This window comes from Geminicoccus sp., from assembly GCF_036263595.1.
Taxonomy (GTDB): domain Bacteria; phylum Pseudomonadota; class Alphaproteobacteria; order Geminicoccales; family Geminicoccaceae; genus Geminicoccus.
Genome location: NZ_DATAGQ010000194.1, coordinates 1 through 56184 on the forward strand (window position 1 = coordinate 1; position 56184 = coordinate 56184).

At 67.1% G+C, this 56184-nt stretch carries 54 protein-coding genes, 1 tRNA gene and 1 pseudogene; 30 read left to right on the plus strand and 26 right to left on the minus strand.

What is annotated here, in order from left to right:
• From VHL31_RS20735 to VHL31_RS20755, 5 genes and pseudogenes are all read left to right on the plus strand, one after another.
• Positions 1-295: pseudogene (locus tag VHL31_RS20735) on the plus strand (sugar ABC transporter permease); the annotation flags it as partial.
• On the plus strand, positions 295-1137 hold the full coding sequence (locus VHL31_RS20740; RefSeq protein WP_329663144.1) for a carbohydrate ABC transporter permease: 843 nt from the start codon (positions 295-297) through the stop codon (positions 1135-1137). The pseudogene VHL31_RS20735 and the gene VHL31_RS20740, both read left to right, overlap by 1 nt.
• Positions 1134-2375 carry an ADP-dependent glucokinase/phosphofructokinase gene (locus tag VHL31_RS20745; RefSeq protein ID WP_329663145.1) on the plus strand — a complete coding sequence of 414 codons (1242 nt, stop codon included), beginning with the start codon at positions 1134-1136 and terminating at the stop codon, positions 2373-2375. The genes VHL31_RS20740 and VHL31_RS20745 overlap by 4 nt, the downstream gene beginning before the upstream one ends.
• A gap of 204 nt (positions 2376-2579) precedes the next feature.
• Entirely contained in the window at positions 2580-2882 is a 303-nt protein-coding gene (locus tag VHL31_RS20750) for a hypothetical protein (RefSeq protein WP_329663146.1), read from the plus strand.
• 265 nt (positions 2883-3147) lie between these two features.
• Positions 3148-4380 carry a M23 family metallopeptidase gene (locus VHL31_RS20755; RefSeq protein WP_329663147.1) on the plus strand — a complete coding sequence of 411 codons (1233 nt, stop codon included), beginning with the start codon at positions 3148-3150 and terminating at the stop codon, positions 4378-4380.
• A 79-nt stretch (positions 4381-4459) separates the two neighbouring features.
• Here VHL31_RS20755 and VHL31_RS20760 read toward each other — a convergent pair whose 3' ends face one another.
• Entirely contained in the window at positions 4460-5356 is an 897-nt protein-coding gene (locus VHL31_RS20760; protein WP_329663148.1) for an NAD(P)-dependent oxidoreductase, read from the minus strand.
• A gap of 58 nt (positions 5357-5414) precedes the next feature.
• Positions 5415-6515 carry a class II histone deacetylase gene (locus tag VHL31_RS20765; RefSeq protein WP_329663149.1) on the minus strand — a complete coding sequence of 367 codons (1101 nt, stop codon included), beginning with the start codon at positions 6513-6515 and terminating at the stop codon, positions 5415-5417.
• A 255-nt stretch (positions 6516-6770) separates the two neighbouring features.
• On the opposite strand from VHL31_RS20765, the gene VHL31_RS20770 reads away from it, so the two are divergent.
• Genes VHL31_RS20770 through VHL31_RS20785 form a run of 4 tightly spaced genes read left to right on the plus strand, consistent with a single transcriptional unit; the run spans position 6771 to position 11921 of the window.
• Positions 6771-7997 (plus strand): glycosyltransferase family 4 protein, encoded by a 1227-nt coding sequence (locus tag VHL31_RS20770; protein ID WP_329663150.1) that lies wholly within the window; start codon positions 6771-6773, stop codon positions 7995-7997.
• 2 nt (positions 7998-7999) lie between these two features.
• A complete protein-coding gene (locus VHL31_RS20775) occupies positions 8000-9877 on the plus strand; it encodes an asparagine synthetase B family protein (protein ID WP_329663151.1) in 1878 nt (625 codons plus the stop codon).
• Complete coding sequence (locus VHL31_RS26760) at positions 9874-10869, plus strand: acyltransferase (protein WP_349262508.1); 996 nt, start codon at positions 9874-9876, stop codon at positions 10867-10869. Before VHL31_RS20775 ends, VHL31_RS26760 begins: the two co-directional genes overlap by 4 nt.
• Positions 10869-11921, plus strand: coding sequence for a lysylphosphatidylglycerol synthase transmembrane domain-containing protein (locus VHL31_RS20785; RefSeq protein ID WP_329663152.1), 1053 nt, complete (start codon positions 10869-10871; stop codon positions 11919-11921). The genes VHL31_RS26760 and VHL31_RS20785 overlap by 1 nt, the downstream gene beginning before the upstream one ends.
• An 11-nt stretch (positions 11922-11932) precedes the next feature.
• Here VHL31_RS20785 and VHL31_RS20790 read toward each other — a convergent pair whose 3' ends face one another.
• Entirely contained in the window at positions 11933-12598 is a 666-nt protein-coding gene (locus tag VHL31_RS20790) for a DUF1045 domain-containing protein (protein ID WP_329663153.1), read from the minus strand.
• A gap of 43 nt (positions 12599-12641) precedes the next feature.
• A complete protein-coding gene (corA, locus tag VHL31_RS20795) occupies positions 12642-13619 on the minus strand; it encodes a magnesium/cobalt transporter CorA (protein ID WP_329663154.1) in 978 nt (325 codons plus the stop codon).
• A gap of 161 nt (positions 13620-13780) precedes the next feature.
• Here corA and VHL31_RS20800 point away from each other — a divergent pair, with 161 nt between their 5' ends.
• Positions 13781-14302: a hypothetical protein gene (locus tag VHL31_RS20800; RefSeq protein WP_329663155.1), complete on the plus strand. Its 522-nt coding sequence runs from the start codon at positions 13781-13783 to the stop codon at positions 14300-14302.
• On the opposite strand, the gene VHL31_RS20805 is transcribed toward VHL31_RS20800, so the two are convergent.
• Positions 14296-15039, minus strand: coding sequence for a prepilin peptidase (locus tag VHL31_RS20805; protein WP_329663207.1), 744 nt, complete (start codon positions 15037-15039; stop codon positions 14296-14298). The two genes, VHL31_RS20800 and VHL31_RS20805, sit on opposite strands and share 7 nt — an antisense overlap.
• Complete coding sequence (gspD, locus tag VHL31_RS20810) at positions 15036-17315, minus strand: type II secretion system secretin GspD (RefSeq protein ID WP_329663156.1); 2280 nt, start codon at positions 17313-17315, stop codon at positions 15036-15038. The genes VHL31_RS20805 and gspD overlap by 4 nt, the downstream gene beginning before the upstream one ends.
• Positions 17316-17560: 245 nt before the next feature.
• Between gspD and VHL31_RS20815 the strand changes: the two genes are divergently transcribed.
• Entirely contained in the window at positions 17561-19243 is a 1683-nt protein-coding gene (locus VHL31_RS20815; protein ID WP_329663157.1) for a GspE/PulE family protein, read from the plus strand.
• A gap of 4 nt (positions 19244-19247) precedes the next feature.
• The gene (locus tag VHL31_RS20820) at positions 19248-20492 is read left to right on the plus strand and encodes a type II secretion system F family protein (protein WP_329663158.1); all 1245 of its coding nucleotides are present in this window, start codon (positions 19248-19250) and stop codon (positions 20490-20492) included.
• A 34-nt stretch (positions 20493-20526) separates the two neighbouring features.
• Here VHL31_RS20820 and recJ read toward each other — a convergent pair whose 3' ends face one another.
• The 5 genes from recJ to VHL31_RS20845 all read right to left on the minus strand — a co-directional run bounded on the left by recJ (position 20527) and on the right by VHL31_RS20845 (position 26939).
• Complete coding sequence (gene recJ / locus VHL31_RS20825; protein ID WP_329663159.1) at positions 20527-22299, minus strand: single-stranded-DNA-specific exonuclease RecJ; 1773 nt, start codon at positions 22297-22299, stop codon at positions 20527-20529.
• Complete coding sequence (gene glpX / locus VHL31_RS20830; RefSeq protein WP_329663160.1) at positions 22274-23266, minus strand: class II fructose-bisphosphatase; 993 nt, start codon at positions 23264-23266, stop codon at positions 22274-22276. The genes recJ and glpX overlap by 26 nt, the downstream gene beginning before the upstream one ends.
• Before the next feature lie 37 nt (positions 23267-23303).
• The gene (locus VHL31_RS20835; RefSeq protein ID WP_329663161.1) at positions 23304-24593 is read right to left on the minus strand and encodes a homoserine dehydrogenase; all 1290 of its coding nucleotides are present in this window, start codon (positions 24591-24593) and stop codon (positions 23304-23306) included.
• The gene (locus VHL31_RS20840) at positions 24590-25804 is read right to left on the minus strand and encodes an LL-diaminopimelate aminotransferase (RefSeq protein WP_329663162.1); all 1215 of its coding nucleotides are present in this window, start codon (positions 25802-25804) and stop codon (positions 24590-24592) included. Before VHL31_RS20840 ends, VHL31_RS20835 begins: the two co-directional genes overlap by 4 nt.
• A gap of 88 nt (positions 25805-25892) precedes the next feature.
• Positions 25893-26939: a hypothetical protein gene (locus VHL31_RS20845; protein ID WP_329663163.1), complete on the minus strand. Its 1047-nt coding sequence runs from the start codon at positions 26937-26939 to the stop codon at positions 25893-25895.
• A 116-nt stretch (positions 26940-27055) separates the two neighbouring features.
• Here VHL31_RS20845 and VHL31_RS20850 point away from each other — a divergent pair, with 116 nt between their 5' ends.
• Entirely contained in the window at positions 27056-28852 is a 1797-nt protein-coding gene (locus tag VHL31_RS20850; RefSeq protein WP_329663164.1) for a class I poly(R)-hydroxyalkanoic acid synthase, read from the plus strand.
• A 380-nt stretch (positions 28853-29232) separates the two neighbouring features.
• On the opposite strand, the gene VHL31_RS20855 is transcribed toward VHL31_RS20850, so the two are convergent.
• The 4 genes from VHL31_RS20855 to VHL31_RS20870 form a co-directional block, all read right to left on the minus strand.
• Complete coding sequence (locus VHL31_RS20855; RefSeq protein ID WP_329663165.1) at positions 29233-30771, minus strand: putative bifunctional diguanylate cyclase/phosphodiesterase; 1539 nt, start codon at positions 30769-30771, stop codon at positions 29233-29235.
• Between the two features lie 98 nt (positions 30772-30869).
• Entirely contained in the window at positions 30870-31349 is a 480-nt protein-coding gene (locus VHL31_RS20860) for a CHASE4 domain-containing protein (protein WP_329663166.1), read from the minus strand.
• 92 nt (positions 31350-31441) lie between these two features.
• Positions 31442-32119, minus strand: a complete 678-nt coding sequence (locus VHL31_RS20865; RefSeq protein ID WP_349262510.1) for a DUF2161 domain-containing phosphodiesterase — start codon at positions 32117-32119, stop codon at positions 31442-31444.
• A gap of 134 nt (positions 32120-32253) precedes the next feature.
• Positions 32254-32328: transfer RNA gene (locus VHL31_RS20870), tRNA-Gly, on the minus strand.
• A gap of 165 nt (positions 32329-32493) precedes the next feature.
• On the opposite strand from VHL31_RS20870, the gene trxA reads away from it, so the two are divergent.
• From trxA to VHL31_RS20920, 10 genes are all read left to right on the plus strand, one after another.
• Positions 32494-33429, plus strand: a complete 936-nt coding sequence (trxA, locus tag VHL31_RS20875; protein WP_329663167.1) for a thioredoxin — start codon at positions 32494-32496, stop codon at positions 33427-33429.
• Positions 33429-34079 carry an LON peptidase substrate-binding domain-containing protein gene (locus VHL31_RS20880; protein WP_329663168.1) on the plus strand — a complete coding sequence of 217 codons (651 nt, stop codon included), beginning with the start codon at positions 33429-33431 and terminating at the stop codon, positions 34077-34079. The genes trxA and VHL31_RS20880 overlap by 1 nt, the downstream gene beginning before the upstream one ends.
• Before the next feature lie 28 nt (positions 34080-34107).
• Positions 34108-34356, plus strand: coding sequence for a Trm112 family protein (locus tag VHL31_RS20885; protein WP_329663169.1), 249 nt, complete (start codon positions 34108-34110; stop codon positions 34354-34356).
• Positions 34353-34715 (plus strand): DUF971 domain-containing protein, encoded by a 363-nt coding sequence (locus tag VHL31_RS20890; protein ID WP_329663170.1) that lies wholly within the window; start codon positions 34353-34355, stop codon positions 34713-34715. Before VHL31_RS20885 ends, VHL31_RS20890 begins: the two co-directional genes overlap by 4 nt.
• Positions 34716-34777: 62 nt before the next feature.
• The gene (locus VHL31_RS20895) at positions 34778-35917 is read left to right on the plus strand and encodes an MFS transporter (RefSeq protein WP_329663209.1); all 1140 of its coding nucleotides are present in this window, start codon (positions 34778-34780) and stop codon (positions 35915-35917) included.
• Positions 35914-36726: a glutathione S-transferase family protein gene (locus VHL31_RS20900; protein ID WP_329663171.1), complete on the plus strand. Its 813-nt coding sequence runs from the start codon at positions 35914-35916 to the stop codon at positions 36724-36726. Before VHL31_RS20895 ends, VHL31_RS20900 begins: the two co-directional genes overlap by 4 nt.
• Before the next feature lie 13 nt (positions 36727-36739).
• Positions 36740-37474 carry a gamma-glutamyl-gamma-aminobutyrate hydrolase family protein gene (locus tag VHL31_RS20905; protein WP_329663172.1) on the plus strand — a complete coding sequence of 245 codons (735 nt, stop codon included), beginning with the start codon at positions 36740-36742 and terminating at the stop codon, positions 37472-37474.
• A complete protein-coding gene (locus VHL31_RS20910) occupies positions 37471-38235 on the plus strand; it encodes a pseudouridine synthase (RefSeq protein WP_329663173.1) in 765 nt (254 codons plus the stop codon). The genes VHL31_RS20905 and VHL31_RS20910 overlap by 4 nt, the downstream gene beginning before the upstream one ends.
• Positions 38232-38786, plus strand: coding sequence for a 16S rRNA (guanine(966)-N(2))-methyltransferase RsmD (gene rsmD / locus VHL31_RS20915; protein WP_329663174.1), 555 nt, complete (start codon positions 38232-38234; stop codon positions 38784-38786). Before VHL31_RS20910 ends, rsmD begins: the two co-directional genes overlap by 4 nt.
• On the plus strand, positions 38783-39757 hold the full coding sequence (locus tag VHL31_RS20920; RefSeq protein ID WP_329663175.1) for a M23 family metallopeptidase: 975 nt from the start codon (positions 38783-38785) through the stop codon (positions 39755-39757). The genes rsmD and VHL31_RS20920 overlap by 4 nt, the downstream gene beginning before the upstream one ends.
• Before the next feature lie 9 nt (positions 39758-39766).
• Here VHL31_RS20920 and VHL31_RS20925 read toward each other — a convergent pair whose 3' ends face one another.
• From VHL31_RS20925 to VHL31_RS20950, 6 genes are all read right to left on the minus strand, one after another.
• On the minus strand, positions 39767-40102 hold the full coding sequence (locus VHL31_RS20925; protein WP_329663176.1) for a tRNA-binding protein: 336 nt from the start codon (positions 40100-40102) through the stop codon (positions 39767-39769).
• Between the two features lie 86 nt (positions 40103-40188).
• A complete protein-coding gene (locus tag VHL31_RS20930; RefSeq protein WP_329663177.1) occupies positions 40189-40914 on the minus strand; it encodes a phasin family protein in 726 nt (241 codons plus the stop codon).
• 102 nt (positions 40915-41016) lie between these two features.
• Entirely contained in the window at positions 41017-41727 is a 711-nt protein-coding gene (locus VHL31_RS20935; RefSeq protein WP_329663178.1) for a helix-turn-helix domain-containing protein, read from the minus strand.
• Positions 41728-41752: 25 nt separating this feature from the next.
• Positions 41753-42580, minus strand: a complete 828-nt coding sequence (proC, locus tag VHL31_RS20940; protein WP_329663179.1) for a pyrroline-5-carboxylate reductase — start codon at positions 42578-42580, stop codon at positions 41753-41755.
• The gene (locus VHL31_RS20945) at positions 42577-43086 is read right to left on the minus strand and encodes a YbjN domain-containing protein (RefSeq protein ID WP_329663180.1); all 510 of its coding nucleotides are present in this window, start codon (positions 43084-43086) and stop codon (positions 42577-42579) included. Before VHL31_RS20945 ends, proC begins: the two co-directional genes overlap by 4 nt.
• 133 nt (positions 43087-43219) lie before the next feature.
• Positions 43220-43495 (minus strand): accessory factor UbiK family protein, encoded by a 276-nt coding sequence (locus VHL31_RS20950; RefSeq protein WP_329663181.1) that lies wholly within the window; start codon positions 43493-43495, stop codon positions 43220-43222.
• 157 nt (positions 43496-43652) lie between these two features.
• Here VHL31_RS20950 and lgt point away from each other — a divergent pair, with 157 nt between their 5' ends.
• The 3 genes from lgt to pgeF are packed head-to-tail and all read left to right on the plus strand — an operon-like array spanning position 43653 to position 46308.
• Complete coding sequence (gene lgt / locus VHL31_RS20955; protein ID WP_329663182.1) at positions 43653-44462, plus strand: prolipoprotein diacylglyceryl transferase; 810 nt, start codon at positions 43653-43655, stop codon at positions 44460-44462.
• Positions 44459-45553: a class I SAM-dependent methyltransferase gene (locus VHL31_RS20960; protein ID WP_329663183.1), complete on the plus strand. Its 1095-nt coding sequence runs from the start codon at positions 44459-44461 to the stop codon at positions 45551-45553. The genes lgt and VHL31_RS20960 overlap by 4 nt, the downstream gene beginning before the upstream one ends.
• Positions 45550-46308 (plus strand): peptidoglycan editing factor PgeF, encoded by a 759-nt coding sequence (gene pgeF, locus VHL31_RS20965; protein ID WP_329663184.1) that lies wholly within the window; start codon positions 45550-45552, stop codon positions 46306-46308. Before VHL31_RS20960 ends, pgeF begins: the two co-directional genes overlap by 4 nt.
• Before the next feature lie 46 nt (positions 46309-46354).
• Here the strand turns inward: pgeF and VHL31_RS20970 are convergent, their stop codons facing one another.
• Genes VHL31_RS20970 through VHL31_RS20985 form a run of 4 tightly spaced genes read right to left on the minus strand, consistent with a single transcriptional unit; the run spans position 46355 to position 49792 of the window.
• Positions 46355-47314 carry a hypothetical protein gene (locus VHL31_RS20970; RefSeq protein WP_329663185.1) on the minus strand — a complete coding sequence of 320 codons (960 nt, stop codon included), beginning with the start codon at positions 47312-47314 and terminating at the stop codon, positions 46355-46357.
• Positions 47230-48039 (minus strand): ABC transporter permease, encoded by an 810-nt coding sequence (locus tag VHL31_RS20975; protein ID WP_329663186.1) that lies wholly within the window; start codon positions 48037-48039, stop codon positions 47230-47232. Before VHL31_RS20975 ends, VHL31_RS20970 begins: the two co-directional genes overlap by 85 nt.
• Complete coding sequence (locus tag VHL31_RS20980; RefSeq protein WP_329663187.1) at positions 48036-48785, minus strand: ABC transporter ATP-binding protein; 750 nt, start codon at positions 48783-48785, stop codon at positions 48036-48038. The genes VHL31_RS20975 and VHL31_RS20980 overlap by 4 nt, the downstream gene beginning before the upstream one ends.
• Positions 48785-49792, minus strand: a complete 1008-nt coding sequence (locus VHL31_RS20985; RefSeq protein ID WP_329663188.1) for a TAXI family TRAP transporter solute-binding subunit — start codon at positions 49790-49792, stop codon at positions 48785-48787. The genes VHL31_RS20980 and VHL31_RS20985 overlap by 1 nt, the downstream gene beginning before the upstream one ends.
• A 268-nt stretch (positions 49793-50060) precedes the next feature.
• On the opposite strand from VHL31_RS20985, the gene ald reads away from it, so the two are divergent.
• Genes ald through VHL31_RS21000 form a run of 3 tightly spaced genes read left to right on the plus strand, consistent with a single transcriptional unit; the run spans position 50061 to position 53617 of the window.
• Positions 50061-51173: an alanine dehydrogenase gene (ald, locus tag VHL31_RS20990; protein ID WP_329663189.1), complete on the plus strand. Its 1113-nt coding sequence runs from the start codon at positions 50061-50063 to the stop codon at positions 51171-51173.
• 13 nt (positions 51174-51186) lie between these two features.
• Positions 51187-52680: a PLP-dependent aminotransferase family protein gene (locus VHL31_RS20995; RefSeq protein WP_329663190.1), complete on the plus strand. Its 1494-nt coding sequence runs from the start codon at positions 51187-51189 to the stop codon at positions 52678-52680.
• Between the two features lie 19 nt (positions 52681-52699).
• Positions 52700-53617, plus strand: coding sequence for a DUF2971 domain-containing protein (locus VHL31_RS21000; RefSeq protein WP_329663191.1), 918 nt, complete (start codon positions 52700-52702; stop codon positions 53615-53617).
• A 78-nt stretch (positions 53618-53695) separates the two neighbouring features.
• On the opposite strand, the gene VHL31_RS21005 is transcribed toward VHL31_RS21000, so the two are convergent.
• On the minus strand, positions 53696-54160 hold the full coding sequence (locus tag VHL31_RS21005) for a cupin domain-containing protein (RefSeq protein WP_329663192.1): 465 nt from the start codon (positions 54158-54160) through the stop codon (positions 53696-53698).
• 275 nt (positions 54161-54435) lie between these two features.
• On the opposite strand from VHL31_RS21005, the gene xsc reads away from it, so the two are divergent.
• On the plus strand, positions 54436-56154 hold the full coding sequence (gene xsc / locus VHL31_RS21010; protein WP_329663193.1) for a sulfoacetaldehyde acetyltransferase: 1719 nt from the start codon (positions 54436-54438) through the stop codon (positions 56152-56154).
• Positions 56155-56184: the final 30 nt, after the last annotated feature.

A 56184-nucleotide genomic window follows, 5' to 3' on the forward strand; every position in this document is an offset into this window, starting at 1 on the left:
CTGGCAGTACTTTCTCCACGTCCGCCTGCCGCTCCTGGCTCCCGCCCTCCTGATCGCGGCGCTGCTGCGGGCGCTGGATGCCTTCCGGATCTTCGACTTGGTCTACGTGCTTACCGGCGGTGGTCCCGCCGACGCCACCGAGACCCTGTCGACCCTGACCTACAAGACGTTGTTCTCCACCCTGCAGTTCGGCTACGGCTCGGCAATGGCGACCGCCATGTTCCTCACCGAGGCGATCATCGCGCTCGGCTTCGGCATCTGGCTGGTCCGGCGCATGCGGCGGAGCCAGGGCTGATGACCGACATGCGCCGCCGCCGCTTCGTCCGCGAGCGCTTCCTGCAGCTGGCGGGCCTCCTGATCGTACTCTGGTCGGTCGGACCCTTCCTCTGGCAGGTCAGCACCTCATTGCAGCCGGACCGGCTGCTCATGGAAACCCCGCCCAGCCTCCTGCCGATCCCGCCGACCTTTGAGCACTTCCGCAACGTGTTCGTGATCAAGGAATTCCACTGGTACATCCTGAATTCCGTGATCATCGCGGGCGCCACAACGCTGTTCTGCCTCCTGTTCGGCACGCTCGGCGCGTTCGCGCTGGCCCGTTTCGACATCCGTGGCCGCTACGGCATCCTGGGCGTCATCCTGTCGATCTCGATGTTTCCGCAGATCGCGATCGTGGCCCCGCTCTACCTGACCATGTCCAGCCTGAACCTGCTGGACACCTATACCAGCCTGATCGTGATCGATCTGGCGCTGGGACTGCCGCTCGTGATCTGGGTCCTGTTCGGCTACTTCCACGCCATCCCCCGCGAGATCGACGAGGCCGCCACCATCGACGGTGCCGGGCCGTTGCGCACGCTCTGGCTGATCATCCTGCCCATGGCGCTGCCGGGCATCGTGACTACCGGCCTCCTGGTCTTCATCGCCACCTGGAACGAGTTCATGTTTGCCTTGGCCTTCACCTCGACCATCGACCGCCAGCCAATTCCCGTCGGCATCGCGAACTTCCAGAATCTCTACTACGTGCCCTGGGGCGACTTGGCAGCCGCCTCCGTGGTGGTCACGCTGCCGCTGGTCGCCATGGTGCTGGTGTTTCAGCGCCGCATCATTGCGGGCCTCACCCAGGGAGCGGTCAAGGAATGAGCGTCGTGCTCGCGGACGTGCAGGCGCTGGCTGCTTCGGGCTGGCGCGACGCCTATGGCGAACTGGTGGAACGCCTGCCCGGGCTGGCCGGCCGGGCCCGCCTGACCATGTGCGGCATGAGCACCTGCGTGGACGCCTATCTGCGCCTGGAAGAGGCGGCCGCGCTTTTGGCCGCCGACCCTGCGACGCCGCAAGGTGCCTTTGGTGCGCGTCTGCTCGACCGCGCCCGTCGTGGGGTGGGCGGCGAGATCAGCGTGGACTGGCCGGACGGGCCCGGCTGGGTCGAAGCGAACCTGCCGTTGAGCTGGGGCCTGGGCGGCACCGGCGCGCAGGCGGCCCAGATGCTGGCCCATCTGGGTGCACCGACCCTGGTCGCCGTGGCCGACCGGACCTCAAGGCAGCTGGACCGCTTCCACCCGGGCGTCGGCCTCGCCACGGCCGAAGGGCTCCAGTCCGTTGGGGCCATCACCGGCCTGCCGGGCATTGGCAAGCTGCCCCACTACATCGTCGAGTTCAGTGCCGGTGCCACAGTGGGACCCTATACCCTGCCCCGTTCCTCCCGGGTCATCTGCCGCTTCGGCGACGATCCCCTGGAAGACGATCCCTTGTTCGACCGGCTGAGCATCGCGATGGCCGCAAGCGCGGGTTCCGCCATCCTGTCCGGCTACAACGAGGTGCCGTCGGAACTGATGGAAGCGAGCCTCCAGCGCACCGCCGCCCTGGCCCGTGCCTGGCGCGACGCCGGCCTGCCGCTCGTTCATCTGGAACTCGGCGACTTCCACGACATGGCCGAGGCCTGGCCGGTCCTGGACGGGCTGGCCGGGCCGGTCAACTCGCTTGGCCTGAGCCTGTCGGAGCTGAACCGCCTGGTGCCGGACAGCAGCCCCGCCGCGGACCGCGCTGCCGCGCTGGGGGACCGGCTGAAGCTGGACCGCGTCGCCGTGCACTACGATACCTTCGCGCTGGCCGTGACCACGGGCGACCCCGCCCGCGAACTGGAAGCCCTGATGACCGGCTCCCTCGTGGCTGCCACGCGCGCCCGGCATGGCCATGTCATCGTGCCTGATCGCGTCCCCGATGGCGCCGTCTTCGAGCCCCCGTCCTTCCCCCGCATCGGCCGGATCGGCAGCTGGAACCTCGTCACATGCGCCACGCCCTGGCTGAAGCACCCGGCTGCCACGATCGGCCTGGGCGACACCTTCCTGGCCGGCACGCTGCTGGCACTGGGCAGGGCATAGGCCCGAACCCAAGGGCGGGTATCGCCCCACAAGTCGCGGCTAGGCGACGCCGTCGGAGGGTTGCGAGGTATCCGTCGCGTTCATCGGACGGGTATACTACACTGTGAACAGTGGGTAACAGGACCAGGGGCCGTTGGTTCGGATCGATGCTCTCCACGATGCGCATCCAGGTGATGAATGCGTTTGCGAGAGTGGACTTTCGTGATGGAAGCTATCGTCAGAACATATACCGGCAAGGGTGCGAGCGAGTTGTTCGACCTGCTGGAGAAGCATAAGGCAGACGTCGAGAAGGCCATAACCTCCGTCAAGGGCGTCGAAAGCTATACGCTGGTCCGAAGCAGTGACGGCGACGGCGGGATGTCGGTCACCGTAGGCCAGGACAAGACGTCCATCGAAGAGAGCGCCCGCACGGCCAAGGAATGGATTGCGCACAATGCAGGAAGCATTGGCGCGGGCGCGCCAAAGGTCTTTGCAGGAACAGTCATCATTCACGCCACGAAGCGTTAGGCTCCAGCCGCAAGCCCGGCCGGGCAGTTGCTCGGCCGGGTATGTTCGCTCCGTGCCGGGCTTTGTGACTGACCGGGCTTCCAGCCTGTCCGGCAGCCGCACGGCAGAGGTGTGCCTGCGCAGCGCAGGTCCCTCGAAGTCAGGGCACGAATTTCACAGTCGATAGTTGGGTGACTCCCGCGCAAGCAGACCCTAAGAACGGCTCGAAGTTCTGATCAAGAACATCCGGTGGAGCTGCGCAGCGTACTTGCGGGGGGAGCGGATCGTGAAGACATGGATGATCGTCCTGCTGGGGAGCGCCTGCCTCTCGGCCGCCGGCCTGCCGGCCCAGGCCGAGGAGGATGTGTTCACGCCGCTGGCGGCGGTGCCGTTCAACCCGACCACGACCCCCGTCCCCGGCACCGATGGCAAGTGGCATTTCGTCTATGAGCTGGAGTTCGCCAACACGCGGCCGGTCCCGGCAACGCTCGAGGAGGTGAAGGTCGTCGGGCTGCCGGCGGAGGACAAGGACGGCAAGCAGCAGCGCAAAGAAAGCCGCACCGTGCGTAGCCTCGCCACCTTCGATCCGTCATCGTTCCCGACCAGGCTCAACCAGCTGAACAACCAGCCGGCCGAGGATGCGACGATCGAGTTGAACTCGACGCGGCTGTTCCTGATCGATCTGGCGGTGGCACAGCAGGAGATCCCGGCCAGGCTCGGCCATGTGCTGCGGCTCACCGGGAAGGGGACGAAGGCCAGCAACCAGACCCCGGTCGAGCAGAGCTACCCGGCCGCGACCTTGAAGGTGGCCCGCGACCTTCCCAAGATCCACCCGCCGCTCACAGGCAAGGGCTGGGTGGCGGTCAACGGATGCTGCGAGCCAGGCGCACACCGGTCGACGGCCGTGCCGGTCAACGGGCAGCTCCACTATGCCCAGCGGTTCGCGATCGATTGGGTGCGCCTGGACAGCCAGGGTCGGCTACGCAACGGCCCCGCGGACGAGGTCGAGAGCTACACTGCTTACGGGGCGAAGCTCTACGCGGTCGCCGACGCAACCGTCGTCTCGACACTGGACGGGCTTCCCAACCAGACACCGCCCAACGGGCCCGACCCCGACACCATCACGATCGACAATGTCGACGGCAACCATGTCGTCCTGGACCTGGGACACGGCTACTATGCCTTCTATGCCCATATGAAGCCCGGTTCGGTGCGCGTCCGCGTCGGCCAGAAGGTGCGGGCCGGTGACGTGCTGGGCCTGCTCGGCAACAGCGGGAACTCCACCGCCCCCCACCTGCACTTCCACATCATGAGCGGCCCCTCGGTCCTCGGCTCCGAGGGCGTGCCCTACGTGATCGACCGGTTCAAGTTCGCGGGCAAGATCCCCGAATCCGCCCTTACCGAGGACATGGGTGGCAATTTCCGCCGCTACCTGTTGCCGACGTCCCAGTTCCGCACGGAGCAGTTCCGCACGGAGCAGTTCCCGCTCGACCTGGACATCATCGACTTCTGGCAGTGACGGGTCGACCGCCCTCAGGATGGCATGCGCATCGCCGCACCCTTCCTGAGGGCGATGCCGGTGGCCGGGCGGGGATTGCCTACTTCTTCCCGCCGAACAGTTCCGCCAGGTAGTCCACCATCTCCGGCACCATCCGGTCGCCCCAGCCCTCGGCGGTCGCCAGCGACAGCGCCTGCTTGGCCCCCACCGACATCACGCTCGGCACGCCCAGGTCGTCTGCCATCCGGACGTAATAGCCCACGTCCTTGCGCGCATTGGCGATCGAGAAGGCCAGCATGGCTGGATTGCCATCGATGGCGTTCGCCTTGACGAAGTCCATCATGCCCGAGCGCAGCGGCCCTGCCGACATCACCCCATAGAGCTGGTCGCGCGCGATCCCCGCCTTGTCGGCCATGGCGAACGCTTCCGACATGGCGCAGGCCGTGGTCATCGCGAAGAAGTTGTTGATCAGCTTGAGCGTGTGGCCGGCGCCCAGCGGCCCGACATGAAAGACGTTCTCGCCGAGGTCAGCGAAGATCGGCTTGGCCCGCTCGAAGGCCGCGGGGTCGCCGGCCGCCATGATGTTGAGCTTGCCCTCCTTGGCATGGGAGGGCGTGCGGCCAAGCGGCGCGTCCATGTAGGTCGCTCCCTTGGCGGCCACCATCGGCGCCAGGCGCTTGGTCGAATCCGGCAAGGACGTGCCGAAGTCGATAACCAGCGCTCCGGACTTTACGCCCTCGATGATGCCATCCGGCCCCAGCATGCGTGCCTCGACCGAGGCGGAAGTGTCCATGCAGAGCATCACGACGTCGCTGTGCGCCGCCACCTCGCGGGCCGTCTTGACCTCGGTGGCACCACGGCCGACCGCCGCGTCCACCGCGGTGCGGCTGCGGTTGGCGACGACGGTCATGGGATAGCCCAGACCCTGAAGGCGCTCGACCATGGCCGAACCCATCAATCCCAGGCCGATGAATCCGATCGCGGGCTTCTCGTTCATCCGGCGTCACCTTTCCCGTTCTAGCTGGACCTCCCCTTCCCGCCGGGAGGACGGGGCGTCAAGGGATCCGGTCGACCAGGGCAGCCGCCACGTCGATGGCCGCCGCCTGGTGCGGCTGCAACTCATGGCCGGCCCAGGCGTCCATCGGCGCCTGCCAGGGATCGACCACCCCGGTGCGCTGTCCCGTCAGCGTCTCGAGGACGGCCAGACCGCAATAGGGCACGTGCATCTCCGAGTAGCCGCCCTCGTGACTGAACACGAGCCGGCCCCCACAGACATCGCGGGCCACCTCCATCAACAGCCGGGTCAGCGTCCGGTAGCCGTCGGACGTCATCATCATGCGTCCCAGCGGATCGGCACCGCTCGCATCGAAGCCCGAGGGCACCAGGATCATCTCCGGCCGAAAGCGCCGCAGCGCCGGCACCACCACCCGCTCGAAGGCCGCCACATAGGCTCCGACCCCGGACCCGGCGGGCAGGGGGATGTTCAGGTTGGCGCCCTCCCCGGCTCCCGTCCCGGTCTCGCTGACGAGGCCGCTGTCCGGCGGGAACAGCCGGTCCTGGTGGATCGAGATGGTGAGCACGTCGCGCTCGCCATCAAAGGCCGCCTGGGTGCCGTTGCCGTGATGGACGTCCCAATCGACCGTCGCGACCCGGCCCACCCCATGCACGGCGCGCGCATGCATCACCGCCACCGCCACGTTGCCGAACAGGCAGAAGCCCATCCCCTGGTCCGCCACCGCATGATGCCCTGGCGGGCGGACCAGCGCGTAGGCGTTCGCCACCTGGCCCTTGAGCACCCCCTCCATGGCCGCGATCGTCCCGCCCGCTGCCAGGCAGGCGATCTCGAACGAACCGTGGCCGTAGGGGGTAAGGCCCTCGTCGTCGCCCTTGAGTCTGGACGAGCCCGCCTTGACCCGTGCGATATGCTCGCGCGTGTGGAAGCGTGCGAGTTCGTCCTCCGTGGCCAGCCTGGGCTTGATCGGGGTCAGCCGGTCGAGCAGGCCGCTCACTTCGACCAGGTTGCGGAAGCGCCGCTTGGTCTGCGGGTTCTCGGCATGGACTCCTGGCTCCACCGTAAGCCCCGCCGGGAACACGGAGGCGTAGCGCCCCGTGTCGTGCCAGAAGAACAGTTCGTGACACACCCAGCCGGTCGACATCCGCACACTCCGCTTGCCGTTTTGCGTGGTGCGACACACGCGGCCGGCAAAGAAAAGGTCAAGACCAACATTGCGGGCGGAGGCAAATGATTCCGTCGTCAGGATGCACCACAAGACGCATGTTCTCGCGGCCGTGATTGCGAGATACGGAGCACGCGGCTAGGGATCGTGGCATTGGACTGGGTTGCGATTCGTTGCGACAGACCACAATTCACGATCCAAGTTTGTTTTTGGCGGAAGCGCCGGGGTAGCAGAATGGCACCGATCAACGTTCTCTGGCTCATCGACCATGTCTGCTATGACGGCAGTCTGCATGGCGGTGGCCGGCTGTTCATGAATCTGGCGCCGATGTTCGATCCCGAGGAAGTCCGGATCTTCCCTTACTTCCTGCGTGCCAGCGACGAGGTCGTGGAACTGTTCAAGACCGCGCCCATGAAGGTCGTGAACCTGAACAAGGGCAAGTACGACCCCACCACGCTCTCGACCATCGCTGCCTTGTGCAAGAAGCACGACATCGATGTCATGCACCTGTTCTGCTATGCCGCGTCCACGTTCGGCCGGATCGCCGGCAAGATGAACGGCGTGCCGACCGTCGTGCACGACTTCGACACCCAGATCTATTTTCCCTACCCGACCTATCTGAAGGTCGCCGACCGCATGCTGGCCTCCTCGACCGGCCATGCGCTGGCCGCCTCGCCCATGTGCCGCGACTATATGCGCGACGTGCGCAAGCTCCCGGCCGACCGGCTGTCGGTGATGCCGCACGCCATCCCGGAATCGCGCTTCGAGGCGGCCCGCAAGACCGACCGCGCCAGCGCCCGTGCCGAACTGGGCTGGGGCGACGACCAGAAGGTCTTCGTCTGCGCCACCAAGCTCGGGCCGGAGCGCGGCAACGAGTACCTGCTGGAGGCGTTCGCCAAGGTCGTCCAGCAGCGCCCGAACGCGCGCCTGGCCCTGATCTACAAGCCGACCTACTACCATCGCACGCCGAAGGAGTACGAGAACATCCCGTGGATCCGGGATACCGAGTACATGGTCAACGAGCTGAAGAAGATCGTGGCGGACCTGAAGATCGGCGACCATGTCGACCTGATCGAGCAGCTGGACCATCCCACCCCGGCCCTGGCCGGCGCGGATGCCATGGTGCTGCCGTTCCTCAACGAGCGCTTCAGCTCGGTCTACCTGCTGGAAGGCTTCGCGCATGGCTTGCCTGCCATCGCGACCGATCTCGGCGAGCAGAAGGAACTGCTGGGCCATACCGGTGCCGGTGTGCTGGTGAAGCCCGGCGATGCGGACGTGCTGGCCGCTGCCATGGTCGACCTGATCGACCATCCCGAGAAGCAGGCGCAGATGTCGGCGGCCGCCAGGCAGGTGGCCGAGCGGCACAGCGTGCGCGCCAACGCCGCCGGACTTGCCCGCATGTACCGTCAGCTGGCCCAGCCGCAGGGCGTAGGTGCGGCCGCGGTCACCGGGAGCCACTGACCATGCTGCTTGGCGCCTCCGGGGCGCTCTCGCGACGCCAGGACCAGCCTTGGTCCACCGGCGCGGCGGAGGGCGTCGTTCTCCAGGCAGACCAGCTCGCCCTGGCAGTCCTGCCCTGGCAGGTGGGCTCGCTCGATGCCTTGGCCCAGAGCGCGAAGGATGCCGCCACCGGCTCCTGGCTTGCCTTCTCCGGTCGGCCGATCCTGCAGAACGCGAAGGATGACGAGGCCGGGGGGCAGCTCGCCGAGCTGATCCTGGCCAGGCTGATCGAGCGCGGCGAGGCAGCCCTTCACGACATCGACGGCGTGTTCGCGCTTGCCTGGTACGATGCGCCCAAGCGCCGCCTCGTCCTGGTCCGCGACCGGTTCGGCTCCGAGCCCCTGTTCTATGCCGAGCGCCCGGAAGGCGTGCTGTTCGCCTCGCGCATCCGCGACCTGCGCCCGACCGGGCTTATGGCTGGCGGCATCGACGGCCTCGGTCTCGCCGAGTTCCTGACCTATTGCTACGTCCCCGGCACCGCCACGCTCGACAAGGGCGTGCGCCGCGTCCCGCCCGGCGACATGGCGGTCATCGACCTCGCGACGAACCGGCTCGAGCTCAAGACCTGGTACCGCGTCTCCTTCGCCAACCCGCACGCCCCCGACGAGGCCGAGCTGGCCCGCAACTTCCGCGAACGCCTGGAAGCGGCCGTGGTCAAGCGGATGACCACGACGCCCATCGGCATCATGCTCTCGGGCGGCATGGACTCCAGCGCGACCGCGACCTTCCTGCGCAAGCATGAGAAGGGCACGATCCGCTCCTTCGCCTTCTCCTGTGCCGGGGCCGGATTCGACGAATCCCACTACGCCGCCGAGCTGGCCAAGATCCTCGGCACCGAGCACGAGACGATCCGCTACGGCGAGCAGGAGGCCTTGAGCGTCGGCGACGTGTCCGCCGAGATGGAGGTGCCGTTCACCGATGTCGGCATCAACGAGGGCACCTGGATCGTGGCGCGCGCCGCGTCGGGCAAGGTCCCGTTCGTGTTCACGGGCGACGGCGGCGACGAGCTCTGGGCCAGCCATCCGGTCTACGCGGCGCAGAAGCTCCTGGCCCCCTACGACGCCCTGCCGGTGCCGCAGTTCGTCCACAAGGCGCTGACCGGTGCCTTCAACCTGTTCTCCGACAGCGACCAGAAGCGCGACCTCAAGGTCAAGCTGAAGCGCATCCTGCCGGCGGCAGGATTGCCCAAGGCGATCGGCCCGTTCCGCTGGCGCTCCTACTACACGCCCGACGACTTCCCGAGCCTGCTGACCCCCTCCGCCCAGGGCCTCGTGCGCGGCCAGGACCCGTTCGCCAGCGTCGTCGCCTCCTATGACGGCTATGACGGCCCGGACGACGGCCTCTCGCCGCACCTCTATTCGGACTACACGACCACCTCGACCTTCTATTTCAGCCGCCTGATGCTGCTCCGCCGCTTCGGCATCGAGCACCGCCTGCCCTTCTACGACCGCGACCTGGTCGAGTACGGCGCCCGCATCCCGGCCCGGCTGAAGCTGGAAGGCGTGGAGCGGACCAAGCGCCTGTTCCGCGTGGCGATGCAGGGCGTGATGCCCGAGGTCATCAACGGCCGGAAAGACAAGCTCGGCCACTCCGTGCCGATGAAGAACTGGCTGCGCGAGACCGGTCCCTTGTGGCAGTGGGTCTCCTCGCACCTCTCTCCCGAATCCGTTCGCCAGCGTGGCCTGTTCCAGCCGGCCGCCGTCCAGCGCCTGATCGAGGAGCACCGCAACAAGCGCCACAACCATTCCCACCGCCTCTGGGCGATGGCGGTGCTGGAAGCGTGGCTGCGTTTTCACCATGATGGGGTGGAGAAGGACCAGGAGCGGAAGGCCGCCGCGTGAGCAGCCGCAAAATCGAGCAAGCCGAACTGGTCGAGCCCTTGAACGACCGGTCGATCGCTTCACGCGCCGAACCACCCGCCAAGCCATCCGACGGCCCGACCGGCGGACCAGCAGTCATCAGCACGAACGAACCCGACGCCGGAGCGGATACCGCACCGGCATCGGCAAATTGCATGAACGAACCCAAGCCCGTCGGCACCTATTACACGAACGAACCCGAGGGCCGCCCCGACAGCGCCATGCTGACCAGCACGCTGTCGACGCGGATGGATGGCGGCGGCGCCATCGGCCTCTACCAGGACATGATGGTCGGCCGCCGGTCCTGGCTGAAGCTAATCCAGCATGAGCTGCTGGTGAGCCTGGGCGGGGCGCTTCCCGGGGCCGTAGGCCTGGCCTTCCGCAAGATCTTCTGGAAAAGCCTGTTCGCGCAGTGCGGCGGCAGCGCCGTGTTCGGGCGTGGCGTGGTGCTGCGCCAGCCCCTGAAGATGAAGCTGGGCGCCCGCCTCCTCGTCGACGACGACACCCTGCTCGACGCGAAGGTTGCACCGGTCGGCGGGTTCGAGATCGGCGACGACGTCCTGATCAGCCGCGGCTGCACGATCGTCGCGGCCGAAGGCCCGCTGCGCCTGGGCAATCATGTCAATATCGGCAATGGCTGCACGCTGATGGCAGGTAGCGGCCTGGAGATCGGCGACGACACGCTGCTGGCTGCCCACTGCTATGTCGGCGGCGGCACCTACCAGGTCGACGGCGACCTGAACGTGCCGATGCGCCTGCAGCCTGGCCTGGCCGGCAAGGTCGTCATCGGCCCGGGCTGCTGGCTGGGTGCGGGCGTCACCGTGATTTCCGGCGTCACCATCGGCCGGGGGGCCGTGGTCGCCGCCGGCGCCCTCGTCAACCGCGACGTGCCTGACTATGCGATCGTGGCCGGCGTGCCTGCCAAGGTTCGCCGCTTCCGCAAGGGCGTTACCCCGCCGGCGCCGGCTGCCTGATGGCGGGTGAGCGCCTGACGGTGGCCGGGACGCACGACCAGGTGCTTCCCGAGCCACTGGTCGAACAGTCCGAAACTTCCTCCAGGCGGGGCGGCTTCAAGGCTCTCGCCGGCAAGGTCCTGCGCTGGGTCCGCATCCCGCTCAGCGTGCTGATGCTGGCCTACCTGCTCTACCTGGTGGAGCCGGCGCAGGCCCTGGCGGTGCTGGCGCAGGCCGATGGCCTCCTGGTGCTGGCGGTCGCCGCCATGGCGGTGGTTGACCGGATGCTGGCCGCCATTCGCTGGTACATGCTGCTCAGGGGCAAGCATGTCGATGTCGGCTTCTGGCCGGTGGCCCGCCTGACCTTCGTGAGCAACTTCATCGGCAGCTTCCTGCCTGCCGGCGTCGGCATCGAGGCCGTGCGCATCTATGGCCTGTCCAGGCGTACCGCCGACCTGGCATTGGCCCTGTCCTCGGTGATCGTCGAGCGCGTCCTGGCGCTCGGTGCCTTGGTCCTCCTGGTGGTGCTGGGCCTCCTCTTCTCTGACGCCGGCTTCCCGCCCTGGATCGCCAGGATCGCCTGGGCGGCCCTGGCGGCCATCGTGCTGGGCAGCGTGGGCCTCATGGCGGGTCCGACCCGCCGGCTCTCGCTCCTGCTCCTGCCGGGCAAGCTCCTGGCCCCGGTCCGCGCCAAGCTGCAGGAACTCTACGACCGCCTGGACGAGTACCGGTCCCAGCCCGTCATGCTCGCCGGCGCAGTGGTGATGGCGCTGGCTTTCCAGGTGTTCCGCGTGGCCACCTACGTGGTCGCCGGTGCCGCCATCGGCATCGACGCCTCGTTCCACACCTACATGATCGTCGTCCCGATCGTGTCGCTCGTGATGATGATCCCGATCTCGTTCGGGGGCTTGGGCGTCGGCGAGGCGACCTTCATCTACCTCCTGGGCTTGGTCGGCATCCCGCCCGAGCAATCCTTCACCCTGTCGATCATGGTGCTGGTGCTCTCCCTGGTCGGCACCCTGCCCGGTGCCTGGTTCTACCTGAAGGGTGGCGTCGCCGACGATCGTGGCTAGCCGCGACGCCGTCAGCCCCTGAACGGGAAGCGCGCCGTCATCCTGAACGGCGCGTCCGGCGCTGGCTGCTTGAACACGGATAGCGCATCGATCCGCAGGGGCTGCATGCAGAAGGCGGCCGTATCGGCCTGCAGCCTGGCCTTCAGCGCCCGCGTGTCCTGGAGGCGGTCCGTCAGCGTCAGGTGGAAGCGGAAGCGGTCCAGGACATAAGGGTAGCCCCAGGCGCGCAGGTTCGCCTCCTCGATCGGGTCCAGCCTGTCCTCCCGCCGCTTGGCGAGCTCGGCCTCGTCTGGCAGGTCGCGAAAGCTGTCGAACAGCCGCACGCAGTCGGCTGCCAGCCAGTCCATCCGGGGGCTGGGCCCGGACAGGACCAGGGTCAGAAAGCCACGATGGTCCACCAGCTCCAAAGGCGGTGCCGTGAACGGCTCCCGCGCCGCCGCAAACTCCTCCACCGCCTCGATGAAGCTGCGCGGATCCTTGTCGGAACGCATCCGGAAGGGCGGCTTCAGCGTCGCGTGGAAGCCGTAGCGACGCGGGTTCTCCACCAGCGGCCTGAGCAGCGGGTCAACGGGATATTCTGCACCCGTGGAAGGATCCCGCCCGAGCCAGCGACACGCCCACCGCGAGAAGGTCGAGGCCGGATCGGGCGTCCAGTAGAGCGCGTGACGTACGGTCACGCCGCTCCCCGCCGTTGTGCGCGGTCCAGCAGGGTCCACATCCTCAAAGCCAGCCTTTCCGCTTGAAGTAGAGGTAGGGCATGATCGCGGAGAGCACCATCAGCCCGAGTGCCATCGGGTAGCCTAAGGCAAAGTGCAGTTCCGGCATCACGTCGAAGTTCATCCCGTAGATGCTAGCCACCAGCGTGGGCGGCAGGAACACCACGGCGGCCACCGAGAAGATCTTGATGATGCCGTTCTGCTCGATCGAGACCAAGCCCAGGATCGCGTCCAACGAGAACGTTACCTTGTTGGTCAGGAAGGACGAATGGTCCGACAGCGACAGTACGTCCCGGCTGACCGTCTTGATGCGGGTCTGCAGGTTCTTGCGGTCCTTCGCCTTGAAGGCCACCGTGACGAATGCCGCCAGCCGACCGAGGCTGACCAGGCTTTCCCGGGACTTGCCGATCAGGTCGCCGGCCCGACCGACCCTCGCCAGGAGTTGCCGATAGTCCTTGGCCCGCCGCGCCGCCTCCTTGGCGTCGGTGGTGAACACCTCGCGGCTGACGACGTCGAGGTCGGTGCCGATCGCTTCCAGGATGTCGGCGACCCGGTCGACGATGGCTTCCAACAGTCCCACGAACACGACCTCGCCGGAGTTCCAGGCCAGCGGGTTGCGCTGGATCTGGGATGCGGCGGTGCGGAAGGGCAGCGGATCGGCATAGCGCAGGGTCACCAGCCGCTGCCCGACCAGGATGAACGTCACCGCCGCCAGCTCCGGCGTGGCACTTTCGGCGCGGCAGACCATGGTCGCGGTCATGAAGAACGCGTCGTTCTCCTCATAGAGCCTGGACGACGCCTCGATCTCGAGGATCTCTTCCCGGGTCGGCACGTCGATCTGCAGCATGTCCTCGACGAACCGGATCTCCTGGGGAGTGGGCTCGTGCAGGTCGACCCAGATCACCCTGCTGCGGACGCCTTCGTCGCACATGCCCTGCATGACTTCGACGGAGGAACCAGTGGAGATGTAGAGGCGCATCATGAAAGGGACGGCCTCCCGGCGCGAACGTTGGCCGAGCCCCTGTCGGCCTGCGGATCGAGCCTTGTCAAGCGGCACCGACGCAGGATGGTACGAGCGGTTCCAAGGCGGGCGGCCGACCGCTATAGGAGTGCGACGGATCGGTCATCGGCAAGGCATTCCCATTGCAGCGCTATCTGTTTGTACTGATCCTGACGGCCGCCTTCTTCGCTTCCGCGGCACATGCCCAGAGCCTGTCGCTTCAGGAAGTACCGGAGGGCGTCCGGTTGGACGTCGAGGACGTCCCGGTCGAGCAGGCCCTCGACGCGTTGAGCCGTCAGTTCGACTTCACCGTCAAGATCGTGCGGCCGAGTGGCGCACAGGTGACCGGCAGCCGCACGGGCGATGCAGTCGAGATCCTGAACTGGGTCCTGAACGGGCACAACCGTGCGATCTTCGTCTCGAAGCTGGGTGGACAGGACAAGGTGACGCGCGTGGTGGTGTACGGCCCCGCAGGAAACGCGCCGCCTCCCCAGCCGCGCCAACCGGCCGAAACCGGTATGGACCCCGAATATCCAGGCGAGGCTCCGATCGAGGACATCCCGCCGGAGCCAGTCCCCTCGGAGGAGGAGATCAGGGATCCGCCGCTGGATGGCGGGGTTGGCCACTATGATACGGAGCCGCTACCTGACCTGCCGGCTCAGTAGCGGGCCAGCACCAGCACCGCGAACCCGGCACCGCCGAGCCACGGGCCGAACCGGATGGCATGGCTTGGCTCGAAGCGGCCACGGGCTGCGATCAGGCTCGCCACGAGAGCGCTGGCCGCAGCCACGAGCACGACCCAAGCCAAGCCGGTCAGCCCGACCCAGATACCCAAGGCTCCCATGAGCTTGATGTCCCCGCCGCCAAGGCCGCTCCGTCCGCGCACGGCCTGGTAGCCCAGAGCCAGCGCAGCGAAGCCGGCGGCCCCGAGCAGGCCACCGGCCAGACCATCCATCGCTGACGGAGCCATCGGGTCGAACAGCAGCGCGAGTAGGCCAGCCAGGAGTAGCGTGCCGTTCAGGAGGTCGGGAAGGAGGCCATGAAAGTGGTCGATCGCGGCCAGGAGCACGAGCAGCCAGCCGGCCAGCATGACCCAGGCGATGCTGGCTGGTGTCGCCAGGACGGCAACGACAGCGACCAGACCGCTCGCAGCCTCGATCCACGTCTCGTCCAACGGTATCGGTGCGCGGCAATGGCGGCACCGCCCATGCAGGACGATGCGGCTGAGAATCGGGACCAGGTCGAGCGGCCCGAGCACGGTGCCGCAGGAATCGCAGGACGACCGTCCCGTGAGAGCCGCTGCCGGCCCCTCACCCCAGCGACGGGCCACCGTCGCCAGGAAGCTGCCGACACAGGCACCCGCCAGCGCGGCGACGATGGCGGATACCAGCTGCGCCGTCAGCCCTGGGCGGCGGTGTCGGACACCGCCGGGGCCAGGGACGCCCCGGGACCGCCCAGTCCACGGATCGTACCGCGCTCGACCGGGCCGGGCACGATCGGGGTCGAGTTGAACCCACCCGTGATCCCGCGCATCCGGTCGCGGATCTCGCGGCCGATCGCACCGGCATCCTCCGCGTTGCGGATCACCCTGGGGGTGATGAACACGAGCAGCTCGGTCCGAAGGCCCGTACGGTTGTTGTTGGCGAACAGGTCGCCGATGGCGGGGATGTCGGAGAGCAGCGGGATGCCTGAACGCTGGCGGCCCTCGCTGTCCTGGATCAAGCCGCCAAGGACGACCGTCTGGCCGGAGCGCACGGAGACGACGCTCTGCACCTTGCGCTGGTTGATGGTCGGCGTGAGCGAGTCCTCGGTCTCGCTCTGTACCACGCTGGACACTTCCTGGCTGATCTCCAGCGTAACGGTGCTGTTGCCACCGATCCGTGGCTTGACGGTCAGGATGACGCCGGTCTCGCGGTACTGGATGGTGTTCACCGTCCGGGCAGTGTCGTCATCAGCTGTGGCGGAGCGAACCGTGATGGGGACTTCATTGCCGACGTTCAGCGTGGCCTCGCGATTGTCCTGCACCACCAGCGTCGGAGCGCTCATCACCCGTACGTCCGTGACGGATGAAAGCGCATCGAGCGCGATGATCTGGTTGTTGCCGCTGTTGAACAGGAAACTGAAGCCGGGAAAGCCATTGGAGATCGGATCGGCACCGTTCGCCCCTCTCGCTCCGTTCAGGAAGCCGAAGGTGAAGTCGCCGCTGTCGAAGAAGTACTGCACGCCATAGCGCAGCCGGTCGTTCAGCGTCACTTCGGCGATCGTGGCGTCGATCACGACTTGGCCCGGCGGCGTGTCCAGCCGCCGAGCGGTCGCCTCGATCATCCGGTAGAGGTCAGGCGTCGCCCGGATGACCAGCGTGTTGTTGATCTCGTTCGGCACGATCTTCACCTGCCGAAGCGCGTCGCCGTTGCCCAGGCTGGCGCCGCCACCACCGCCGAAATCAAGCTGGGCCGCCTGGGCCAGCCCCACATCGGGAGGGACTTGTCCTGTATCTGCAAGCTGTGCGCCGTCGACGGCGGCGGCTGGCGCCGCTGTGGGCGGAGCGACGCCTGCCAATGCACCGCCACCATCGGCAATCACGGCCGCCAGCGTCGCCGCCATTGCCGCGGCCGGCGTGTAGCGCAGCTGGTAGATGTTGAGCTGCGTGCCGACCGAATTGCCGGCGTCCAGCCGCTCGACCCATTCCCTGGCGCGCTGCACACCCTCCAGGTCACTGGAGACGACCAGCACCGCGTTCAGCCGCTGCATCGGGATGAAGCGCATGCCCTCGTAGGCCGTAAAGTCCTGTGCCGCGGCAGCACCACGCACGCCGAAGATCGCCTCCAGCTCTGGAATGACTGCCTCCGGCGTGGTCGCCTGGAGCGGGAAGATGCCGACTGAGCGGCCGGCCAGCCAGTCGACGTCGACATCCGCGATCGTATCGACCACCGTCTGGCGTTCCTGCGCAGTGCCGCTCACCAGCAGGAGGTTGCGCTGCATGTCGATGCGCAGGTCATCCGGATTGGCGATGAGCGGACGCGCGAACTCCTGGGCAGTGATGGCCGGCACGTGCTGGAGCGGGATCACCGTGACGCCATAGCCCGGCTCGATCCGCTGCGGCGAATCCCCGAGTTGCGCCACCCCTGCGCGGCCGATCGCATTGCGCATCTGGACGACCGCGTAGCCGCCAGCTTCCTGCACCAGCGCCGCCTCGTTCTGTCGGAGCACGGTTTCGAGGGTCGCCAGCAGGTCGTTGCGGCTCATCGCCGCCGAGGTCGACAGCGTCACCGTTCCGTTGACCGCAGGATCGAGCGTGTAGTTGACCTGGAGCACATCGCCCAGGATGGTGCGCACCACCTCGCGCAGGTCGGCGTTCTCGAAGTTCAGCTGGACGCCCGCACCATCCTCGGTGACCACCGCGCCTTGCCGGGCATTGCGCGCACTCGTCTGGCCGGAGGTGTAGATCCTTGCTCCAGGCGTGCCGGATCCATCTCTGACGGGAACACCGGTCGACGGATCGAACAGCTGAGCCGGCTCCGGCGGCGGCTCGAAATCGAGGTCGCGGATCCCATCTGTGATCGACGGCTGTCCAACGCCACTTTGTGCACAACCCGCAAGTAGTGCAACAAATCCAATATGCATGAGGTTCTTCGCGAACGCACGGCCTGCAGGGCTGGTCGCCTTGAACAGCATCATCGTATTTATGGGATCACCGACTGTGTCATGGGTGCAAATACGACGCTCGGCCCCTACCCCCCGGTTTCCTCCGAGCATCCGCTTATGCGTAGTGCCGCTCGCCTTCTCCTACGTCAAGTGAAGCGGGGCAACGTGACGACTTTGACACGCCGGTGCCCGATCGGGCAAATCATGGTGCCGATGAACCAGGCATGCTTTTTCGGGATGTGCATTTCCTGCGCTGGCCCCGTGCGAAAGAACTTGAGATGGATCTGATCCTTACCAGGCTCGTCGAGGCCGGCCGTCTTGGCGTTGCGGACGTGGCGCGTGTCCGCGAGCAGGCTTCCATGTCGGCGGAGCCGCTGCCGGCCCTGCTGGCCAAGAGCGGTCTGATGACCCCGTCCAGCTTCGCGCGAGCGATGGCGGACCTCTACGACATCGAGATGGTTTCTGCCGACGCGCTGCCGAAGGAGCCGGTCTTCCCGGGCCAGCTCGCGGGCCGCTTCCTCGAAGCCAATCGGGCCCTGCCGATCCGCTACGACGATCACACGGTCTGGCTCGCCATGGCCGATCCGACCAACAGCGCTGCCATGCGCGCAGTGACGATCGCCACCAAGCGCCGGGTGGTGCCGGTCGTCGTCCCCTATGACGAGTTGGACCGCGCCATCGCCAAGGCGATCCGCGCGGACGCGCCATCCCTGGACCAGATCGGCCGCGATGCGGCTGGCGGCGAGGTGCTCGACCAGCTGCCGGACGACAAGGAAAGCCTGGAACACCAGGCCGAGGCGGCGCCGGTGATCCGCTTCGTGAACCAGATGCTGTCGGATGCCGCCCGGATGTCGGCGTCCGACATTCATGTGGAGCCGGCGCGTGACCGCCTGCGGGTACGATTCCGAGTTCATGGCCGGCTGCGGGAGATCGGCGCCCCACCGGCTCGCCTCGCCGCGGCCGTGATCTCGCGCATCAAGATCATGGCGCGGCTGGACATCGCCGAGCGCCGCCTGCCCCAGGACGGCCGTGCCCGGGTGCTGGTCGACCAGCGCCGCTTCGACCTACGTGTAGCCACGGCACCGTCCGTCCATGGCGAGAGCGTGGTGATCCGCCTGCTCGAGACCGACAAGGACGCGCCGAGCTTCGTCGAGCTGGGCATGCCACCGGCGATCGAGGCCGCCATCCGCCGCCAGCTCGCTGCACCCCACGGCATGTTCCTGGTGACCGGCCCCACCGGTAGCGGCAAGACCACGACGCTGTACACGTCCCTGCGCCAGCTGGATGCCGTCAGCGACAAGATCATCTCGATCGAGGACCCGGTGGAGTACCAGGTCGAGGGCGTGACGCAGATCCAGGTGCGCCCGGAGATCGACCTCGGCTTTGCCAGGATCCTGCGCAGCGTCGTCCGCCACGACCCGGACGTGATCATGGTCGGCGAGACGCGCGACGGCGAAACCGCCGACATCGCCGTGAACGCCGCCCTGACGGGGCATCTTCTCCTCTCTACCCTGCACACCAACAGTGCTGCCGGCGCGATCGGCCGTCTGCTCGACATGGGCGTGGAGCCGTTCCTTTTGGCTTCCGTGCTGCGCGGGGTGCTCGGCCAGCGGCTGGTGGCGGAACTCTGCCCGCACTGCCGGCGGCCGCATTCCCCGACCGCGGAGGAAGAGGCCCTCCTGCATCGCTTCGGCGGCAAGGACCTGCCGCCGACCCTGTTCGCGTCGGACGGCTGCGACAAGTGCAACGGCATCGGCATTGTCGGCCGCGTCGGCATCTTCGAGATGCTGGAGGTGGACGAGGAGATCCGCCACCTGATCCGGGAGCGGGCCCCCTCCCAGGCCGTGCAGTCGCACGCCATGTCCAAGGGAATGACCACCATGTTCCAGGACGGCATCGCCAAGGCCAGGGCCGGCGTGACGACGCTCGACGAAGTCCTGCGCGCCACCGAGGAGTTCTGAGCGGATGGCTTCGTTCCGCTACCGGGCGCTGACGGCCGCCGGCCAGATGACGACGGGCGACGTCGAGGGAGCGAACCGTGCCGCGGCGGTGCGTGCCCTGGAGGCGATGGGTCTGGTACCGGTCGACATCACGGAGGGGCGGGCCGGCGGCCAGCGCTCCGGCGAGGCACGGGCTTCCGAGCGGCCCTCGGGCGGCACGTCCGTGTTCGGCGTCAGCGCCGCCATGGTCACCCAGTTCACCCGGGAGCTGGCGACGCTCGTCTCGGCTGGGCAGACCCTGGCCTGGTCGCTGGAAACTCTGGCCCAGGACGAGACCATGGGCCGGCTCGGCGGGATCATCAACCAGCTCCTGGGCGAGGTGAAGAGCGGCAAGAGCTTCACCGATGCCCTTTCCCAGCATCCCAAGCTGTTTCCCCGCTCCTATCTCGGCATGGTCCGGGCCGGCGAAGCGACTGGCGCCCTCGATTCGGCGCTGCTCGAGCTGGCGGCCCTGCGGGAGCGCGAGGAGCGCACGCGCGCGAAGCTGATCGGCGCCATGACCTACCCGATCCTCCTGGCGGTGGTCGCCATCGGCTCGCTCCTGGTCCTGCTGACCGTCGTGGTGCCCCAGTTCGAGCCGCTGTTCGCCGATGCCGGTGCCAGCCTGCCTGCATCGACCCAGGTGACGCTCGCCGTAGCGAGGTTCGTCGAGGTCTATGGCATCCCGATGGTCGTGGGCCTGGGGATCCTCATCGTCCTCCTGGTGGCGGCCACCCGACAGGAATCGTCGGCTCGTGTCTTCCATCGCATCTTGCTGCGCCTGCCGCTGATCGGCGGCATCGCTCGGGCAAGGGCGACGGCGCAAACGACCAGGGTCATGGGATCGCTGCTCGCTGGCGGCGTCGAGCTGCCGCAGGCCCTGCAGCTCACCAGGGACGTGGTCGGCAACCGTGCGGTCGGTGTCAGCCTGGACCGCGCCCTGTCCGGGGTGCGGCAGGGCCGGCCCTTGTGGATGTGCCTGAACGATGGCGGCCTCCTGGCACCGCAGGCGATCCGCCTGTGCCGGATCGGCGAGGAGACCGGCCGCCTGGGCATGACCCTGCAGCAGGCCGCCAGCTGGTTCGAGACCCGGCTCGAGGAGCGCATCCAGCGCATCCTCTCGATCATGGAGCCCCTGATCGTGGTGACGCTGGGCGTGACCGTGGCCGGCGTCGTGCTCTCTATCCTGGCCGCCGTCCTCGCCGTGAACGATCTGGCTGGAGTCCGCTGACCAGCCGGATCCAGGCGGACGACCGGCCCCTGGCTCAGGCGGACGCATCGATGATGTGGAAGCTGACCCGCTCGCTTCCCATGCGTCGCTCCAGCTTCAGCGTGCCGGCCAGCTGGATCGGCCGCTGGGTCGTGCGCAGCAGATCGCCGAGCGGGCGCTCGAGGGCGCGGAAGGCGATTCCGTCGAGCCTTGCGCCATCGCGCCCCTCCAGTCGGACGGCGACATGGCCGGTCCCGACCGAGCGGGCATCGGCGACCTTCGCGTCGACCAGATGGATACGAGGTTCGTCGTTGCCGGCACCGAACGGCTGCAATTGCTCCAGGGCAAGTGCCAGGTCGCGTCCACAGGCCCCGACCGAGACGGATGCGTCGAGGTCGAGCGGCCGGCGAGGACGACTCGCCCCGGGGCCCGCCGTGATCGCTGCACGCAGATGGGCGATGAATGTCGCGAGGCTGTCGGCATGGATGGTGACCCCCGCTGCCATGGGATGGCCACCGCCCTTGAGCAGGATGCCGCGCTGGCGCGCGTCGATGACGGAACGGCCGAGGTCGACGCCTGGCACCGAGCGGGCTGAGCCCTTGCCGACACCATGCTCGTCGAAGCCGATCACGAAGACCGGCCGGTCGTACTTCTCCACCAACCGGCTGGCGACGATCCCGATGACGCCGACATGCCATCCCTGGCCGGACGCCACCAGCACGGGAGCCTCCTCGTCGACCTGTGCGCGCACGGCCCGATCCGCCAGGTCGAGGATCTCCCGTTCGATCTGGCGCCGCCGGCTGTTCAGCTGGTCCAGCCGGGCGGCCAGTGCACTGGCCTCGCGGGCATCCGTTTCGGTCAGAAGGCGAACGCCCAGGTCCGACTGGTCGATCCGCCCCCCCGCATTGATGCGAGGTCCAAGCAGATAACCCAGATGCCAGGCCTCCAGGGCTTCCGGCGCTCGCGCTTCCAGGGAAAGCTGGGCTAGGCCCGTGTTCTGGCGCTTGGCCATCACCCGCAGACCCTGGCGGACGAAGGCGCGGTTGAGGCCCTGTAGCGGGACGACGTCGCAAACCGTCCCGAGCGCCACCAGGTCCAGCATCGCCATCAGGTCAGGCTCGGCACGCCCGCACCTGCGCAGTTCGCGATTGGCCGCGACCAGCAGGAGGAAGGTGACCCCCACCGCGGCCAGATGCCCGTATGGGCTCACCTGGTCGTTCCGGTTCGGGTTGACCACCGCGTAGGCTGCCGGAAGCGTGGCCTCGGCGACGTGGTGGTCGACCACGATCACCTCCTGGCCGATGCCCGCCGCGTGGGACAAGGGCTCGAACGCGGTCGTGCCGCTGTCCAGCGACAGCACCAGCCGGCAACCACCCGCCGAGAGACGATCCAGGGCCGCAGCGTTGGGACCGTAGCCGTCCAGCAGTCGGTCCGGAATCTCGATGATCACCTCGTTGCCGCAGGCGCGCAGCCAGCGGCTCAGGAGCGCGGCCGACGTGGCCCCATCCACGTCGTAGTCGCCGATGATCCCGACCCGCTCGCCCTTCTCGACTGCATCGGCCAGCCGTGTCGCCGCACGATCCATGTCGAGCAGGTGCGACGGGTCGACCAGGAAATCCCGCAGCCTCGGCTCGAGAAAGCCATCGACCTGGTCCAGGCCGATTCCGCGCCCGGCCAGCACGCGGGCGACCACGTCCGCCAGTCCCTTGCGCTGGACGAGCGCAGTGACGAGATCCGGATCGGTGGGGCGCTCGCGCCAGGGTCTGCCGGAAACAGGGCTCAGTCGGTCGAGCAACCGCCCGTCAGCGGCCGAAATGCGGGACGACACCGCGCTTCTGTCCCATGTTGTGCTCGGCCAGGACGGTGCGGACGGTGCCGGTCTTCGAGCGCATCACGATGGAGTGGGTGGTCACCCGCGTGCCAACCCGGCGGATGCCCTGCAGCATGGTGCCATCGGTGACGCCGGTGGCGCAGAAGGTCACGTCGCCCTTCGCCAGCTCCTCCAGGTCATAGATCCGGTCGAAGTCGGTGACCCCGAGCTTGCGGGCACGCGACTTCTCCTCCTCGTTGCGGAACAGGAGCTTGCCCTGGAACTGGCCACCGATGCAGCGCAGCGCCGCCGAGGCGAGCACACCCTCGGGTGCCCCGCCGCTGCCCATGTAGATGTCGACCCCCGTATCGGAGCGCGAGGTCGCGATCACGCCGGCCACATCGCCATCGCCGATCAGGCGGATCCGTGCCCCGGCCTTGCGCACGTCGGCGATCAGGTCGGCATGCCGGGGGCGGTCCAGGATCATGACGACTAGGTCGTTCACATGGACACCCTTGGCGTCCGCCACCCGACCAAGGTTCGCCTGCACCGGGTCGCCGAGCTTGATCACGCCATCGGGCAGGCCGCCGCCTACGGCGATCTTGTCCATGTAGACGTCGGGCGCGTTCAGGAAGCCACCCTTGGCCGCCATCGCCAGGCAGGCCAGGGCATTGGCACCGCCCTTGGCACAGATCGTGGTACCTTCCAGGGGATCCAGGGCGATATCGACGGCAGGCCCGCGGCCGGTGCCGACCTTCTCGCCGATATAGAGCATCGGCGCTTCGTCGCGCTCGCCCTCGCCGATGACGACCTCGCCCTCGATGTCCAGGACATTGAGCGCCGACCGCATGGCATCGACGGCCGCCTGATCAGCGGCCTTCTCGTCGCCCAGGCCCATGAGGCGGGACGCAGCCAAGGCCGCCGCCTCGGTCACGCGGACAGCGTCCATGGCGAGATTGCGGTCTTCACTCTGGTAGTCGCTCATGTTCGGCCCTCTTGAAGCGTCCAGGATTCTAAATCTGTCATGCCTGCTCGATCCGGATCATCGTCGGCGCCTCCAGCACGACCGGCAGGCCGGCGATCGTCGCAAGCGCCCGGCTCATCGCCCCTTCGGTGGCATCGTGCGTCGTGATGACCAGCGTCACCGGCTGCTCCGGATCGCGCCCGCGCTGGATCAGGCTCTCGATGGACACGTGCTGGTCGCGCAGCACCGCGGCAACGTCGGCCAGCACGCCGGGACGGTCGACGACCTCCAGCCGCAGGTAATAGCTGCCGATCAGGTCCTCGACCGGCGCCATCGGCCGGTCGGCCAATTCGCTTGCCGGCACGCCGAAGGTCGGCAGGCGCAGGCCGCGGGCGATGTCGATGATGTCGGCCACGACGGCCGAGGCCGTAGGGCCGGCACCGGCCCCACGTCCCTCGAAGACCGCGACCCCGACCCGGTCGCCCTCGACGGTGATGCCGTTGAACACGCCTTCCACCGCCGCGATCGGCGCACTCAGCGGCACCATGGCCGGATGCATGCGCAGCACCAGACCGGCTTCGGTCAGCCTGGCACTTCCCAGCAGCTTGATCCGGAAGCCCAACTGTCCGGCGAAGGCGATGTCGACCGGCTTGATGCCGCGAATGCCCTCGGGCCGCATGGCATCGAACCGCGGCAGGCAGCCGTAGGCCAGGCTGGCCAGCAGGCAGAGCTTGTGCGCCGCATCCACCCCATCCACGTCGAACGACGGGTCCGCTTCCGCGTAGCCCTTCTCCTGCGCCTCGGCCAGGACCGAAGCGAAGTCGCGGCCGGTCTCGCGCATGGTCGTCAGGATATAGTTGGACGTGCCGTTCAGGATGCCGGTGATCCGGCGGATCCGGTTGGCGGCCAGCCCTTCCCGCAGCGCCTTGACGATGGGAATGCCGCCGGCGACCGCGGCCTCGAAGGCAAGCGATACGCCCTGCTGTTCGGCCAGCCCGGCGAGCGTGGCACCTTGATGGGCGAGCAGGGCCTTGTTGGCGGTGACGACATGCTTGCCGGCGGCAAGAGCCGTGCGCACCACCTCCAGCGCCACCCCGTCCGATCCGCCGATCAGCTCGCAGACTAGGTCGATCTCGGGATCCACCGCCAGCTCGGCGGCGTTCTCGTACCAGCGGTAGCGGTCGAGCGGGATCCCGCGATCCTTGCGGCGCTCGCGCGCCGACACCGCGACGACCTCGAGTGTCCTGCCGGTCCGGCGGGCGATGACCGAGGCGTTCTCCTCGATGACGGCGGCGGTCGCCGCACCGACCGTCCCGAGCCCGGCAATGCCGATCTTCAGGGAGCTCATGCCGCCTCCAGCACCTGCGACGCCTTCGGCCCAAGGCCGCGACGCTGGAAGAACAGCCGGATGTTGCGGACCGCCTGGCGGAGACGCTGCTTGTTCTCGACCAGAGCCAGCCGGACATGGCCGTCGCCATACTCGCCAAAGCCGATACCGGGCGAGACGGCGACGTCTGCTTCCTCGATGAGCAGCTTGGCGAAGGCCAGCGAGCCCATTTCACGGAACGGCTCCGGGATGGGAGCCCAGGCGAACATGGTGGCGGGCGGGACCGGCACGTTCCAGCCGGCCTTGGCCAGGCCGTCGATCAGCACGTCCCGCCGTTCCTTGTACATCAGGCGGATCTTCTCGACGCAGTCCTGCGGGCCGTCCAGTGCGGCCGTGGCGGCCACCTGGATCGGCGTGAACGCGCCATAGTCGAGATAGGACTTGATCCTGGTCAGTGCTGCGATGAGCCGCTGGTTGCCGGCCGCGAAGCCGATCCGCCAGCCGGGCATGGAGTAGGTCTTCGACAGGGAGGAGAACTCCACGGCCAGGTCGAAGGCCCCATCCACCTCCAGGATGGACGGCGGCGGCGTGTCGAACCAGATCTCCGAATAGGCGATGTCGGACAAGATGAACATGTCCCGCGCCTTGGCGAACTTCACCGCCTCCTCGTAGAACTTCCGGTCCACCACCTTCGCGGTCGGATTCGATGGAAAGTTGAGCACCATCATGGTCGGCGCCGGCACCGAATGCTCCGCCGCATGCGCGATCTCACGCAGCAGGTCCGGCCCATCGCCCATCGGCACATGCCGGATCGCGGCACCGGCAATGATGAAGCCATAGGGATGGATGGGATAGGAAGGGTTCGGCACCAGGATCGTGTCGCCCGGCGCGGTGATCGCCTGGGCCAGGTTCGCCAGGCCTTCCTTCGATCCGAGCGTGACGCAGACTTCCCGTTCCGGATCGACCTTCACCCCAAAACGGCGCCCGTAATAGTTGGTCAGCGAGCGGCGCAGGCCAGGGATCCCGCGCGAGGTGGAATAGCGGTGGGTGCGGCCGTCGCGAACGGTCTCCACCAGCTTTTCCACGATATGCTTGGGTGTCGGCATGTCCGGATTGCCCATGCCGAGATCGATCACATCGCGCCCGGCAGCCCGCGCATCGGCCTTCAAGCGGTTCACCTCGGCGAACACGTAGGGAGGCAGGCGGCGTATGCGGTGGAAAGGCTGCTGCATCGAAGACGTCCCGGCAATCCCACAAGTGACCTGGTCGATCAGGCCCGCGGCCGTCTAGCACGAACGGCCCGGCCGCGACATGCGTTCGTCAACCGCTGGTAGGCAAGACCGATACGACGACCGCATCGTCCGGCCCCTGCGGGTCCGACCGGGCTTCGATGGCCTCCCTCGCCACGCCATGGTCGACGAGGTCGGCCACGACGGCACGGACGCGCTCGCTCGCCACCAGGGAACTGGCTGCGTGGGCCGCCACGGCAAGACGCCGGTCGCGCAACGCTCCCGGTGCGGTGACCTCGGCCAGCATCGATGCCAGGGCGTCATCGCTGGGTGCCGTGGCGGCGGGATCGAGCGGGAACGTCCAGCGCCGGCCGGCGGGAAGGGCTTCGCCGGCAAGTTGCGCGGCACCATCGCCCGCCTGGTCGGGCGTCACCACCACGGTCTCGTCCGTCGCACCACCGAACACGCCGGCCATGGCGCTGAAGAAGCCGGGCTCGGTGTCAGGCGCCGGCGTGCCGCCGATAGCCTCGACCACGTCGCCCCCGGTCAGGCCATCGGTCAGGGCCGGCCCGGGAGTCGGCGTCTGCCCGGTGCCTGGTGCCACCCTCACCTGCCCCTGGGCCGAATCCACCTCCGTCTCCAGACCTACCACGTCGTTCAGGAAGGAAGAGAAGTCGCCGCTGGTGTCACGTCGCTCGATGAGCACAACCTTCGATGGTGGCCGCACCGGCGCGGTGGCGGCCTCGGCGGCCGGTGGCTCGCCCGGCACGACGGCCGGCGAGGAGGGCGGCGGCGGGGGTGTGGCGCCATCGGTCGTACGGACGAGGTCGGAGGTGCGTTGCGCATATTCCATGTCGGCGACCAGACCCTGCTGGATCCGGCGCCGCTGCTCCACGGTGTAGCCAAGGGTCGGACGCGGCGGCACGTCGCGCAGGTCAGGATAGTTGTTCTCGGAAGGCTGTGCCGCGGCGGCCTTGGCGGCGTCCTCGGCGATCAGCCGGTCGACCGGGTCGTCCGGCTGATCCATGGGCGGTGAGGCGCAGGCACCGAGCAGGAACAGGACGACAGCCGCCGCCAGGCTCGACGCCATCGGTGCCGGGATGGTCGAGGCATCGCGTTCGATGGGGCTGACCGACATGTGACGCTCTTGGCGAGTGGGGACCCGATTCCAGCGCGGCAGCGTTGGCAGGCGCGGGCGCACTCGTCTACACGAGGCTTGGCGGTGGAGGCAAAGGTGCAAAGGTCGAATCCGGCATGAGCGACGAAGCGAAGACGGCTGTGAGCGATGAAGAACACATCGCCGCCATCCTGAGCGAGATCAACCAGCGCAGCCAGACGCTGGTCCAGGGCTTCCTGGAGCGTCAGAACCTGCTCGATCGGTCCCATCAGCCGAGCATGGACCCGGTCGGGCTGGGCAACGCCATGATGGCGCTGGGCACCAGGCTCTGGGCCAGTCCTGCTGAGGTGATGAGCGCGCAGTTCTCGCTCTGGCAGGACTATCTGCGCCTTTGGAACGCCACCACGTCGCGCATGCTGGGCGGCGACAATGACCCGGTGGTCGTGCCGGACCGTGCCGACCGCCGCTTCAGGGACGCGGCCTGGGAAGAGAACCCGCTGTTCGACTTCATCAAGCAGTCCTACCTCCTGACGTCCCGGTTCCTGCTCAAGACCGTCGCCGACACGGAAGGACTGGACGAGAAGACCCAGTCCAAGCTCGCCTTCTATACCCGCCAGTTCGTCGATGCGCTCGCACCGTCCAATTTCGTCGCGACCAATCCCCAGGTCTTGCGGGAGACCGTCGAATCCAAGGGCGAGAACCTGCTGAAGGGCCTAGCTCACATGCTGGAGGACCTGGAGCGGGGCAAAGGCCGGCTGTCGATTAGGATGACCGACCTGGACGCCTTCGTGATCGGCAAGAACATCGCGACCTCGAAGGGAAAGATCATCTACCAGAACGAGCTGATGCAGCTCATTCAGTACGATCCGACCACTCCCCAGCAATACAAGCGGCCGCTCCTGATCGTTCCGCCATGGATCAACAAGTTCTACATCCTCGACCTGCAGGCCAAGAACAGCTTCATCCGCTATGCCTGCGACCAGGGCTTCACCACCTTCGTGGTCTCCTGGGTCAACCCCGATGCGACGCTCGCGCACAAGGGGTTCGAGGACTATATGCAGGAGGGAATCCTGGCTCCGCTCGACGCGATCACCCAGGCCACGGGTGAAGAGGAAGTCAACGCCATCGGCTACTGCCTGGGCGGCACGCTGATGGCGGCTACCCTCGCCTACATGGCGACCAGAAAGGACAGCCGGATCAAGGCGGTCACCTTCTTCACGACCCTGGTGGACTTCTCGGAGCCCGGCGAACTGGGCGTGTTCATCGACGAGGAACAGCTCAAGGCCATCGAGGCCCAGATGGCCAAGACCGGCTATCTCGAAGGCTCGGAGATGGCGGCGACCTTCAACATGCTCCGGGCCAACGACCTGATCTGGTCGTTCGTGGTGAACAACTACCTCCTGGGCAAGGAGCCGTTTCCGTTCGATCTGCTTTACTGGAACAGCGACAGCACGCGCATGCCGGCCGCCATGCACAGCTTCTACCTGCGCAAGTTCTACCACGAGAACAAGCTGGTGGAGCCCGGCGGGATCTCGCTGTGCGGCGTGCCCATCGACCTGCGTCGGCTCAAGCTGCCGGTCTACATGGTGAGCACGCGCGAGGATCATATCGCGCCATGGAAGAGCACCTATGCCGCAACGCAGATCTACAAGGGCCCCAAGCGCTTTGTGCTGGCCGGCTCGGGGCACATCGCAGGCGTGGTGAATCCGCCGAATGCCGGCAAGTACAGCCACTGGGTGAACGACAAGCTTCCGGCCGATGCCGAAGAGTGGCTTGCAGGCGCCGAACACCGCCCCGGCAGCTGGTGGGACGACTGGTCCACCTGGAACGCCGCCAGGTCCGGCCCGCGCGTGGCAGCACGGATCCCCGGCACAGGCGGGCTTGCGCCGATCGAGGAAGCGCCAGGCAGCTACGTCAAGGCGCGGTCGGAGTAACCGGAGGATCGGCAGCTTGCCCCGGCTCCACATGGGTTGGCTCGATCGCATGTCGAGCCGACCTCGCCGCCACGCGAGGCCCATCGGGTTCGGGAAGGCGTTGGACTGTTCCTCCATCCGGCAGTGGATCAAGAAGCGGGTCCGGCCGGGGAACGGGCGGGCCGGCATGGGCCGAGACGTTGGGGCCGTCTTGCGCTTCGTGGGACCAGATGCTTTCCGCTCCCTCGGCAGAAGCGTCGCAAAGAGCTGCGTGGCCGGGCGCATCATCAAGCCGAGGTGCGGCCGGCACCTCACTTCTCCAGACCCAGCTCCAAGGAGTTGCTACGCGCCAACGGGTCGGCCGACCAAGCGCGGCCGGGCCGGGCCCAGTCGGGTATGGATCAAGGCATCGAGTTCCTTACCGTCGATCGCCCGTGAATAGATGAAGCCCTGGGCGGACTTGCAGCCCTCGCGAGCGAGCAGCGCCACCTGTTCCGGCGCCTCACCCCTTCGGCGGTGACAGCCAGCCCCTGCCCGAGCGCGATCACCGCCTTCACGATCGCTTCGGAACCAGGGTCCTGGGTGACGCGGGCGATGAACGACCGGTCGATCTTGATCCGGTCAAACGGGTAGCGCTGCAGAATGTAAAGGCTGGAATAGCCAGTCCCGAAATCATCCATCGCGATCCGCACGCCCAGCTTCTTCAGGCGCCGAATCACATCCAGAGCGCCGTCGGCATCGTCCAGCAGCGTGCTCTCGGTGATCTCCAGCTCGAGCCGCTCGGGCGGCAGACGGGCGCTGGACAACGCTTCCTCGACCATGATGGCCAGCCCCGGACGCCTGAACTGGACAGCCGACAGGTTCACCGCGACCGTGATGTCCGGCCATCTGGCGACATGGCGGCACGCCGTGAACAGGACGGTCCGCCCGATCGCGTCGATCAGCCCGGACTGTTCAGCCAGCGGAATGAACTCGCTGGGAGATATCGGGCCTCTGAGGGGATGGTCCCATCGCGCCAGCGCCTCGACACCTGTCACCATTCCCGTCTCGATGTCGACCTGCGGCTGGAACTGGACGCCGATGGCCTCCTGCTCGATGGCGCAGCGCAGTTCATGCTCCAGTTGCTTGCGAGCCTGCAGCCTCTCGTCCATCTCGGGCGCGAAGAAGCAGAACGTCCCGCGGCCTTCGGCCTTGGCCCTGTAGAGAGCGATGTCAGCATTCTTCAATAGCTGGCTGGGTGTCGTGCCGTCGGCGGGTGCGATCGCCCCGCCGATCGACAGGCCGATATGCACGGTGTGCCCATGCACGTCGAAGGCCGATGCCATGGTGGTCAGGAGCCGACGACAGATGGCTTCCACCTCGACGATGTCGTCGATCCTGCCCAGCAGGACGGCGAACTCGTCTCCGCCGGTCCGGCCGACGATGTCGGATCCGCGAACTGCCCGCAGCAGGCGGCCGGCCGCCTGGCGGAGGAGCTCGTCACCGGCATCATGCCCCCAGCTGTCGTTAACCTCCTTGAACCGGTCCAGGTCCAGGCAAAGCAGGACGGTCGCACGCCCGGGCTGGCTGCGCGAGAGCGCGCGCTCCAGTTCGCGCTGGACGAACACACGGTTGGGCATGCCGGTCAGCATGTCGTGCATCGCGTGATGCTGGAGCAGCGCGATCCCCTTGCGGTACGCCTTGCGCAGGATGAGGAAGCAGCAGCCGGTTGCCACCAGCAGCGCGGCCACCAGGAGCGGCATGGCGGCCGATACGATCTGCCAGCCATCCCTCTCCTGCCGCCAGGTGAGCAGGCCCAGCACCGTGCCGTCGACCGCCGTGAGCGGCACCATGTTGTCGGTCGGTGCCGCACCGGCGGCAAGGACAAGGTCGTCGATCAGGTAGTTCTGACCGATCCCGTCCAGCGCCTGCGGCGTGAGATAGCGGACGAACAGGATCACCGCCGGACGGCCATCCGCAGGAATGGACGTTCCTGCGCCCGACGTGACCGCGGCTGCGGCGGTCAGCGCGATCTGGCCGGACGCGCGCAGCAGACCGCTTACCGCCTGCGATGGTATCGAGGGGCTTTGCCTCGCCTGGTCAAGAGCTGTTCCAGACCGCTGTCAAGATCGATCGGGCTGCCCGGCGCCATGAGCTTGCCATTCACGAACGCGAAGCCGAGCCTGTCATCCGGCATCAGCAGATACTGGGCGTCGATCGCAAGGTTCTGGCTGACGCTCAGGCCGAGATTGTCCGCCAGCCACTGCGAGTTCGGAGGGTTCTGGCTGTTCTCGTAGAGTTCGCCCCAGTTCGCGTAGTCGCGGGCGTTGCGAGCCAATTCTCCCTCGCTGACGTCGATGGCGGTACGCAGAAGGGACTGCGAATCCCGGAGGTCCCCCTGGTCGTCGGCCTGCGCAATGATGGCCAGGCCGCCGAAGACGGCAAGGCAGGTGCATACGAGCATTGCCAGCAACTGACAGGCGGCAGGCCAGGCATTCGTCGATGCAAATCTGTTGTCCGAGACCTTGTCCGCCACCATGACCAGCTGCCCACCACCCTACCTGCGCATCCGCGCCAGTCTGGCTCCGTCACGTAAAGATAACGTTACCGGCTGCAGGACCGTTCGGCAGCTCAGGCGCGGGGCGATCGCTCCCTGTCCGCAGGAGACGAGGCGCCCAGCAGGGCAGCCTGCCCGACTTCGCTCAAGCCGTAGACGCCACGGCCGACACGCAGGAACCAGCCATAGACGTTCCGGCGCAGGATCGCGGATGCATCCGAGACCGTAGCTTTGAGGTCACGGAGACGCCCCGGTCCTTCCGCCAGGGCGGCTGCGCAGGTGAGCGCGCGCTGGCGGTAAGCGGTCATCACCGGCCCCCTGCTAACCCCGCCGGCCATCGGATCACCCCGACGGCGGCGATGCTCCTCGACCAGCCGGGATCGCCTTTTTGGATCCTTGCGCGGGAACGCGGCAGCGGGATCAACGAGAAGGTGGACCGATCCATCCAGGCCGATCCCGAGCATGCCGAACCCGAGACGGCGACAGAGCTGGCGGAAGCGCCGGTCGGCTTCCCGTCCCCGGCCGCGCACGGACAGGCGGGCGGCCAGCCAGATCTCGTCGCCGGCCACAGCTCGGTCCACACCCTGCAGGACGAGTTCCAGGTTGAAGCTGAGCTTGAGCTCGCCGATCACGACGACCGGCGGATCTTCACCCTTGATCGCGACCAGGTCACAGCCGCCGATCTCGCCCTTGACCGTGAAGCCGAGCCCTTCGAGGAACTGCTTGACCGGCCGGTAGAGCGAGGTCTCCAGGATTGCCTCCGATCGGGCCTCACCTCCGCCACCTTTCCAGCAGGCAAGCACGGACAACGATCAGACAGCATGAAGCCGTCAGCACCCTTTGGGGTGCACGTTCGCTTGCAGACTTTATCGGTGAAAGAAGATGATGGAGCGGGCGAAGGGATTCGAACCCTCGACCCCAACCTTGGCAAGGTTGTGCTCTACCCCTGAGCTACGCCCGCGTCCTTGGGTGGCCGGGTGATTAGACAAAAAACTAGGGGGCCGCAAGCCCCCTGCTCGGCAAGCTGCAGGGCTCTTGTATCGGCATGATGCCGCCGCCATCTTCGGTAAACGTACGGCGGAGGGGGCTCTGCCGATCTGTACATCTTCTTCCCTGGTGAGGCGTCATGGCGTTGTTCGGTACCGGCACGGCTCCGGCTCCGGCACAGGCGAACGGCGACGGCTGGATCGTCGACGGCAGTCTGGAGACCTTCTCCAGGGACGTGATCCAGTCCAAGGTCCCGGTCCTGGTCGACTTCTGGGCTACCTGGTGCGGCCCGTGCAAGCAGCTCACCCCTCTCCTCGAGAAGGTGGTGAAGAATGCGCGTGGCAAGATCAGGCTCGTCAAGATCGACATCGACAAGAATCCGGAGATCGCGCAGCAGTTCCGGATCCAGTCGGTCCCGACGGTCTATGCGTTCGTCAACGGCCAGCCGGTCACCGGCTTCCAGGGTGCCCAGCCGGAAAGCCAGATCAAGGCGCTGGTGGACCAGCTCCTGAAGATGGCCAGCGGGGCCGGTGGTGCGGGCGGTCCCGATGAGATCGAAGCGGCCATGGCCGAGGCCAAGGCCATGGCCGAAGCGGGCGATGTTCAGGGTGCCGCCGCCATCTATGGCGAGGTGCTGCAACTGGAGGCCGAGAATCCTGCAGCGCTGGGCGGCATGGCACGCTCGCTGGTGGCGCTCGGCGACATCGAGAGCGCCGAGCAGGTGCTGGCGCAGGCCCCCGCCACGCTCGCCAACAACGCGGAGATCACGGGTGCCAAGGCCGCCCTGGCGCTGGCCAAGGAATCTGGCGATCTGGGCGATCCCATGTCGCTGATGGCCCGCGTGCAGGCGGATCCCACCGACTTCGACGCGCGCTGCAAGCTCGCGACCCTCATGTTCCTGCGCGGCCAGGTCGAAGCGGCCATGAACGAGCTGCTCGACATCATCCGGCGTGAGCGGAGCTGGGAGGACGATCGGGCACGCAAGCAGCTCGTGAAATTCTTCGATGCCCTGGGCGCCAAGCATCCGGCCACGCTTAAGGGCCGTCGTCAGCTGAGCTCGGTACTGTTCTCCTGATGGGCACCTCGGTCGAGAGCCTGCCGGTCCATTTCCCGATCTTCCCGCTCGCGGGTGCCCTGCTGCTGCCGGGCGGCAACCTGCCGCTCAACATCTTCGAGCCGCGCTACCTGGCAATGGTCCGGGACGCGATGCAGACCCACAAGATCATCGGGATGGTGCAGCCGCGGCCCGAGCAGGAGAATGAGCGTTCCCCCAAGGTCTACGATGTCGGCTGTGCCGGCCGGATCACCCATTTCGAGGAAACCGACGACGGCCGGTTCCAGATCGCTCTGACCGGCGTGTGCCGGTTCGACATCGTCCAGGAGCTGGACTGTGGGACGCTCTACCGGCAGATCCATGCCGACTTTCGCCGTTGGCTGGGCGACCTGGAGCCGTCCGAGCCGGCGATCGAACTGCGGGCGGCACTCCTGGACGCGCTCAAGCAGTTCCTGGATGCCCATGAGCTGGCCGCCGAGTGGTCAGGCATCGAGCAGGCGCCCATGTCCGGCCTGGTCACGTCGCTCGCGATGATCTGCCCGTTCGAGCCCTCCGAGAAACAGGCGCTGCTGGAAGCGGAAAACCTCGACCGGCAGACCGACATCCTCACCGCGCTGATGCGGATGGATGCGCTGACCACACCCGGCGGCACGCCCACGCAGATGCATTGATCGTCCATCGCCTCCGTCCGAGTTCAAGATGCCCCTCTCGCAGGTTCCTCCCTCACCGCCGCAGGGCGCCCCGGTCGATCCCCACCTGCTGGCGATTCTGGTCTGTCCGTTGACCAAGACCCCGCTGCGCTACGAGCGGGCGACCAATGAGCTGGTCAGCGACAAGGCCGGCCTGGCCTTTCCCATCCGCGACGGCATCCCGATCATGCTGGTCGACGAGGCACGCCGGATCGACGAGGATCCCTATCCGCCGATCCCCGCCGAGTTGCGCCCGTGAACGCCAAACCCGATTCCTGGCCACGTCAGATCAGGATCACGCCTGGCGCACGTGCGCTGGAGATCGACTTCGACGATGGCGCCAGCTTCTTTCTGCCGGCGGAATATCTGCGGGTCGAAAGTCCGTCCGCAGAGGTGCAGGGTCACGGGCCCAGCCAGAAGGTCATCGTGGCCGGCAAGCGCGACGTGACCATCACCGGCGTCGACCCGGTCGGCAACTATGCCGTCCGCATCATCTTCTCCGACGGCCATACGACCGGCATCTATGCCTGGCCGACCCTCTACAGGCTGGGCCGCGAGCATGACCGGCTCTGGCCGGCCTATCTGGAAGCGCTGGCGGCCCGCAGGCTGGCCCGCTGAGCACGCCAGCAGTCGAGCCCGGCCTTGCCAGAGCCGTTCTCTGGCAGACCTTCATCGTCCAGATCCTGGCGGCCATCGCCATCTTCACGGTGCCGGTGCTGGCAACCGAAATTGCGCGCGACCTCGACCTCGACCCGGTGCTGGCCGGCCTCTACACGGCGACCCTGTTCGGCGGCGCCATCCTTGGTTCGGCCGCGGCCGGCCGGATCGCCCGGGCCGTCGGGGCATTCGCCGGCAGCCTCGGTTCCCTGCTGATCATCGGCATCGGCATCGCCCTCCTCTCGAGCGGCTGGATGACCATGCTGGCCCCCGCCGTGATGCTGGCCGGCTTCGGCTACGGTCTCGTCAATCCCACCGCCTCCGCCCTGCTGGTCCGCGTCACCCCGCCGGAGCGGCGCGGCTGGGTATTCTCCGTCAAGCAGACCGGGATCCCGCTGGGCAGCGCCGTGGGCGGCTTCCTGGCTCCACCGGTCGCCCACCTGATCGGTTGGCAGGCGACGCTCTTCGGCATTGCGGTCGCCTGCGTTCTGGCGGTGTTCCCGTTCATCGCCAGCGCCAGGAGGAGCCTGCAACTGGAGCGGCAGCCGGCGGGCGTCCGCTCGGCCGGCGGCATTCAGCTGCTGCGGACCCATCGATCGCTGCTGGTCCTGGCGATCGGCTCCTGCGCGTTGGGTGCCCTGCAGCTCTGCCTGGCCACCTTCCTCACCGCCCATCTCGTCCTGAGCGGGCAACTCGACCTCGTGACGGCGGGTCGCGTGTTCGCCTGCTCGCAGATCGCCGGCGCGGTGGCGCGGCCGCTTTGGGGCAAGGTCTCCGATCTCTCCGGCTCGGCCGGCGGCACGCTCTGCCTGATCGGCATCCTGGGGTCGGCAGCCGGATTTCTGACGGCTGGTCTCGCACCGGCATGGCCGCTTTCTGCGATGGTCGCCCTGGCCACCTTCTTCGGTGCCACGTCGCTGGCCTGGAACGGCGTGTTCTTCGCCGAAATCGTGCGGATCGTCCGTCCCGAGGAGGCGGCGGCGGCCACGGGCGGCGCACAGTTGTTCACCTATACGGGGATCATGAGCGGACCTCTTCTGTTCGCGGCGATAGCCTCGCTTGCGGGCACATTCGGCCCTGCCTACGCTGTGCTCGCGGCCGTGGCACTACCTGGTGCGATCGCCATCGGATGGATGGCCGGCCCGAGCAGGCGGTTTCGATGACGGACGAGGTGAGGCAGGAGGGCTATCTGACCGAGGTGCAGGGCGCGGAGAGCCCGGCCACGTCGCCCGTCATCCTCGTCCAGTTCCCGCCGGTCTGGGGCCGCAACTTCAGCCCGTTCACCTTGAAGCTGGAGACCTGGCTGCGCCTGGCGCGGGTCCCCTACACGGTCCGCTTCCAGCGCAACCCGTCCTTCTCGCCGAAGGGGAAGCTGCCCTACATCATCGACCGGGGCCGCCGCGTCGGCGACAGCGGCCTGATCATCGAGCATCTCAAGCGCAGCCGGCTGATCGACCCTGACGCTTGGCTGAACGCGAGGCAGCTCGCCGAGAGCCTGACCCTGCAGCGGACCTTCGAGGATCACCTATACCATGCGCTGGTCTATGCCCGCTGGGTCGACCCCGAAGGCTGGCTCTCGATGACCAAGGTCGTCTCGGCGACCTTCCCGGCTCCCTTCGACCGGGTCGTGGGGCCCCTCCTGCGCCGCAAGATCACGAGCAGGCTGCGCGAGCAGGGTCATGCCCGGCACAGCGCTCGCGAGATCTATGCCATGGCCAGGGAGGATCTGGCCGCCGCCTCGATCATGCTGGGCAGCCGGCGCTTCTTCATGGGCGAGCAGACCTCGACGATCGACGCCGTCGCGTTCGGCTTCCTGTCCAACATCCTGCTCGTCCCGATGGAAACGGAGCTGCGCCGGATCGCCGACGACTTCCCGAACCTGCGGCGCTTTTGCGAGCAGATGGATCTGGGCCTGGAGCGCGCCTCCTTGCATGCCGAGGCGAACCCGGTCCATACCCCCGTCGGCGCCTGACCGGAAAGCCTGCATGACGAATGTTCCACGACGGCCCATGATCGGGCTTACCCTTGACGCCGAGCCGGCGGGCGGCTGGTCGAAGCTGCCCTGGTACGCGCTGCGCCAGAACTATTTCGAGGCGGTGACCGCGGCCGGCGGCCTGCCCGTGGCGCTTCCCCATGAGCCGGAGCTTGCGGCGTCCTATGCCGACTCGCTGGACGGGCTGATCGTCACCGGTGGCGCATTCGATGTGGATCCCTCCCTGTATGGTGCCACGGAGAAGCATGCGACGGTCACGACCAAGGACCGGCGCACCCGCTTCGAGTGGGCGATCACCCGGGAAGCGCTGGCGCGCGACCTGCCGATCCTGGGCATCTGCGGCGGCCAGCAATTGCTGAATGTCGTCATGGGCGGCACGCTGATCCAGCACATCCCCGACAGCGTGCAGGACGCCCTTGCCCACGAGCAGCCGAACCCGCGGACGGAGCCTGGCCACGACGTCGTCGTGGAGCCCGGCAGCCTCCTGCACGACATCACGGGTGCCGGCATGCTGCCGGTGAACAGTGCGCACCATCAGGCGGTGGACCGGCCAGCACCGGGCCTGGCCGTGACGGGCCGGGCGGCCGACGGGGTGATCGAGGCGATCGAGGACCCGGGCCGGCGCTTCCTGCTGGGTGTCCAGTGGCACCCTGAATACGCCATCTCCGAAGGCGACCGGGCGATCTTCCAGGCATTCGTGGCGGCCGCGCGCGAGCACAGGCCATGAAGAAGGCGGGCCGCGAGCGGGTCGCCAAGCGTATCGCCAGGGCCGGCGTCTGCTCCAGGCGGGATGCCGAGCGGCTGATTGCCGAGGGCCGGGTGTCGGTGGATGGCAAGGTGCTCCAGTCGCCGGCCTTCGATGTCGGCCCCGAATCGTGGATTGTGGTGGACGGTAAGCCGCTGCCGGTCGCCGAGCCGACCCGGCTGTTCCGTTACCACAAGCCGAGGGGCGTGCTGACCGCGGCGCGCGACCCGGAGGGCAGGCCCACCATCTACGACCGGCTGCCGCCCGACCTGCCCAGGCTGGTCCCGGTGGGCCGGCTTGACATCGGCTCGGAAGGATTGCTGCTCCTCACCAATGACGGCGAGCTGAAGCGCAAGCTGGAGCTTCCTTCGACCGGGTGGACGCGCCGCTATCGCGCTCGGGTCCATCGCCTGCCCGAGCCCGAGCAGCTGGCCCGGCTGTTGGCGGGCATCACCGTCGACGGGATCACCTATGGCCCGATCCAGGTCACCGTCGACCGTAGCCAGGGCGACAATGCCTGGGTGATGGTGGCGTTGAAGGAAGGCAAGAACCGTGAAGTCCGAAGGGTGATGGAGTATATCGGCCACCCCGTGAGCCGATTGATCCGGATCGCCTACGGGCCATTTCAGCTGGGCCAGTTGCCCAGAGGCGAGGTCGACGAAGTGAATCCGAAGGTCGTTCGAGAACAGATGGGCGCAGCCGCCCCCAAGGCGGTCCGCCGCGATCCGAACCGCCGCGCATGAGGATCATTGCCGGAACCCATCGCGGCCGCAGGCTCGAGACCTTCGAGGGCGACGATGTTCGGCCCACGGCCGACCGCGCGCGCGAGGCCCTGTTCAGCATCCTGACCTCCCGCCAGGCGATCCTGGACGCGGCCGTCCTCGACCTGTTCTGCGGCACCGGTGCGCTGGGGCTGGAGGCGCTGTCCCGAGGTGCCGCCGAGGCGACCTTCGTGGACAACGATCCCGCCGCCATCGCGCTCGTGCGCAAGAATATTGCCACCTGCAAGGAATCGGGCCGGACGCGGGTGATCCGCTCGGACGCCACGAAGCTCGGCGCCTCGGACCGGCAGTTCAACCTGGTCCTGCTCGACCCGCCCTATGGCAAGGAACTGGTCCGGCCGACGATCGAGCGGCTGATGGCGGGCGACTGGCTTGCCGTGGGCGCCCTGATCGTGGCCGAGATCGGGCGCAAGGAGGATCCGCCGGAGATCGAGGGGCTGCACCTTTCCGACCTGCGCCGCTATGGAGCCGCCAAGTTCGCGTTCTACGAGCCGGGTGCAGCCCCTGGATGATCCGTCGGCTCCTCGCCCTCTGCCTGCTCGCGCCCCTGCCCGCGAGTGCCTTCGAGCTAGGCTTCCCCGTCGCCTGCACCCCCGGGACGGATTGCTGGATCATCCACTACGTGGACCACGACAGAGGTCCAGGCATTGCCGACAGCTTCTGCGGCCCGATGACCTATGACGGGCATGACGGCACCGATATCGGCCTGCGTGACGAGGCGGCCATGCGTGCCGGCGTCGAGGTGGTGGCCTCCGCGCCGGGCGTGGTGAAGGCGGTACGCGATGGCGTGCCGGACGTGACCGTCGAGGAGGGCGGCCTGGAAGCGGTGAAGGGGATCGACTGCGGCAATGGCGTCGTCCTCCAGCACGACGAAGGCTGGGAGACCCAGTACTGCCACATGCGCAAGGGCAGCATCGCCGTACGTCCGGGCGACAGCGTGGCCGCGGGCGATCGGCTGGGCCTGGTAGGCCTGTCCGGCATGACTAGTTTCCCCCACCTCCACCTCACCGTCCGCCGGGACGGCAACGAGCTGGATCCCTTCCATGGAACGGGGCTCGCCGATGCCTGCAGCGCGGCCGGATCGCCGTTGTGGCGACCGGAACTCGCAGCAGCGCTCACCTACCAGCCCTTGGCCATGCCTGTCCTGGGGGTGGCGGATGGCCCGGTGAGCGGCGAGGCCGTATGGGAAGGCGACGCGGCGGCGGCCCGGCTCTCGGCCGGCTCGCCTGCCCTTGTCGTGTTCATGGGCGCCTATGCGCTTCGCGAGAACGACCGGATCGAACTGTCGCTGGTGTCGCCGGACGGTCAGGTCGTAGCGGACCGCCAGGAGATCCAGGAGCGGGACCAGGCCAGGACGATGCGGTTTGCCGGCAGGAAGCGCCCGCCCGAAGGCTGGCTGCCTGGGAGCTGGAAAGCCAGGGCGGCCGTCACGCGGAACGGCAAGACCTATGTCCAGGTGCAGGGCTTCGAGGTGCTGCCCTAGCCGGCCGGCTCAGTAGAGGCGCCCGCCATTGGGCACCGCCCGCTCCACCGCCGCCAGCACAACCCGTCCTTCCGCGTCCGGAAAACCCAGCACCAGGACCTCGGACACGACCCTGGCGATCTGGCGCGGCTTGAAATTGACCACGGCCGCCACCTGCCGCCCGACCAGATCTTCCGGCTGGTAGAGGTCGACCAGCTGTGCCGAGCTTGTCTTGGTGCCGATTTCCGGGCCGAAATCGACGCGCAGCTTGTAGGACGGCTTGCGTGCCGCCTCGTTGGGCTCGCACCCGACGATCGTGCCGACGCGGATGTCGATCTTCAGGAAGTCGTCGAACTCGACCGTCACCCGCGTGCCTTTCCTAGACCGCCAACAAAGAACGGCGGCCGGTTGGCCGGCCGCCGTTCAGCAGTTCGATCAGGAAGGAAGGAGGGTCAAGCAGCCTTTTCGTAGGCAGCCTTCATCTCTTCGATCTGCTCGACCGCGCGGTCGTTGAGCAGGCGGAAGGCCTCGCCCTGCGACTTCGAGACGACGTCGCCCAGCTCCTTGGCCTCCGAGATGATCTTCTCGAACGCCTTCTTGGACGCATCGACCTGCTTTTCCATGCCGGCCTTGCCGTCACGCTCCGCCAGCAGCGATTGCATGAGGCTGGTCGCCTCCGACATGGTCTGCTGGAACAGGGTGACCTGGCGCTGGTAGACGGTCTGGACACCGTCCACGAGCGCGGCCTGGGCCTTGAAGAAGGTCTCCATGTTCTTCTGCTGCTGCGCGAACAGCAGGTCGAACTTCGGCATGTTGCCGCCAAAGGCCTTCGGGTCGAAGCCGAGCTTGGCCGGATCAAAGCTGAACTTGCTCGGATCGAAGCCGAACTTGGCCGGGCTGAACGCGAAGGTCTTGGGGTCGAAGCCCATCTTCTGGGCGAACTCGGCCTGCGCCTTCGTGAACTGGTCGAATGCGTCCATCATCGGGCGGCCGGCCTTCTCAGCGGTGGCAGTGGCGGTGGCGGCAGGGGTAGCGGCGGGCGCCGCGGCCTGCGCTGCATCGGCGGCAGCCTTTGGGGCTTCAGCCGGCGCCGCCAGCGTCTTCAGCACCGCAGCCTCGACACCGGGGGCCGCCTTGTCGGCACCCTTGGTCGCCTTCGGAGGGCTGATCTCGCTCATCACTTCACCTTCCGCAAAAAGCGCTTCATCGTCGTGCCGATGTCGCGCTACAGCGTCTCTACGTCAAGTTTTATTGTGCACCGCAGCATGAACAGTCCTGCATCATCCTGCCGCAGGTGCAGGCGCCGCTGCCTTTCGCTTGGGCATGAAACGACGCAGGCTCTGCGCCGTCCGCTCCATCCGCGCCAGGCCCTTGTCGAGCTCCGATAGCGTACGGCCCTGCTCGGGATCGTCGTCGCGCATCCATACGCGCAAGACCCGGACGTAGAGCAGCCCGACCGCATGCCTGGCGAGCAGCGTGCCTGGACCATGAACACCGGCCGCATCGACGAGTTCCATGACCGCCCGGCTCAGATTGCCGAAGCCTACCATCGCCGTCTCGAGATCACCTCGCGAATCGCGCCCGATCTTCCGCAGCGCCACCTTGTAAGGCTTCATCGCATCCAGGCGCCGCATGATCAGCTCGAACAGCCGCTCGCGCGGGTTCAGCTCTTCCAGCTCCTGTCCGGACAGGTCCAGCATCTGGGAATCGAGACGTCTGCCCAGCGCGTTCAGCACGGCGGCCCGCGACGGAAACTGCTTGTACACCTCCGACACCGACACGTTCAGCTCCCGGGCCAGACCCGGCAGGGTGAAGCTCGACCAGCCATCCGCCTCGATCATCGCCATGGCCGTGTCGAGCAGATCGCGGGCGCTGGTGTCAGGCTCCGGTGCGACGGGCTCCGGCGCAGGCTGCTGCTCGATCAGGGTCGCCTGCTCGTCGTTCGGCTGCTGCGGAACGCTGTTCGCACCGCTCTTCGACCGCCTCGCCATTTCCGTTCCCTCCGGATCGGACGGCTCAGCCCAGCTCCACCGAGCGCTTGGCTGCCGCCGCGATCGCCTTGTCGAACAATTGCTGAATGCCGTCCTCGCCCATCAGCACCGCCAGGGCTTCCTGGGTCGTCCCGTTCGGGCTGGTGACGTTCTGGCGCAACTGGGCAGCCGGCTCGGGCGACAGCCGTGCCAGCTCGCCGCTTCCCGACACAGTAGTACGTGCGAGCCGCATGGCCAGATCTTCGGGCAGACCGAGTTTGGCAGCGGCCGCCGCCATCACCTCGATCAACAGGAACACATAGGCGGGACCGCCACCCGACATGGCGGTGACCACGTGCATCAGGTCCTCGTCGTCGATCCAGTCCGTGGTGCCGACCGCCGCCATCAGCCGCTCGGCCAGCTCGCGTTGCTCCGGGCGGACGTTGGCATTCGCCACCAGCACACTGGCACCACGTCCGACGGCGGCCGGCGTGTTCGGCATTGCCCGGACAACCGGCGTGTCGGACCCGAAATAGCCCTCGTAGGCGGCGATCCGCTTGCCGGCGGCGACCGACAGGACGAGGCCGCCCTTTGCCACGAAGGGACGAAAGCCGGGCGCTGCCGCGTCCATCATCTGCGGCTTGACGGCGAGCACGGTGACGTCGGGCACGAAGTCGGCCGGCAGCTTGTCAGCCGAGAACACCCAGGTGACGCCACGCGGAACGCCGGCCGTGGCGCCGGGCTCCACCACCATTGCATTGGCCGGGTCCACCCCGGCCACCATCCAGCCATTGAGCATGGCGGAGCCCATCTTGCCGCACCCGACCAGCAGGACCCTGGCGCTGCCGAGGCCCCCCTGCTGGTCGATGCTCAAGCCTCGCCCTCCGTCTCGAGCAGCGCCGCCAGCATGGCATCAGCCGGCTTCTTGCCGCCCCAGACCACGAACTGGAACGCCGGGAAGAAGCGATCGCATTCCCCAAGCGAGATATCGATCACGTCCTCGATGACCTCCATCGAAGGCAAGGCACTTTCGCGCACCAGCACGCCGTGACGAAACACCGGCAGGTCCTCGTCCGACCACAGGTCGAAATGCCCGAGCCACAGCTTCTCGTTGGCGAGTGCCAGCAGCTGCCGAATCTGCTCGCGTTTCTTCGCCGGCACCTTGAGGTCGAGCGCCGTCGTGAAATGCAGGATCCACAGTTCGGGATTCCAGGTCACCATCACCTGATAGCGACACCAGGAGCCCGGCACCTCGATCGTCAGCTCGTCATCGTCCTTGCGGGCGCAGGCCCATTCGCGGACCTGGGCCAAGTGTTCGATCATTTCGAGTGGATTGGAAGCAAGCTCGTCGTCGTCTTCCGCCACTTCAGAGCGCATCATCGTCAATGGCTTCTCCTGACGAATGGATCCGATAACGGATCCGAGAACAACAAAAGGCGTCGGGCGCGCTCCGGCCCGAACATGCCTCAGGCGTTGCAGGCTCGCAACGCGTCAGCCATGACTATCCGTTGGATCAGGCGATTTCGGATGCAGGGTTCTCCAGGGCCGCCACGCGTGCTTCCAGCGCAGCGATCCGCTCCATGAGGCGATCCTGCTCGTCGCGTGACTTTTGTGCCATCGCGCGCACGGCTGCCACTTCGTCGGCGGTGGGCAGGTCCATCTCGGCCATCAGCCGCTCGACACGCTCCTTCACGCGCGTCTCGACCTCTTCCTTCACGGCCCCGAACGTGCTCACCGCTCCGCTCGCCACCTTGGCCAGATCGTCGAACAACCGGCTCGTGGTCTGCATCTCGTCCTCCATCAGCGACGGCTACGTTCATTCCGCTATATGGGTCTTTCTCGCCTGCCGCAAAGGCCACGATGTCCGGCCGGTTCCATCCGCACCGCTTGAAGCGCTGGGCTTGAAGGGGCATGACCAGCCGTGACCCGGCTTGCTGGAATGCCCTTTGCCCCCGATCCTCGCCCTGCCATTCCCGTCCATCGACCCCGTCATCGTCCAGGTCGGCCCGTTCGCGCTGCGCTGGTACGCGCTGGCCTACGTGGCGGGGCTGCTGCTCGGCTGGTTCCTGACCAAGCGTCTGGTGACGCGGCCTGGCTGGCGGATCACGCCGGAGGACGTGGACGACCTCCTCTTCTACATCACGCTGGGCGTGATCCTGGGCGGACGGCTGGGCTATGTGCTGTTCTACAACCTGCCGAGCTACCTAGAGGACCCGGCCCAGATCCTGATGGTCTGGCAGGGCGGCATGTCGTTCCATGGCGGGCTGATCGGCGTCCTGATCGCGATGGGCTGGTTCGCCCGCTCGCGTAGGGTGCCGTTCCTCGACGTGGCCGATGCCGTGGCGGCGGTGACGCCGGTGGGGCTGCTGTTCGGCCGCATCGCCAACTTCATCAACGGCGAGCTGTTCGGCCGGGTGACCGACCTGCCGTTCGGCGTCGTCTTTCCCCATGGCGGCCCCGAGCCGCGCCATCCGAGCCAGCTCTACGAGGCGTTCCTGGAAGGCCTGGTGCTCCTGGTCATCGTGCAGTGGATCGCGAGGTGGCCGCGCACGCCGCAGAACGCCGGCCTGATCGGCGGCGTCTTCCTGTTCGGCTATGCCGTGGCGCGATTCACGGTCGAGTTTGCCCGCGAGCCCGACGCGCAGCTGGGCTACCTGCTGGGCGGCCTGACCATGGGCCAGCTGCTCTGCCTGCCCATGGCGGCGTTGGGCCTCTGGCTGATCCTGCGGACCCGGGCGGTGGCCAGGGCGGCATGAGCGAGCAGCTCCTCCAGCTGCTGCGGCGCAAGGTCGAGGCCGATGGGCCGATCCGCCAGGACGAATGGTGGCAGATCTGCCTCTACCATCCCGGCCATGGCTACTACGCGACGAAGATCCCGCTGGGTGCAGACTTCATCACCGCACCGGACATCTCCCAGCTCTTCGGTGAGCTGATCGGTCTGGCCCTGGCGCAGTGCTGGCTCGATGGCGGAGCGAAGCAACCTGCGACGCTGGCCGAGATCGGCCCCGGCAAGGGCACCTTGATGGCGGATGCCTGGCGCGCCCTCGGAGTCGTGCCGAATGCGCGCGAGGCGCTGGCGCCGCTGGCCCTGGTCGAGGTCAGCGCGTCGCTGCGCGCCTTCCAGACCAACCGGCTGCGCGGGCTGCCCGTGCGCTGGTTCGACGCGCTGGATCAGGTTCCCATGGCCGGCCCGACCTACCTCGTGGCCAACGAGCTGTTCGACGCCCTGCCGGTGCGCCAGTTGGTACGCCTGTCCGGCCGCTGGTTCGAGCGCAAGGTGGGTGTGAGCGGCAGCGGCCATCTGGGCCTGCTGCTGGATCCCCGCCCCTCGCCGCTCACCTCCTCCCTGCCGGATTCGCCGGATGGGGCCGTACACGAGATCTCGCCGGCCAGGGAACGGATGGCCGCTTCGGTCGGTCAGCGGCTGGTGGCCAGCGGCGGCGCTGCTCTCCTGATCGATTATGGCGAGATGTACGATGGAGCCACCGGCGACACGATCCAGGCAGTGCGCGGCCATCGCAAGGTCTCGGACCCCTTCGAGTTGCCCGGCGAGATCGACCTTACCAGCCGGGTCGACTTCAACCCGATCGTCCGTGCCCTGCAGGCAGCCGGCTGCACCGTGGCTGGCCCGATCACGCAGGGCGAGTTCCTGCGCAACCTCGGCATCGAGGTCAGGACCGAGGCGCTGGCCAATGGCCTCGACGCCGCGCAGGCGGCTGACCTCCGCAACCGCACGAACCGCCTGATCGACCCGCGCCGCATGGGCCGTCTCTTCAAGGTCCTGGGAGTGGCGCCCGCCGGCCAGCCCCTGCCCCCTGGCTTCCCGGCCGAGGAACGCCCTGCATGAGAACCACGACCGTGCTCCTCGACGCCTGCCAGGGCATCCGGCACGGCTTCTTCGGCCGCCAGGGCGGCACCAGCGCTGCACCCTATGACAGCCTGAACATGGCCCTGCGCACCGGTGACCAGCGCGAGCACGTCCTGGCCAACCGCCGGATCGTCGCGGAATCCCTGGGGGCGGAGCACCTGGTCGTCGCCCGCCAAGTCCACGGCACCACCACCGTCCGCGTCGCCGAGCCCTGGGCCGCCGACGACGCGCCCGAAGCCGACGCGCTGGTCACCACGGTGCCCGGCCTCGCCATCGCTGTCACCACCGCCGACTGCGCGCCCATCCTCCTCTGCGACCCCCACGCCCGCGTCGTCGGCGCCGCCCATGCCGGATGGAAGGGTGCGCTGGACGGGATCGTCGAGAGCGTGGTCGCCGCCATGGCCGAGGCCGGCGCCGATCCGGGCCGCATCGCGGCTGCCGTCGGCCCCTGCATCCAGCGCCGCTCCTATCAGGTCGGCCCGGAGTTCGAGGCGCGCTTCCTGGAAGCCGACCCGGCCTCGGAGAGCTTCTTCACCGTTGGCCGCGGTGGCCGGCCCTATTTCGACCTGGAGTCCTATGTCTGCCTGCGCCTGAGCCGGGCGGGCGTGACAATGGTCCAGGCGAGTGGATTGGACACGGTGGCAGAGCCGGGCCGCTTCTTCAGCTACCGGCGGGCGACACTGGCAGGTGGGGGACCATTCGGGACTCAGGCGAGCGGGATTGTCATCGCCTGAACAAAATGCCTCGCATTCAGACAAGCTTCGATTTGTCTGAAGCAGTTCAAACTTTATTTTCTCGACCCATTTGCGCAAGCATGCCGTTATAAATCTCGATAGCGTCGTTGTATTTTCCTGCTATCTCGACTGAAGCTCTTTTGTTACTTATGATATTATCTATCTCATAAAGCAGAGTTTGTTCAACGACTTGAATCAGAGATGTAAGGCGGCTTATGTCTTTCTGCTCAAAACTCTCGATTTGTTCCTTGGCAAGAATATTTTCAAGCATGCTCTTTATTCCTGGATCTTTATGTAGTGGCTGAATTTCATTTTTTACTTTTGACTCCCATAGCAAATAATGCACTCGATAGATAATAGCTCTAGCAATAAAGAATAAAAACCATAGTCTCTCAGAGAGAAAAGGCCGAAGAGACTCGACTTGAACAATTTCATCAGAAGAAATTCTTTTGTGATTTATTGGCTCAACGTCTTTTATCCCATCAAAAATGAACTTATGTTCCATAGCGGAATCTAGTTCAACATCCCCCATTATATCATATACTATAGATATTGACGGCATGCTGCTTTTTATTCTGAGATAGGCGTTCCATAATTTCCCTGCTGCTTCCGCCTTCCTTTCATACAAAGCAGAATGAGAAGAACCCAGATGGCTTACCATCGACTGCAGCAATAATATCTGGTTATTAAGATCCGCTTTTGCGTTCTCAAGCTTAGTAGCCGTAAGCAGTTTATCTTTTTCATGGATACGATTTATCCAAATCTTACTTAAAAACAAAAACAAGCCCTGCAGAACTACTTGCATACTGCCAATGCTTCTATTATTGACATATTGTTCCTGCCCCAATATCGGGTCTACTTGGTTACACTCCATATGTAAATTTTTTATCCTAATGAAGTAGTTCCGCATCCGAATGAGGGCTATTCCCCCGACTGGAGCAGCAATCCCCGCCGTCGCACGGACTGGAACAGCAGCGTGTACACACCCGCCGCGATCGCCAGCCACACCGCGAGCATGGCGAGCGCCCAGAAAAACAGCCCGGTATCGAACCGTCCGTCGACGACCACGGCTCGCATGCCCTCGAACACCGCCCCCGTCGGCAGGCACCAGGCGATCGTCTGGAGCCATTGGGGCAGGGTCTCGATCGGGTAGAACACGCCCGAGATCGGCTGGATCAGGAAGATCGCGGCCCAGGCCAGGCTCTCCGCCCCCATGCCCAGGCGCATGACCGTGCCCGAGATCATCAGGCCGATCGCCCAGCCGAAGCCCATCAGCACCGCCATGAACGCGATCGTCGACCAGCCGAGCGCGCCGCCGATCCAAAAGCCGTGGATGGGGATCGCCAGCAGTGCAGCACCACCCACGCCCAGCATCACGCGGATGAGCGCGATGAGGAAAACCGCGATCACGTGCTCGTAGGGGCGCAGCGGGCTTGTGAAGAGATGGCCGAAATGGCGGGCATACATCTCCTCCAGGAAGCCCAGGCTGACGCCCAGCTGGCCGCGGAACAGGACATCCCAGAGCAGCACGGCCGACAGGAAGATCCCGGCCGCATTGGCGACCAGCGAGCTCTCGGTGGCAAGGAATCGTGTGATGAACCCCCACAGGATCACCTGCACGGTCGGCCAGTAGACCAGGTCCAGGAGGCGCGGCCACGACGCGGTCAGGAGGTACCAGTGACGGCGGAACACGCCGCGGATCCGGCGCAGCGACAAGGTGAGCGCGCTCAAGCTTCCTCCATCGCCCGCGAGCGCCCGCGGGCGATGTCCAGGAAGACCTCCTCCATGTCCTCGCGGCCGTAGCGCTCCAGCAATTGTGCCGGCGAGCCCTCCGCCACCAGCTTGCCGGCCTTCATCATCACGACATGGTGCGCCAGCCGCTCGACCTCGTTCATGTTGTGCGAGGCCAGCAGCACCGCCGCCCCCCGCTCCTGCTGGTACGCGGCCAGCATTCCGCGCAGCCGGTCCGCCGTGTCGGGATCGAGCGAGGCCGTGGGCTCGTCCAGCAGGAGAAGGTCCGGCCGGTTGATCAGCGCCTTGGCCAGCACGACCCGGGTCTTCTGACCGGCCGAGAGCCGCCCGGTCGGCCGGTCGATGAAGGAGCCAAGGTCCAGCCGCTGGGTCAGCTCGTCGATCCGCTGCCCCGTGTGCGGGATCCCATAGAGGTCGGCGTAGACCTTCAGGTTCTGCCGCACGGTCAGCCGAAGCGGCAGGTCCACATAGGGTGAGGAGAAGTTCATCCGCGGCAAGAGGCGGTTGCGTGCCTTGGGCATGGGCAGGCCGAAGATCTCGATCCGGCCGGCAGACGGCGCCAGCAGACCCAGCAGCATCGCGATCGTCGTGGTCTTGCCGGCGCCGTTCGCGCCCAGCAGGGCGGTGGTGCGCCCGGCCGGGATCGTGAAGCTCAGCCCGTCCACCGCCACGACCTGGCCATAGCGCTTGACCAGGTCCTGCACGCGAACCGCAATGGCTTGCATCACTGCGCGAGCCCTTCGGCGCGGTAGAACTCGGCAGCACCCGGATGGACCGGCACGTTCATGCTGTCGAGCGCGTGCTCCAGGCTGAGGTCCGCCAGCCTTGGATGGACATCGCGCAGGAAGGCCTGGGACTGCGGGTGCCAGAAGGCGGCGGTGATGCCACGGACGAGGTCGCCCGGCACGTCGGCCGAGACCAGCCAGAGCGCGCGGAGCGCCACGGTGGGGCTTGCATAGGTGCCTGCATAGGTGCCGGCCGGGATGGTGGTGCGGCGGAAGAACGGGTGGTTGTCGAGGAGGCGGTCCAGAGGACCGCCATCGATGCGCACGAGCTGCGCGTCCAGCGACGTGACCGCCTCGGTGACCACCTCGACCGGTGCGCCGGCCACCAGGAACATGGCTTCAAGCGTGCCGACCCGCATCCGGCCGAGCGCTTCGACCGCATCGATCTCGACCAGCAGCACGTCCTTCTCGGTCAGGTCGAACGCCTTCAGCAGCTCCCGCACACTGACCGCCGTGCCGGATCCCTTGGACCCGATCGCCACCCGCTTGCCGCGCAGGTCCTCCAGGCGTGCGATGCCTGACGTCGGCGCCACCACCAGATGCAACGCCTCATCGAACAGCGAGCAGATGCCGCGCAGCTTCTGGAAGGCCGGCCGATTCGCGAACGGCCCTGCTGCATTGGCGGCGTAGTAGGCGATGTCGGCCTGCGCGAACCCGCTCTCCACCTCGCCGCTCTCGATCGCGTCGACATTCTCGACGGAGCCGCGTGACGACTGCACCAGGGCGACAAGGCCTTCCACGCCGCAGCCCCCGCCTTCCACGCAGGGGCGCCCGCCGGTCGGCGCGCCGATCACCCCCGCAATCGCGGTGCCGATTGGGTAGTAGGTGCTCGTCGGGGCACCGGTGCGGATCCGGAAGAAACCCTGTGCCTGCCCAGGCGACGGCAGATGGGTGAGCCCGGCGACCGCACCGAGCGAACCCAACACCATGCGGCGGGACAGGAACATCGCGTCCCTCGGAACTACGTGTGACGGCTAGGAGATAGTTCCCGGCCCCCACCCTGCCAAGGCGAAACGCCCGATATCGGGGTGGTTGCTGCCGGGCTGTGACCGCCCCTGGCAGCTGGACCGGGTTCCTGGAAGGCCAGCCCTCAGGATGCAGGCGCGGCTCTAGAGCCAGTTCGGCCTACCCGATGGGCCCAGAGGCTGGCGCCGGCATGGCCAAGCTTCTACGGTCAAGCACGTGGACAAGGCCAGTCCTCGGGAGAACGGGACCATGCGCGTCGGTGTGCCGAAGGAAATCAAGACCCATGAATACCGGGTGGGCCTCGTCCCCTCCAGCGTCCGCGAGCTGGTCCATCACGGTCACGAGGTGACCGTCGAGACGCAGGCGGGACTGGGCATCGGCTATGACGACGAGGCCTACCGCAAGGCTGGCGCCACCATCGCCGGATCGGCGGCCGAGATCTTCGCCGGCGCCGACATGATCGTGAAGGTCAAGGAGCCGCAGTTCCACGAATGCGCCATGCTGCGCGAGGACCAGGTCCTGTTCACCTACCTGCATTTGGCCGCCGACCGGCCGCAGACCGAGGCCCTCTTGAAGTCGGGCGCCATCTGCATCGCCTACGAGACGGTCACCGACCGCCGCGGCCGCCTTCCCCTGCTCACACCCATGTCCGAGGTCGCCGGCCGGATGTCGATCCAGGTGGGTGCCCACTGCCTGGAGAAGGCGCAGGGCGGCTCCGGCGTCCTGCTGGGCGGCGTGCCGGGCGTGCCGGCCGGCAAGGTCGTCATCATCGGCGGCGGCGTGTCCGGCACCAATGCCGCGCGCATGGCCATGGGCATGGAAGCGGCCGTCACCGTGATCGACCGCTCGATCGACCGCCTCTACGAGCTGGACCTCCAGTTCGGCCCGACCCTGAACACGATCTTCTCGACCATCGACGCCATCGAGCAGCACGTGACCGGCGCCGACCTCGTCATCGGCGCGGTGCTGATTCCCGGTGCCGCCGCGCCCAAGCTCATCACCCGGCAGATGATCGCCGCGATGAAGCCCGGCTCCGTCTTCGTCGACATCGCGATCGACCAGGGCGGCTGCGCGGAAACCTCGCGGCCCACCACCCATGCCGAACCCACCTATGTCGTCGACGGCGTGACCCATTACTGCGTCACCAACATGCCGGGCGCAGTCGCCCGCACCTCGACCCATGCACTGAACAACGCCACCCTGCCCTATGCGCTGGCACTCGCCGACAAGGGCTGGAGCCGGGCCATCAGCGCGGACCCGGGCCTGGCCGATGGCCTGAACATCGCCCGCGGCAAGCTCACCTACCAGGCCGTGGCTGAGTCGCTGGACCTGCCCTTCACCCCCCGCGGCGATATCGGATGAGCGTGAGCGGGGCATGAGCATACGGATCGGCTCGAACAGGGAGCGTCCCTCGGCCGTGCCCTGGGCGCTCCTGTTCGCCCGGATCCCCGGCCAGGGGCGGTCCCTGCAGAGCCGCATCCGCCAGATGATCACCGGGGCGGTGCTGGATGGTCACCTGCCCTCGGGCGCCGCCATCCCCTCGTCCCGTGCCCTGGCCGAAGCCCTGGATGTCGCCCGCAACACCGTGGTCCTGGCCTACCAGCAGCTCGTGGCCGAAGGCTTCCTGGAGCCCCGCCCCCGCTCCGGCTTCGTGGTGGCGCCGCGCATCGCGACCACGCCCGCAAGGCCAGTGCTCCCTGGCGGCTCCACCGTCGCCTGGAGCCGCCGGCTGATCGCGACCCCTTCCGGCCAGCGCAACATCACCAAGCCGGACGACTGGCAGAACCGCCGCTATCCCTTCCTCTACGGCCAGTACGACCCGACCCTGTTCCCCCGGGCCGAGTGGCGCGACTGTGTGCGGCAAGCCATGTCGGTCCTGGAAGTGCGGGACTGGGCCAAGGACCTGATCGACGGCGACGACCCAGAGCTGATCGAGCAGTTGCGCACCCGCGTCCTGCCAAGGCGCGGCATCTGGGCCGGCGCGGACGAGATCGTCATCACGCTGGGCGCCCAGCAGGCGCTCTACCTCATCTCCTCGCTGCTGGTCGGCCCCGACACCACGGTCGGCATCGAGAACCCGGGTTACCCCGATGCCCGCAACATCCTGGCGCTGCGGACAAGCCGGCTGCGCCCGCTGCCAGTGGACCATGCCGGCCTGATGGTCGACAACCGCCTCGCCGGCTGCGACCTGGTGCTGCTCACGCCGGGCCACCAGTGCCCGACCACCGTGACCATGCCCCACCACCGCCGCGAAGCCCTGCTGGCGGATGCCAGGGCCGGCGACCGGATCATCGTCGAGGACGACTACGACACGGTCGACGGCCTTGCCGACGAGCCCGTTCCAGCCCTCAAGTCGATGGACCGGGATGGACGCGTCATCCATGTCGGCTCGCTGTCCAAGACCCTGGCCCCCGGCCTGCGCCTGGGCTTCGTGGTGGCCCCGGCACCGGTCATCAAGGAAGCGCGGGCCCTGCGCCGCCTGATGCTCCGTCACCCGCCGGCCAACAACCAGCGCGCGCTGGCGCTGTTCCTGGCCCACGGCCACCACGAGACGGTGCTGCGCCGCATGCGTAAGGCCTTCGCCGAACGTGCGCGCGTCCTGGAGGAGAGCCTGCGCCAGCACTTGCCGCGCCTGCGCTGGACGATGCGGCCGGGCAGCGGCGGCGCCTGGGTGGAGGGCCCACCAGACCTGAACGCGACCCACCTGGCGGAGCGTGCCCTGGGCCATGGGCTGCTCATCGAGCCGGGCCTGCCCTTCTTTGCGGATTTGCAGCCGCCCGAGCACTACTTCCGGCTCGGCCTCAGTTCGATCCCGACAGAAAGGATCCAGCCCGGCATCCAGCTGTTGGGAAGACTGATGCGGGAATGATCGACGTCGGACAGCATTCATGCCACCGGAATTCCAGTCGAAACTACAGGAGTTCCTGGTAGAGCGCCTTCTGGACTATGCCGGACGGCCGACAAGGCCCCTGTATCATTACACCGGTGGCAATGGCCTGATTAAGATCATCAATACCGGCACCTTGCTGGCCAGCCAGATCGGCACACTGAACGACAGCATGGAGTTGGCCTACGCGACCATGCTCCTGCAGCAGCGGATGGCCGATGCGGTGAAGAATGACGAATGCGCCCGCTCGCATGCCGCATTCGCCCGGATCGCCGACCAGCTGACACGCATCAAGCCTGAGGCCACTGGCGTGTATGTGACTTCCTTTACCGAGGACGGCGATTCATTGAGCCAGTGGCGCGGCTATGCCGATGGCGAGGCCGGCTTCGCCATCGAGTTCGATCCGGCTGTCCTTAGCGGCGCCAGCTGCTTTCAGCCCAGCTACCTCCTGAAGGTCGAGTATCACCCGGACCGTCAGAACGACCTGCTCGGCCGCATCGTCCGCTGGACGGACGAGGCTTTTGCCAAGGGGCTGGCCGACCGCACGGCCGGTTCCGTCGACGCCTGGGCGGAAGAGTTCGCGCCGAGCTGGATCGTGACCCTGGCCCCGCTCACCGCCTGCCTGAAGCACCCGAAGTTCGAGGCGGAGCGCGAGTGGCGGATCGTCTACTACTTCCGCGACGGCGACCTCCAGCGCATGCAGTTCGTCCAGCGCCGCGCCACGATCTCCCGGCACATCCCGCTCACCTACGGAGCCACCCCCTCCGATACGAGGCTGCCAGTGACCGGGGTCGTCATGGGGCCGTGCCGCTATCCCGATTCGACCCGCTACGCGGTTGCCGATCTGCTGCGGGCGAGAGGATACGGGACGGATGTGGGCGCAGTAGCGGAATCGAAGATCCCGTACCGGCTGATCTAGGGGCGGGTTCGCGCAGCGTCGAATATGCACGGTGGTTGGCCGCCCGGCGTCCCTTGGCAGACGCTGCGCCCGGGGCACCTATTGGCTCCTGGTGGGATCGTCGGCCGGGTTGGCATAGGTGATGCCGAACGGTCCTTCCGTGGTGATCTGGATGACGGTGTCGACCTCCGCGAAGGCATAGTGATTCACGCCCGCGGGCAACTCCACATAGCCTCCCGGGCCGAGCCTCTCGGCCGCAGCTTCATCAAGCTTGTCGCCGCTACCGAAGAACAACTCTCCGGAGATGACGGTCACCGGCTCGCTGTGCGGGTGCAGGTGTGGCGGGATCTTGTAGCCGGCCGGGAGCTTCAGGCGGAGCGTGAACGTCTCTGCTGCGCCGGGGTCGCCGGAGAGGACGGCGATCTCTGCACCTTTCGGCAAGGCGGGAGGAGCAGGTCCCCACTGGATCGCATCGACATCCATCGGAAGGACCTTCTGCTCCTGCGCCATCGCGCCTGCGCAGCAGGCACAAGTAATCGTCGTGGCAAAAAGGAAAGCGCGCATGATTGCCTCCTGGGGTCGATGAACAACGGCGAGCCGGCCGCCGAAGCGTCGAACCGCCAACGGACACCTTAGCGACCCGACATTGGTGAAAGCGTGGTAGCCGGCGTGGGAAGGCCCGTGGAATATGCGCCATGGCTCCCGTGGAGAGCGGTCGGAGGCCATGCCGGCTGGCCCGGGACATGGTTCTGGCCCAGATCCACCATTTCCGCTGGTCCTATTGGCTACCCTGGATCCCCGTTACCCTTTCCCCACCGAACAGGAGGCACGAAGCGACGATGACCCGGATGACCCCCAGCGAGGCGATGGTCGAGACGCTCGCCGCCCAAGGCGTGACGCATGTCTTCGGCATCGTCGGCTCTGCCTACATGGATGCGCTCGACCTGTTCGAGCCGGCGGGCATCCGGTTCATCTCGGTGGCCCACGAGCAAGGGGCCGGCCACATGGCCGACGGCTTCTCGCGCGCCTCGGGCCGGCACGGCGTCTGCATCGCGCAGAACGGGCCGGGCATCACCAACTTCGTGACGGCGGTCGCCGCCGCCTACTGGGCGCACAGCCCGGTCGTCGTCATCACCCCGGAGACCGGCTCGAACACCCAGGGCCTGGGCGGCTTCCAGGAAGCCGAGCAGATGCCGTTCTTCGAGAAGATCACGAAGTACCAGGTGCATTGCGGCCACCAGGGCCGCATGGCCGAGTTGCTCTCGCGCTGCTTCGACTATGCCATGATGGAGCGCGGTCCCACCCAGTTCAACATCCCGCGCGACCTGTTCTACGGCGAGGCCGACTACGCCATCCCGCAGCCGATCAGGGTCGAGCGCGGGGCTGGCGGCCCCTCGTCGCTCGAAGCCGCCGCGGAGGCCCTGGCCGGTGCCAGGTTCCCGGTGATCCTGTCCGGCGGCGGCGTGGTCATGTCGGACGGAGTCGACGAGGTGGTGAAGCTCGCCGAGCACCTCTCGGCCCCGGTCGTGAACACCTACCTGCACAATGACAGCTTCCCGAAGTCCCACCCGCTCTGGGTCGGCCCGATCGGCTATCAGGGCTCCAAGGCCGCGATGAAGCTGCTGGCCCAGGCCGACGTGGTCCTGGCACTTGGCACACGGCTTGGACCCTTCGGCACGCTGCCCCAGCACGGCATCGACTACTGGCCGAAGAACGCGAAGTTGGTCCAGGTCGAGATCAACCCGCGCAAGCTTGGCTTGGTCAAGCAGGCCTCGGTGGCGGTCTGCGGCGACGCCAGGGCCGCCACCACCGCGATCCTCGAGAAGCTCCAGGCCGAGAACCGCCAGATCGTGGCCCATGGCACGCGCGAGGCTCGCCTGTCGGAGATCCAGAAGCAGAAGGACGAGTGGGAGGCCGAGCTCAACCAGTGGGGCCAGGCCGACGGCAGCCCGATCTCGCCCCGCCGCATCCTGCGCGAGCTGGAAAAGGCCATGCCGGACAACGCCATGGTCACCACCGACATCGGCAATATCTGCTCGGTGTCGAACTCCTACCTGCGCTTCGAGAAGCCCCACTCCTTCTTCGCCGCCATGAGCTTCGGCAATTGCGGCTACGCCTATCCCACGGCGATCGGTGCCAAGGTTGCCCGGCCCGACCGGCCGGCCATCGCCTATGTAGGCGACGGCGCCTGGGGCATGAGCCTGCAGGAGACGCTGACTGCCGTGCGCGAGAACATCCCGGCCATCGCCGTCGTCTTCAACAACGGCCAGTGGGGTGCCGAGAAGAAGAACCAGATCGACTACTATGCCGATCGCTTCATCGGCACCAACCTGAAGAACCCGAGCTTCGCCGCCATTGCCGATTCCATGGGGGCCAAGGGCATCAAGGTCGACCATCCCGGCCAGATCGGCGACGCGCTGCGCGAGGCGGTGGCCTCCGGCCGTCCGTGCGTGCTGGAGATCATGGCCACCGAGGAGCTGGGCGATCCCTTCCGCCGCGACGCGTTGAAGAAACCGCACCGCCTCCTGCCGAAATACGCCGACTACACGGTGGCCTGAGCGGGCGGGGATGCCGTGCTTTGAGGGCTG

Excerpts from the sequence above, each read along its gene's own strand:
- VHL31_RS21005 (WP_329663192.1), bottom strand. The coding sequence starts at position 54,160 with ATGCGCGCTTTCCTTTTTGCCACGACGATTACTTGTGCCTGCTGCGCA.
- VHL31_RS20930 (WP_329663177.1), bottom strand. The coding sequence starts at position 40,914 with ATGAGCGAGATCAGCCCTCCGAAGGCGACCAAGGGTGCCGACAAGGCG.
- VHL31_RS20765 (WP_329663149.1), bottom strand. The coding sequence starts at position 6,515 with ATGTCGACCGGCTGGGTGTGTCACGAACTGTTCTTCTGGCACGACACG.
- VHL31_RS20760 (WP_329663148.1), bottom strand. The coding sequence starts at position 5,356 with ATGAACGAGAAGCCCGCGATCGGATTCATCGGCCTGGGATTGATGGGT.
- VHL31_RS20850 (WP_329663164.1), top strand. The coding sequence starts at position 27,056 with ATGAGCGACGAAGCGAAGACGGCTGTGAGCGATGAAGAACACATCGCC.
- VHL31_RS20860 (WP_329663166.1), bottom strand. The coding sequence starts at position 31,349 with ATGGTGGCGGACAAGGTCTCGGACAACAGATTTGCATCGACGAATGCC.
- glpX (WP_329663160.1), bottom strand. The coding sequence starts at position 23,266 with ATGAGCGACTACCAGAGTGAAGACCGCAATCTCGCCATGGACGCTGTC.
- VHL31_RS20910 (WP_329663173.1), top strand. The coding sequence starts at position 37,471 with ATGAAGAAGGCGGGCCGCGAGCGGGTCGCCAAGCGTATCGCCAGGGCC.
- VHL31_RS20745 (WP_329663145.1), top strand. The coding sequence starts at position 1,134 with ATGAGCGTCGTGCTCGCGGACGTGCAGGCGCTGGCTGCTTCGGGCTGG.
- VHL31_RS20820 (WP_329663158.1), top strand. The coding sequence starts at position 19,248 with ATGGCTTCGTTCCGCTACCGGGCGCTGACGGCCGCCGGCCAGATGACG.
- VHL31_RS20935 (WP_329663178.1), bottom strand. The coding sequence starts at position 41,727 with ATGGCGAGGCGGTCGAAGAGCGGTGCGAACAGCGTTCCGCAGCAGCCG.
- VHL31_RS20885 (WP_329663169.1), top strand. The coding sequence starts at position 34,108 with ATGCCCCTCTCGCAGGTTCCTCCCTCACCGCCGCAGGGCGCCCCGGTC.
- VHL31_RS20845 (WP_329663163.1), bottom strand. The coding sequence starts at position 26,939 with ATGTCGGTCAGCCCCATCGAACGCGATGCCTCGACCATCCCGGCACCG.
- VHL31_RS20750 (WP_329663146.1), top strand. The coding sequence starts at position 2,580 with ATGGAAGCTATCGTCAGAACATATACCGGCAAGGGTGCGAGCGAGTTG.
- VHL31_RS20815 (WP_329663157.1), top strand. The coding sequence starts at position 17,561 with ATGGATCTGATCCTTACCAGGCTCGTCGAGGCCGGCCGTCTTGGCGTT.
- trxA (WP_329663167.1), top strand. The coding sequence starts at position 32,494 with ATGGCGTTGTTCGGTACCGGCACGGCTCCGGCTCCGGCACAGGCGAAC.
- VHL31_RS20905 (WP_329663172.1), top strand. The coding sequence starts at position 36,740 with ATGACGAATGTTCCACGACGGCCCATGATCGGGCTTACCCTTGACGCC.
- VHL31_RS20960 (WP_329663183.1), top strand. The coding sequence starts at position 44,459 with ATGAGCGAGCAGCTCCTCCAGCTGCTGCGGCGCAAGGTCGAGGCCGAT.
- corA (WP_329663154.1), bottom strand. The coding sequence starts at position 13,619 with ATGATGCGCCTCTACATCTCCACTGGTTCCTCCGTCGAAGTCATGCAG.
- VHL31_RS20995 (WP_329663190.1), top strand. The coding sequence starts at position 51,187 with ATGAGCATACGGATCGGCTCGAACAGGGAGCGTCCCTCGGCCGTGCCC.
- xsc (WP_329663193.1), top strand. The coding sequence starts at position 54,436 with ATGACCCGGATGACCCCCAGCGAGGCGATGGTCGAGACGCTCGCCGCC.
- VHL31_RS20775 (WP_329663151.1), top strand. The coding sequence starts at position 8,000 with ATGCTGCTTGGCGCCTCCGGGGCGCTCTCGCGACGCCAGGACCAGCCT.
- VHL31_RS20945 (WP_329663180.1), bottom strand. The coding sequence starts at position 43,086 with ATGATGCGCTCTGAAGTGGCGGAAGACGACGACGAGCTTGCTTCCAAT.
- VHL31_RS20950 (WP_329663181.1), bottom strand. The coding sequence starts at position 43,495 with ATGCAGACCACGAGCCGGTTGTTCGACGATCTGGCCAAGGTGGCGAGC.
- VHL31_RS21000 (WP_329663191.1), top strand. The coding sequence starts at position 52,700 with ATGCCACCGGAATTCCAGTCGAAACTACAGGAGTTCCTGGTAGAGCGC.
- VHL31_RS20770 (WP_329663150.1), top strand. The coding sequence starts at position 6,771 with ATGGCACCGATCAACGTTCTCTGGCTCATCGACCATGTCTGCTATGAC.
- VHL31_RS20900 (WP_329663171.1), top strand. The coding sequence starts at position 35,914 with ATGACGGACGAGGTGAGGCAGGAGGGCTATCTGACCGAGGTGCAGGGC.
- VHL31_RS20980 (WP_329663187.1), bottom strand. The coding sequence starts at position 48,785 with ATGCAAGCCATTGCGGTTCGCGTGCAGGACCTGGTCAAGCGCTATGGC.
- VHL31_RS20835 (WP_329663161.1), bottom strand. The coding sequence starts at position 24,593 with ATGAGCTCCCTGAAGATCGGCATTGCCGGGCTCGGGACGGTCGGTGCG.
- VHL31_RS20985 (WP_329663188.1), bottom strand. The coding sequence starts at position 49,792 with ATGTTCCTGTCCCGCCGCATGGTGTTGGGTTCGCTCGGTGCGGTCGCC.
- VHL31_RS20920 (WP_329663175.1), top strand. The coding sequence starts at position 38,783 with ATGATCCGTCGGCTCCTCGCCCTCTGCCTGCTCGCGCCCCTGCCCGCG.
- VHL31_RS20880 (WP_329663168.1), top strand. The coding sequence starts at position 33,429 with ATGGGCACCTCGGTCGAGAGCCTGCCGGTCCATTTCCCGATCTTCCCG.
- VHL31_RS20740 (WP_329663144.1), top strand. The coding sequence starts at position 295 with ATGACCGACATGCGCCGCCGCCGCTTCGTCCGCGAGCGCTTCCTGCAG.
- rsmD (WP_329663174.1), top strand. The coding sequence starts at position 38,232 with ATGAGGATCATTGCCGGAACCCATCGCGGCCGCAGGCTCGAGACCTTC.
- ald (WP_329663189.1), top strand. The coding sequence starts at position 50,061 with ATGCGCGTCGGTGTGCCGAAGGAAATCAAGACCCATGAATACCGGGTG.
- VHL31_RS20840 (WP_329663162.1), bottom strand. The coding sequence starts at position 25,804 with ATGCAGCAGCCTTTCCACCGCATACGCCGCCTGCCTCCCTACGTGTTC.
- VHL31_RS20785 (WP_329663152.1), top strand. The coding sequence starts at position 10,869 with ATGGCGGGTGAGCGCCTGACGGTGGCCGGGACGCACGACCAGGTGCTT.
- pgeF (WP_329663184.1), top strand. The coding sequence starts at position 45,550 with ATGAGAACCACGACCGTGCTCCTCGACGCCTGCCAGGGCATCCGGCAC.
- gspD (WP_329663156.1), bottom strand. The coding sequence starts at position 17,315 with ATGATGCTGTTCAAGGCGACCAGCCCTGCAGGCCGTGCGTTCGCGAAG.